54 protein-coding genes (2 of these 54 only partly in view) are annotated in these 57400 nt (G+C 68.9%); 35 read left to right on the plus strand and 19 right to left on the minus strand.

Going from position 1 to position 57400, the window contains the following annotated elements:
• From O9271_RS04060 to O9271_RS04070, 3 genes are all read left to right on the plus strand, one after another.
• Window positions 1-913: the 3' portion of a glycosyltransferase gene (locus O9271_RS04060; RefSeq protein ID WP_298266336.1), read on the plus strand. 380 nt of this gene lie to the left of the window's left edge; only the last 913 of its 1293 coding nucleotides appear in the window; its start codon lies beyond the left edge, outside the window; it ends in the stop codon at window positions 911-913.
• A gap of 219 nt (window positions 914-1132) precedes the next feature.
• Window positions 1133-2278, plus strand: coding sequence for a hypothetical protein (locus tag O9271_RS04065; RefSeq protein WP_298266337.1), 1146 nt, complete (start codon window positions 1133-1135; stop codon window positions 2276-2278).
• A complete protein-coding gene (locus O9271_RS04070; protein WP_298266338.1) occupies window positions 2196-2576 on the plus strand; it encodes a hypothetical protein in 381 nt (126 codons plus the stop codon). The genes O9271_RS04065 and O9271_RS04070 overlap by 83 nt, the downstream gene beginning before the upstream one ends.
• A gap of 39 nt (window positions 2577-2615) precedes the next feature.
• Here the strand turns inward: O9271_RS04070 and O9271_RS04075 are convergent, their stop codons facing one another.
• Both O9271_RS04075 and O9271_RS04080 read right to left on the minus strand, forming a co-directional pair.
• Complete coding sequence (locus O9271_RS04075; protein WP_298266339.1) at window positions 2616-3674, minus strand: aldo/keto reductase; 1059 nt, start codon at window positions 3672-3674, stop codon at window positions 2616-2618.
• A complete protein-coding gene (locus tag O9271_RS04080; RefSeq protein ID WP_298266340.1) occupies window positions 3671-4051 on the minus strand; it encodes a TIGR04076 family protein in 381 nt (126 codons plus the stop codon). Before O9271_RS04080 ends, O9271_RS04075 begins: the two co-directional genes overlap by 4 nt.
• 54 nt (window positions 4052-4105) lie before the next feature.
• Here O9271_RS04080 and O9271_RS04085 point away from each other — a divergent pair, with 54 nt between their 5' ends.
• The 8 genes from O9271_RS04085 (at window position 4106) to O9271_RS04120 (ending at window position 12696) form a co-directional block, all read left to right on the plus strand.
• Window positions 4106-4366, plus strand: coding sequence for a hypothetical protein (locus O9271_RS04085; RefSeq protein ID WP_298266341.1), 261 nt, complete (start codon window positions 4106-4108; stop codon window positions 4364-4366).
• 72 nt (window positions 4367-4438) lie between these two features.
• Window positions 4439-5173 (plus strand): DUF305 domain-containing protein, encoded by a 735-nt coding sequence (locus O9271_RS04090; RefSeq protein ID WP_298266342.1) that lies wholly within the window; start codon window positions 4439-4441, stop codon window positions 5171-5173.
• Between the two features lie 82 nt (window positions 5174-5255).
• Entirely contained in the window at window positions 5256-7295 is a 2040-nt protein-coding gene (locus O9271_RS04095; RefSeq protein ID WP_298266343.1) for a hypothetical protein, read from the plus strand.
• A gap of 103 nt (window positions 7296-7398) precedes the next feature.
• Entirely contained in the window at window positions 7399-8496 is a 1098-nt protein-coding gene (locus tag O9271_RS04100; RefSeq protein ID WP_298266344.1) for an aldose epimerase family protein, read from the plus strand.
• Between the two features lie 460 nt (window positions 8497-8956).
• The gene (locus O9271_RS04105; RefSeq protein ID WP_298266345.1) at window positions 8957-10135 is read left to right on the plus strand and encodes an ADP-ribosylglycohydrolase family protein; all 1179 of its coding nucleotides are present in this window, start codon (window positions 8957-8959) and stop codon (window positions 10133-10135) included.
• A 121-nt stretch (window positions 10136-10256) separates the two neighbouring features.
• Window positions 10257-10859 carry a serpin family protein gene (locus O9271_RS04110; RefSeq protein ID WP_298266346.1) on the plus strand — a complete coding sequence of 201 codons (603 nt, stop codon included), beginning with the start codon at window positions 10257-10259 and terminating at the stop codon, window positions 10857-10859.
• Window positions 10844-11281 carry a serpin family protein gene (locus O9271_RS04115; RefSeq protein ID WP_298266347.1) on the plus strand — a complete coding sequence of 146 codons (438 nt, stop codon included), beginning with the start codon at window positions 10844-10846 and terminating at the stop codon, window positions 11279-11281. The genes O9271_RS04110 and O9271_RS04115 overlap by 16 nt, the downstream gene beginning before the upstream one ends.
• 119 nt (window positions 11282-11400) lie before the next feature.
• Window positions 11401-12696, plus strand: coding sequence for a metal-dependent hydrolase (locus O9271_RS04120; RefSeq protein WP_298266348.1), 1296 nt, complete (start codon window positions 11401-11403; stop codon window positions 12694-12696).
• Between the two features lie 27 nt (window positions 12697-12723).
• Here O9271_RS04120 and O9271_RS04125 read toward each other — a convergent pair whose 3' ends face one another.
• Entirely contained in the window at window positions 12724-14301 is a 1578-nt protein-coding gene (locus tag O9271_RS04125; protein WP_298266349.1) for a serine hydrolase domain-containing protein, read from the minus strand.
• An 18-nt stretch (window positions 14302-14319) separates the two neighbouring features.
• Window positions 14320-15405 (minus strand): saccharopine dehydrogenase NADP-binding domain-containing protein, encoded by a 1086-nt coding sequence (locus O9271_RS04130; RefSeq protein WP_298266350.1) that lies wholly within the window; start codon window positions 15403-15405, stop codon window positions 14320-14322.
• A gap of 102 nt (window positions 15406-15507) precedes the next feature.
• Between O9271_RS04130 and O9271_RS04135 the strand changes: the two genes are divergently transcribed.
• Together O9271_RS04135 and O9271_RS04140 are read left to right on the plus strand one after the other, a co-directional pair.
• Window positions 15508-16362 (plus strand): methylated-DNA--[protein]-cysteine S-methyltransferase, encoded by an 855-nt coding sequence (locus tag O9271_RS04135; RefSeq protein ID WP_298266351.1) that lies wholly within the window; start codon window positions 15508-15510, stop codon window positions 16360-16362.
• A 60-nt stretch (window positions 16363-16422) separates the two neighbouring features.
• Complete coding sequence (locus O9271_RS04140) at window positions 16423-16932, plus strand: phosphoglycerate mutase family protein (RefSeq protein ID WP_298266352.1); 510 nt, start codon at window positions 16423-16425, stop codon at window positions 16930-16932.
• A gap of 58 nt (window positions 16933-16990) precedes the next feature.
• Here O9271_RS04140 and O9271_RS04145 read toward each other — a convergent pair whose 3' ends face one another.
• Both O9271_RS04145 and O9271_RS04150 read right to left on the minus strand, forming a co-directional pair.
• On the minus strand, window positions 16991-17806 hold the full coding sequence (locus O9271_RS04145; RefSeq protein WP_298266353.1) for a Spy/CpxP family protein refolding chaperone: 816 nt from the start codon (window positions 17804-17806) through the stop codon (window positions 16991-16993).
• Window positions 17807-17910: 104 nt separating this feature from the next.
• Window positions 17911-18426 (minus strand): RNA polymerase sigma-70 factor, encoded by a 516-nt coding sequence (locus tag O9271_RS04150; protein ID WP_298266354.1) that lies wholly within the window; start codon window positions 18424-18426, stop codon window positions 17911-17913.
• A 189-nt stretch (window positions 18427-18615) separates the two neighbouring features.
• Here O9271_RS04150 and O9271_RS04155 point away from each other — a divergent pair, with 189 nt between their 5' ends.
• The 9 genes from O9271_RS04155 to O9271_RS04195 all read left to right on the plus strand — a co-directional run bounded on the left by O9271_RS04155 (window position 18616) and on the right by O9271_RS04195 (window position 28265).
• Window positions 18616-19659: a FecR domain-containing protein gene (locus O9271_RS04155; protein ID WP_298266355.1), complete on the plus strand. Its 1044-nt coding sequence runs from the start codon at window positions 18616-18618 to the stop codon at window positions 19657-19659.
• The gene (locus O9271_RS04160; RefSeq protein ID WP_298266356.1) at window positions 19656-22112 is read left to right on the plus strand and encodes a TonB-dependent receptor; all 2457 of its coding nucleotides are present in this window, start codon (window positions 19656-19658) and stop codon (window positions 22110-22112) included. The genes O9271_RS04155 and O9271_RS04160 overlap by 4 nt, the downstream gene beginning before the upstream one ends.
• An 87-nt stretch (window positions 22113-22199) precedes the next feature.
• The gene (gene mog / locus O9271_RS04165) at window positions 22200-22721 is read left to right on the plus strand and encodes a molybdopterin adenylyltransferase (RefSeq protein WP_298266357.1); all 522 of its coding nucleotides are present in this window, start codon (window positions 22200-22202) and stop codon (window positions 22719-22721) included.
• Window positions 22722-22755: 34 nt separating this feature from the next.
• The gene (locus O9271_RS04170) at window positions 22756-22962 is read left to right on the plus strand and encodes a Trm112 family protein (protein ID WP_298266358.1); all 207 of its coding nucleotides are present in this window, start codon (window positions 22756-22758) and stop codon (window positions 22960-22962) included.
• Window positions 22959-24125, plus strand: coding sequence for a cystathionine gamma-lyase (locus O9271_RS04175; protein WP_298266359.1), 1167 nt, complete (start codon window positions 22959-22961; stop codon window positions 24123-24125). Before O9271_RS04170 ends, O9271_RS04175 begins: the two co-directional genes overlap by 4 nt.
• 18 nt (window positions 24126-24143) lie before the next feature.
• The gene (locus tag O9271_RS04180) at window positions 24144-25772 is read left to right on the plus strand and encodes an amidase (RefSeq protein ID WP_298266360.1); all 1629 of its coding nucleotides are present in this window, start codon (window positions 24144-24146) and stop codon (window positions 25770-25772) included.
• 37 nt (window positions 25773-25809) lie between these two features.
• Window positions 25810-26190 (plus strand): hypothetical protein, encoded by a 381-nt coding sequence (locus O9271_RS04185; RefSeq protein ID WP_298266361.1) that lies wholly within the window; start codon window positions 25810-25812, stop codon window positions 26188-26190.
• Between the two features lie 13 nt (window positions 26191-26203).
• Window positions 26204-27385, plus strand: a complete 1182-nt coding sequence (locus tag O9271_RS04190; protein ID WP_298266362.1) for a dipeptidase — start codon at window positions 26204-26206, stop codon at window positions 27383-27385.
• A 472-nt stretch (window positions 27386-27857) separates the two neighbouring features.
• Entirely contained in the window at window positions 27858-28265 is a 408-nt protein-coding gene (locus tag O9271_RS04195) for a VOC family protein (protein WP_298266363.1), read from the plus strand.
• A 36-nt stretch (window positions 28266-28301) separates the two neighbouring features.
• On the opposite strand, the gene O9271_RS04200 is transcribed toward O9271_RS04195, so the two are convergent.
• Window positions 28302-29447, minus strand: coding sequence for an amidohydrolase (locus O9271_RS04200; protein ID WP_343213869.1), 1146 nt, complete (start codon window positions 29445-29447; stop codon window positions 28302-28304).
• Between the two features lie 138 nt (window positions 29448-29585).
• Between O9271_RS04200 and O9271_RS04205 the strand changes: the two genes are divergently transcribed.
• Window positions 29586-30257 carry a hypothetical protein gene (locus O9271_RS04205; protein WP_298266365.1) on the plus strand — a complete coding sequence of 224 codons (672 nt, stop codon included), beginning with the start codon at window positions 29586-29588 and terminating at the stop codon, window positions 30255-30257.
• 7 nt (window positions 30258-30264) lie between these two features.
• Here O9271_RS04205 and O9271_RS04210 read toward each other — a convergent pair whose 3' ends face one another.
• A complete protein-coding gene (locus O9271_RS04210; RefSeq protein WP_298266366.1) occupies window positions 30265-30654 on the minus strand; it encodes a hypothetical protein in 390 nt (129 codons plus the stop codon).
• On the minus strand, window positions 30567-31454 hold the full coding sequence (locus O9271_RS04215) for a sugar-binding domain-containing protein (protein ID WP_298266367.1): 888 nt from the start codon (window positions 31452-31454) through the stop codon (window positions 30567-30569). The genes O9271_RS04210 and O9271_RS04215 overlap by 88 nt, the downstream gene beginning before the upstream one ends.
• Window positions 31455-32112: 658 nt before the next feature.
• Here O9271_RS04215 and O9271_RS04220 point away from each other — a divergent pair.
• Window positions 32113-32361, plus strand: coding sequence for a hypothetical protein (locus O9271_RS04220; RefSeq protein WP_298266368.1), 249 nt, complete (start codon window positions 32113-32115; stop codon window positions 32359-32361).
• A gap of 71 nt (window positions 32362-32432) precedes the next feature.
• Here the strand turns inward: O9271_RS04220 and O9271_RS04225 are convergent, their stop codons facing one another.
• The 5 genes from O9271_RS04225 to O9271_RS04245 form a co-directional block, all read right to left on the minus strand.
• Entirely contained in the window at window positions 32433-33404 is a 972-nt protein-coding gene (locus O9271_RS04225) for a hypothetical protein (protein WP_298266369.1), read from the minus strand.
• 26 nt (window positions 33405-33430) lie between these two features.
• Complete coding sequence (locus O9271_RS04230; protein ID WP_298266370.1) at window positions 33431-34066, minus strand: hypothetical protein; 636 nt, start codon at window positions 34064-34066, stop codon at window positions 33431-33433.
• Between the two features lie 31 nt (window positions 34067-34097).
• A complete protein-coding gene (locus O9271_RS04235; RefSeq protein WP_298266371.1) occupies window positions 34098-35321 on the minus strand; it encodes a hypothetical protein in 1224 nt (407 codons plus the stop codon).
• On the minus strand, window positions 35309-36340 hold the full coding sequence (locus O9271_RS04240; protein ID WP_298266372.1) for a hypothetical protein: 1032 nt from the start codon (window positions 36338-36340) through the stop codon (window positions 35309-35311). The genes O9271_RS04235 and O9271_RS04240 overlap by 13 nt, the downstream gene beginning before the upstream one ends.
• Window positions 36341-36897: 557 nt before the next feature.
• The gene (locus O9271_RS04245) at window positions 36898-39981 is read right to left on the minus strand and encodes an AAA family ATPase (RefSeq protein WP_298266373.1); all 3084 of its coding nucleotides are present in this window, start codon (window positions 39979-39981) and stop codon (window positions 36898-36900) included.
• A gap of 149 nt (window positions 39982-40130) precedes the next feature.
• Between O9271_RS04245 and O9271_RS04250 the strand changes: the two genes are divergently transcribed.
• Together O9271_RS04250 and O9271_RS04255 are read left to right on the plus strand one after the other, a co-directional pair.
• Complete coding sequence (locus O9271_RS04250; protein ID WP_298266374.1) at window positions 40131-41189, plus strand: PEP-CTERM sorting domain-containing protein; 1059 nt, start codon at window positions 40131-40133, stop codon at window positions 41187-41189.
• A gap of 139 nt (window positions 41190-41328) precedes the next feature.
• Complete coding sequence (locus O9271_RS04255) at window positions 41329-41973, plus strand: hypothetical protein (protein WP_298266375.1); 645 nt, start codon at window positions 41329-41331, stop codon at window positions 41971-41973.
• Window positions 41974-42105: 132 nt separating this feature from the next.
• Here O9271_RS04255 and O9271_RS04260 read toward each other — a convergent pair whose 3' ends face one another.
• Both O9271_RS04260 and O9271_RS04265 read right to left on the minus strand, forming a co-directional pair.
• Entirely contained in the window at window positions 42106-44328 is a 2223-nt protein-coding gene (locus O9271_RS04260) for a glutamine synthetase III (RefSeq protein WP_298266376.1), read from the minus strand.
• Window positions 44329-44546: 218 nt separating this feature from the next.
• Window positions 44547-45431 (minus strand): alpha/beta fold hydrolase, encoded by an 885-nt coding sequence (locus tag O9271_RS04265; RefSeq protein WP_298266377.1) that lies wholly within the window; start codon window positions 45429-45431, stop codon window positions 44547-44549.
• Window positions 45432-45520: 89 nt separating this feature from the next.
• Between O9271_RS04265 and O9271_RS04270 the strand changes: the two genes are divergently transcribed.
• The 4 genes from O9271_RS04270 (at window position 45521) to O9271_RS04285 (ending at window position 48062) form a co-directional block, all read left to right on the plus strand.
• Entirely contained in the window at window positions 45521-46345 is an 825-nt protein-coding gene (locus O9271_RS04270) for an AraC family transcriptional regulator (RefSeq protein WP_298266378.1), read from the plus strand.
• Between the two features lie 18 nt (window positions 46346-46363).
• Entirely contained in the window at window positions 46364-46855 is a 492-nt protein-coding gene (locus tag O9271_RS04275; RefSeq protein ID WP_298266379.1) for an MGMT family protein, read from the plus strand.
• Window positions 46856-46983: 128 nt separating this feature from the next.
• Entirely contained in the window at window positions 46984-47442 is a 459-nt protein-coding gene (locus tag O9271_RS04280; protein ID WP_298266380.1) for a hypothetical protein, read from the plus strand.
• Entirely contained in the window at window positions 47439-48062 is a 624-nt protein-coding gene (locus O9271_RS04285; RefSeq protein WP_298266381.1) for a hypothetical protein, read from the plus strand. Before O9271_RS04280 ends, O9271_RS04285 begins: the two co-directional genes overlap by 4 nt.
• Before the next feature lie 258 nt (window positions 48063-48320).
• Here the strand turns inward: O9271_RS04285 and O9271_RS04290 are convergent, their stop codons facing one another.
• Complete coding sequence (locus O9271_RS04290; RefSeq protein WP_298266382.1) at window positions 48321-49544, minus strand: HDOD domain-containing protein; 1224 nt, start codon at window positions 49542-49544, stop codon at window positions 48321-48323.
• A 150-nt stretch (window positions 49545-49694) separates the two neighbouring features.
• Between O9271_RS04290 and O9271_RS04295 the strand changes: the two genes are divergently transcribed.
• Window positions 49695-50207, plus strand: a complete 513-nt coding sequence (locus O9271_RS04295) for a hypothetical protein (protein WP_298266383.1) — start codon at window positions 49695-49697, stop codon at window positions 50205-50207.
• Between the two features lie 103 nt (window positions 50208-50310).
• Here the strand turns inward: O9271_RS04295 and O9271_RS04300 are convergent, their stop codons facing one another.
• Window positions 50311-51933 (minus strand): L,D-transpeptidase family protein, encoded by a 1623-nt coding sequence (locus tag O9271_RS04300; RefSeq protein ID WP_298266384.1) that lies wholly within the window; start codon window positions 51931-51933, stop codon window positions 50311-50313.
• Between the two features lie 73 nt (window positions 51934-52006).
• Here O9271_RS04300 and ggt point away from each other — a divergent pair, with 73 nt between their 5' ends.
• From ggt to O9271_RS04320, 4 genes are read left to right on the plus strand one after another with little or no spacing between them, the layout of a single operon-like run.
• Window positions 52007-53725, plus strand: coding sequence for a gamma-glutamyltransferase (gene ggt / locus O9271_RS04305; protein WP_298266385.1), 1719 nt, complete (start codon window positions 52007-52009; stop codon window positions 53723-53725).
• Between the two features lie 10 nt (window positions 53726-53735).
• On the plus strand, window positions 53736-55001 hold the full coding sequence (locus tag O9271_RS04310; protein WP_298266386.1) for an asparaginase: 1266 nt from the start codon (window positions 53736-53738) through the stop codon (window positions 54999-55001).
• Window positions 55002-55034: 33 nt separating this feature from the next.
• Window positions 55035-56267 (plus strand): VCBS repeat-containing protein, encoded by a 1233-nt coding sequence (locus O9271_RS04315; RefSeq protein ID WP_298266387.1) that lies wholly within the window; start codon window positions 55035-55037, stop codon window positions 56265-56267.
• Window positions 56228-57322 carry a Gfo/Idh/MocA family oxidoreductase gene (locus tag O9271_RS04320; RefSeq protein ID WP_298266388.1) on the plus strand — a complete coding sequence of 365 codons (1095 nt, stop codon included), beginning with the start codon at window positions 56228-56230 and terminating at the stop codon, window positions 57320-57322. Before O9271_RS04315 ends, O9271_RS04320 begins: the two co-directional genes overlap by 40 nt.
• A 28-nt stretch (window positions 57323-57350) precedes the next feature.
• Here O9271_RS04320 and O9271_RS04325 read toward each other — a convergent pair whose 3' ends face one another.
• Window positions 57351-57400, minus strand: the final stretch of a protein-coding gene (locus O9271_RS04325) for a Cof-type HAD-IIB family hydrolase (RefSeq protein WP_298266389.1). 805 nt of this gene lie beyond the right edge of the window; 50 of the gene's 855 nt are visible here — the last part of the coding sequence; its start codon lies off the right edge, out of view; it ends in the stop codon at window positions 57351-57353.

Consider the following 57400-nt stretch of genomic DNA (forward strand, 5'->3'; position numbering starts at 1 on the left):
GAGCACGGTGCTCTCGCCGCTCAACTTCATGTCGGCGCACGACCCCATTCTGCCCCCCATGGCGCCGTGGCTGCGTCATGTGCCGTATGCGGTACATCTGCGCTACGCCGATTGGATTGCCGGCGGTGGTCGTCAGGTGGCGGCGCGGTGGATGGAGCCGGTGCAACAATTCCGCGCGTCGCTGGGGTTGCCGCGCAGCAAGGACCTGCTGTTCGAGGGGCAGCATTCGCCGTATGCGGTGCTGGCGCTGTACTCCCGGGTGTTCGGGGGGCCGTACCCCGACTATCCCGCGCAGGTCACCATCACGGGACAGCTGCGCTACGATGCCCCGCACGGCGAGGCGCTCTCGCCGGCGCTCGAGGCGTTTCTGCGCGCCGGCGATCCGCCGCTGGTGTTCACGCTGGGCAGCTCGGCGGTGGAAATGGCGGGGCGCTTCTGGGACGAGAGTCTCGAGGCCCTGCAGCGGCTGGGCCGGCGCGGGGTGCTGCTGGTGGGACGCAAGGAGCTGCCGCGGGTAGCGCGCCTGGCTACCGACCGCGCGCTCGTGGTGGACGCCGCCCCGCATTCCCAACTCTTTCCGCGTGCCGCAGCGGTGGTGCATCCGTGCGGCATGGGGACATTGGGGACCGCGCTCGCCTCGGCGGTGCCGCAGCTGGCGGTACCCCACGCCAACGATCAGCCCGACAACGCCTGGCGCCTGACGCGGATGGGCGTGGCGCGCACCGTGTATCCGACGCGCTACCGCGGCCCGCGGGTGGCGGCCGAGTTGCGCGCGCTGCTCGATACGCCGTCGTATGGGGAGCGCGCACGGGCGCGGGCCGCGGTGGTGCAGGGCGAAGACGGTGTGGGTACCGCCTGCGACGTCGTGGACCGCGTGCTCACGGGGGGCGCAGTCCGAGCGCCCAGCTCGTGAGGGGCCCACCGGGGCGGAAGCGCTGGCGCTGATCCTTGCCGAACGAGGCGGCCGTGCGGTGCATGAGCATGGGATACCTTCCACGCTGTCGGGTACCACGGTGCCACAGTGCCACCGGTCGGTGCCCCGTGGCCGTTGCTGCCCTCCAGCGGTTTCGTCACCAGGATTCATCATGTCTCGCTCCGTTCGCCGCGCTGCGCGTTGGGCCCCCTCCGCGCGATGCCGCTCGTCCTGTCGGTGGTGGCGCTGGTCGCGTTCGCGTCGCTGCTCGTTCCGCGTCCACTGAATGCCTGGGGCGATCATGGCCATCGGCTCATTGGTCTGGTGGCCGCCACGACCATGCCCGCAGACATGCCGGCGTTCTTTCGCGAGGCAGCGCCACGGTTGGCGTATCTCAACCCGGAGCCCGACCGCTGGAAGAATCGGGCGGAACGCCAGCGCGACCTCGCGCTCGAAGGCGGCTCCTCGCCGGAACACTTCATCGACAGCGACCTCGTGACCAGCGAGCCGCTGGCGCGCGCCCTGGCGGCGCGCGACCGGTGGGGCTTTGCCGACTCCTTGCGCGCGTTCGGCGTGTCGCCGCAGGTCATGGGGGTGCTGCCCTTCACGATGCTCGAATACGTCTCGCGGTTGCGCAACAGCTTCCGGCTGTGGCGCGTGGCGCCCGACAGCACGGTGCGCGCGTGGATCGAGCAGCGCATCATCGACGACGCGGGCCTGCTGGGGCATTATGTGGCTGACGGGTCCAATCCGCATCACACCACGAAGCACTTCAACGGCTGGGTGGGAGAGAATCCCAGGGGCTACACCACCGACGCCCGGTTTCACGGCCGCTTCGAGTCGCAGTTCGTGCAGGCGCACGTCACGGAGGCCGACCTGCGCGCGGCGGCCACCGCGGCGCCACAGGTGTTTGACAATGTGCGGGGGGCGGTCGTGACGTATCTGCAGCGCACGAATCAGTACGTCGATTCACTCCATGCGCTGGACACGGCCACGCCGTTCCGTGAGGAGTCGGCCACCCCGGAACAGAAGGCCTTTGCCGTGTCGCGCATGGCGGCAGGGGCTAGATTGCGAGATGGCCTCGTGGTTCTCGCAGCTCCTTGGTGCCAATGCGCGCGCGGCACCGCTCGTGGTGTACGGCATTCCGGTGGAGCTGCGCAACACGCAGCCCGCGATCGTCGACGACGCGATCCTCGAACGGCTCACCGAGTCGCTGGCGCTGGTGGCCACGTACGCACCGGAGCGGCTGCGGCACATGCAGCGGGATGTGCGTGCCATCCGTGTGGAGCGTTTCCCCACCCGCGGCGCCTTTCTCCCCGGCGAGCGGGTCATCCTCACCGAACTCACGTTTCTGGCGCGCCGTGACATCAGTGCGGCGCCGGTGGCGTCGAGCATCCTGCATGAGGGGGTGCATGCGCGGGTGCATGCGTTCCGGGCGCGGGTCGGGCGTGGTGTCCCGGCGGCCGACGACATGGCGCGCGAGGAGCGCCTGTGCCGCCGCGCGGAGCTGTCGTTCGGGCGCCGACTGCCGCCGGCGCTTGGAGCGCCCGTTGTTGAACGCGCCCTGGCGTCGCTGGCGCTTGCCGACCATCAGGTGGCGCCCACGGTGGACTGGGCCTTGGCGCGTGAGCGTCAGGAGCGCGTGGATCGGGGCGAACTGTAGCCGCGCCTGGGTGCTGTGCCGCGCCAGCGCGTGGCGTGCTTACGGGGCGGTGGCGGTGTTGAGGTTGTAGCGCATGATCCCCGCGTGCGGACCGCCGGGATCGCGCTCGAGGGTGTACACATCGCCGCCGGGGCCGGGCGCGGCGTGCACGAGCGCCAGAATGGCGCGGCGCTGGTCGTCGTGCAGCGTGAGCGTGAGCGCGGCGCAGGTGGATGCCAAATGTGCGGCGTGCCGTGCACCCACGATGACGGCGGTGATGTCCGGTTCGTCGAGCATGAGGCGCATGGCCACGGCACCAATGGTGGTGTCATGCGCCGTCGCCACCTGCGCGAGGCACTCGAGCAGCTGCTGAAAGGCGTGCCAGCCGCCGAACTCCTCGATGATGAGCCGGTATTTCACCAGCGAACGATTCTCGAGCGGTTCGGCTGGTGCCGGTACCCCACGCCAGCGCTCGTGAAAGAACCCGCCCGCCAGCGCACCGTAGGCCAGCAGTCCGATCTGATGGGCGCGGCAGAAGGTGGCCATGTCGCGCAACGCGCGGCGGTCGAGCAGCGAGGCCTGCACCTGATGCGAGACCACCGGCACGCCCGCCTCGACGATGGCCCGCACATGCGCCGTATCGAAGTTGGTGAGGCCGATGTGCCGGATCTTGCCGGCTCGCTGCAGCGTGGCCAGGTGCCCCGCCGCGTCCAGCCAGCGCGGCGCCGAGTAGTCCCACCAGTGAAACTGCACGAGGTCGAGCGTGTCCACGCCGAGCCGCCGCAGCGACCGATCGATGAGCGCCTCGACGTGCGCGAAGGTGAGCACGGGCAGCAGGTCGCGATCGGGCACGCACTTGGTGTGCACGCGCACCGGCGGGGCGTTGGGCCCATGCCGCTCTCGCCAGGCGCGCAGGAACTCGCCAATGAGCTCCTCCACGCCGGTGTAGATGTCGGCACAATCGAAGGCCGTGATGCCGGCTTCGGCAAAGGCCATCATGTCGGCGATGGCACGCTGGCGGTCCACCGGCCCGTGCCCGCCGGCGAGCTGCCACCCGCCCTTGATGAGCCGCGGAATGGCGTACCCGGGCGCGAGCATCTGCTGGGGCACGACGCTCACGGCTGTGGACTCGGCAGCGGGACCAGCGTGACGTCGGCGTGGCGGAAGGTGCTGGAACCGATGCGCGTGATGCGAAAGCGACCGCCGCAGTGCGGATCGGGGCACGCGATGTCGGCGTCGGTGGTCATCCAGTCGTTCGGGTGGGTGGGGCGCTGTTTGGCGGGGAGCAGCGGCAGCAGCGCCGCGAGCGGATAGAGCGGGAACGTCTGCCCCGGCGGGAACTCCAGATTCTCGCCGCGCAGCGTGAAGAAATCCCCCGCCCGGTGGTTGCACACCATGGGACGGTCGGTGGCAATCACGTCCACGCGCAGGTCGAAGAGCGTGAAGGCATCGGCGGCGGCCGCCACCTGATCGGGGGGCACTGACGAATCGGTCATGGCGGCAGGATATGGCGGTTGCTCCGGCGGCGGGAGGGGGAGAGAGTTGTAGTCATGCCGCGCCCATTCGCGTTCCTGTTGCTGGCAATTTGCCTGGTCACCGCCTGGTGGCTGGTGCGGGGGGTGCCGCGGCCGGTGACCGACGCCATGGACGATGCCCTCTGGGAGCCGTGCGTTGCCCGGTATGCGGCGGCCCGGACCCCCGGGGACACGCAGCTGGCAGACGGGTATATCCTCAAGCCCCGGGCGCGCTTTTCGAAGGCCATTACGTGCGGAAGCGAGCGCGACCGCAGGGCGCGACGTCCGGCGCGCTGAGCGGTCTGCCCGCTAGCGTTCCCGGTGGCCACTGCGTTGAATCATCAGGTCGGTCGACCCACCAACTCTGTCATGACACCCACCCGATTCCCCTCTTCGTCGCCGCTCCTGTTGGCGCTGGTGCTCGGCGGCACCATTCTGAGCGGTTGTGCCAGCGCCACGGCCGGCGTGGGGCGCGACCTGCGTTTCCAGCCGGGCGACGCGGGCGCCATCGCGCGCGCGCGCGCCGACAGTCTGCGGTACCCGTACACCAAGGCCGATATCGACTTCATGACGGGGATGATTCACCATCATGCCCAGGCCATCGTGATCTCGCGGTGGGCCGTCTCGCACGGTGCCGACGCCGCGGTGCAGCGCCTCACGGCGCGCATCATCAACGCGCAGACCGACGAGATCCACCTCATGCAGACGTGGCTCAAGGATCGGTTGCAGCCGGTACCCACGGTGGATTCCACCGGGGCCGTGACCATGCCGTCCGGTGCCGGTGGCCACGACATGCATGCCATGCACGCCGGCCACACCATGCCGGGCATGGGTGGCATGATGATGCCGGGCATGTTGAGCGATGCCCAGCTCAAGGAGCTCGACGCGGCGCGTGGGGCGGACTTCGACCGGCTCTTCCTCACCTTCATGATCCTGCATCACCGCGGCGCGGTGACGATGGTGAAGGAGCTCTTCACGAGCGATGGCGCTGGCCAGGACGAAACGATCTTCAAGTTCGCCAACGACGTGGAAGTGGACCAGAGCACCGAGATCAAGCGCATGTACACCATGATGCTGGAGCGCGGCTGGGTGCCGCCGGCGTGAGCGTGGGTGTGCGCCGCGGGACTCGGTAACGCAACAGCAGACGGCAGACGGCAGGAACCACAGACGGCAGACGGGAGGCAGCATGTTCCCGGCATCCGACCCTCTTCACTCCCCCCTTACCTCCTTCCTCAAGCAACGCATGAACTTCTCCACACCACGCGTCGTGTTCGCGGGCGCTGCCATGGCGCTCGCGGCCTGCGCGCCAGCCAAGAAGCCGCAGACGGCGGCCAATCCGGCGATGGACCCGCGCAACGACCTCAAGGCCGGTCTGTTCGACGCCGGTGAGTTCACGTCGAACATGAAGGTCGTGGGCAAGGCGGTGTCGCCCAACGGCTTCCTGGGCATCACCAACTCCGACCTCGCCTTCACGGGCAACTACGTCATTCAGGGCAACTACAACGGCCCCGTGGTGTGGGATGTCAGCAACCCGTCGAGCCCGAAGCTCGTGGTGGCCTACGAGTGCCCGGCGTCGCAGAACGACGTCTCGGTGTACAAGAACCTCATGTTCCTGTCGGCCGAGGCGCAGAACGGCCGCATCGACTGCAAGCCGGGCGGCGTGCGCGAGGCGGTGAGCAAGGAGCGCATGCGTGGCGTGCGCGTTTTCGACATCAGCAACATCCGCGAGCCCAAGCTCGTGGCCAACGTGCAGACGTGCCGCGGCTCGCACACGCACACGGTGCTGGAAGACCCGAAGGACCGCGAGAACGTCTACATCTACGTCTCCGGTTCGTCGGGCATTCGCCCGAGCACGGAGCTCGCCGGCTGCGCGGGTGATGTGTCGGCGAACGATCCCAACTCGTCGCGCCTGCGCATCGAAATCATCAAGGTGCCGCTGGCCGATCCTGCCAAGGCGGCGGTCGTGGGGCGTGCGAACATCTTTGCGGGGCTCAAGGAGCCGCCGCGTCACGGTCTGTCCGACGCCGACAAGGCGGCGGCGACGCAGCAGCTGGCGGCGGCCCGCGCGGCCGGGGCCTTCATTGCCAAGAACCCGCAGAGTGGCGCGGACATGGTGGCGCCGGGGCAGCTCGTGCGTCCGCTGCTCGACAGCCTGGCCAAGGCGCGCGGCGCCAGCACGCCCAACGGGGCCGACAGCGCCGCGGCGCGTCCGCTCGTGCAGGCCGCCATGAACCGCATCTTCGCCAACCCGGCCGGCGGCAACGCCAACAGCGGTGAAGTGAGCGAGCGCTCGCAGTGCCACGACATCACGGTGTACCCGGCGCTCGGCCTGGCCGGTGGCGCGTGTGAAGGGCACGGCATTCTCATGGACATCAGCGACCCGGTGAACCCGGTGCGCCTCGACGCCGCGGCCGACTCGAACTTCGCCTACTGGCATTCGGCCACGTTCAACAACGATGGCACCGCGATGCTGTTCAGCGACGAGTGGGGCGGCGGCGGCGCGCCCAAGTGCCGTGCCGGCGACAAGCCGGAGTGGGGCGCGAACGCGATCTTCGACATCGTGCCCAACCCGCAGACCGGCAAGAAGCAGCTCAAGTTCCGCAGCTACTACAAGATTCCCACGTACCAGACGTCGAACGAGAACTGCGTGGCGCACAACGGGTCGCTCATCCCGATCCCCGGGCGTGACATCATGGTGCAGGCCTGGTATCAGGGCGGCATCTCGGTGTTCGACTGGACGGACACGCAGAACCCGAAGGAAATTGCGAGCTTCGACCGCGGCCCGGTGGACGGGACCCGCATGCAGATGGGTGGCTCGTGGTCGGTGTACTGGTACAACGGCAACATCGTGAGCTCGGAGATTGCGCGCGGCCTGGACGTGGCGCAGCTCGTGCCCAGCGAGCACATCTCGCAGAACGAGATCGATGCGGCCAATACGGTGAAGTGGAGCGAGCTGAACGCGCAGGGGCAGCCGAAGATTTCCTGGCCGCCCAGCTTCCCGCTGGCCAAGGCGTTCACCGACCAGCTGGAGCGCAAGGGGTGTGCGGCGCCGGCGGTGAGTGCGCTGCGTACGCAGATCGCGGCGGCCGAGAAGGCCACCGGGGCGGCGCGCAACAGCGCGCTCGACGCCGCGGTGTCGGCGGCCGAAGGGGCGCGCGGCTGCGATGGCAAGAAGACCGACCTGCTCAAGAAGGCGCTGCAGGATTTGCGCGCACCGGCGATGTAAGGGTCACGCGATCGTGGCCGATTGCGGCTGATCGCGGTATTGGCGGCGCGCCTCTCCTGGTGGAGGCGCGCCGCGCTGTTTTCCCACCTCGCGCGGAGTGGTCGTGACCTGCACAGCAGCAACCCCGGCAGCGACGGCACGCCACGGAGGCACGCCCTTCGGCGTGCTCCCCAGTGGCGACACGGTGCACGTGTTCACGCTCGCCAACGGCGACGTGACCATGCGGGTGCTCGACTACGGTGGCATCGTGCAGTCGCTCGAGACGCCCGACCGGCAGGGGACCCGCCAGGACGTGGTGCTGGGCTTCGATGATCTGGAGGGCTACCTGCGCCGTTCGCCGTACTTCGGTGCCCTGATTGGCCGCTATGGCAACCGGATTGCCAAGGGACGCTTTACGCTCGACGGCACGGAGCACACGCTCGCGGCGAACAACGGCCCGCATGCGCTGCACGGTGGCCTCACCGGTTTCGACAAGGTGCGCTGGCAGGTGCTGCAGGCCACCGACAACAGTCTCGTGCTGCGTCATGTGAGTCGCGACGGTGACGAGGGGTACCCGGGCACGCTCACCGCGACGGTGACGTATACGCTCACGGCCGACAACCGCTGGGTGATCGACTACGAGGTCACCACCGACGCGGCCACGCCGGTGAACCTCACGCAGCATACGTACTGGAATCTGCGCGGCAACGGTGCGGAGCCGGTGCAGGAGCACGAGCTGCAGCTGGCCGCCAACGCGTTCACCCCCGTGGACTCCACGCTCATCCCCACCGGCGTGCTGCAGCCGGTGGCCGGCACGCCATTCGACTTCCGCACGTCGCAGCCGATTGGTGCGCGCATTGACGCGGACGACGAGCAGCTGCGCTACGGTGGCGGTTACGACCACAACTTCGTCGTGAGCGGTACAGGCGACGCCGCCGGATTGCGACGCGTGGCGCAGGTGCGGGAGCCGGTGTCCGGGCGCACTCTGACGATGTCCACCACCGAACCCGGCGTGCAGTTCTACACGGGCAACGTCCTGGATGGGAGCGTGACCGGAAAGCGCGGTGTCGTGTACGTGCGGCGCAGCGGCTTCTGCCTGGAAGCGCAGCACTTTCCCGACTCCCCCAACCAGCCGGCGTTTCCCTCGACCATCCTGCGCCCCGGCGAGCGGCGCACGTCGCGCACCGTGTACGCGTTCGGAGTGGATGCACAACGGCCGTGAACGGACCCCCCTCCGAGTCCGTCCACGGCCGCCGTGGCCCTGCCCCTCTCTCTGGTGTGGTGATACTCCAGCGTCACCCCCGGGTTCCACCCCCCTGATTACCCCCTGATTACCCCCTGATTACCTGGTCCTGGGTTGGGCAGCCTCGGCGACCGCCGCGCTGCCCGGGGGCACCGGTGGCGGGAATGGACGAGCCGGAACCGCTGCCGCGTCAGCGCCTCGTCATCTCGCTCTCGCGAAATGGCGCGGCCTGAGGCCAAGTTGACCGGGTGGGTCCTCGTCGGATGAGCGAAACGTTGCGGAGCGTCAGCGCAACGTCATCTCCTGGGACACGAATCGCCGCATTTGCGACCTGGCGTGTGGATCATGTGCCAAATGGCGCTCCGCCACTATTGACGACCGTCGCATACTGGGCGTGTACGCGTGCCGCGCCTGTCCCGAGAGTCGGTGACGGGCGCCGGTGGCGCTCATTGACCTGACCGTCGGGGCGTTGTGTATGGGCTTGCATGACCATGTGCCGCACATGGTGTACGGACCGCGCCGCTCCCTGGAAACGCGCGCGTCGGAAACCGATCGGCGTGACCGTGTGCTGGGCTGTTTGCTGGGGGGCGCCGTGGCCGATGCGCTGGGCGCGCCGCTGGAGTTCCGCAACAGCAAGGATATCGTGGGCCTGTTCGGTCCGCGTGGCCTACGCGATTTCGTGCCGCTGCACGGCACGCTGGGGGCGATCACCGACGATACCCAGCTGTTGCTCTTCACCGCCGAGGCGCTGCTGCGCGTGCGGGTCATGTCGCACGGGTATCGCACGTACTATCCGCCCACCATCCTGCGCAACGCGATGCGGCGCTGGCTCATGACGCAGCGTCACACGGGGCCACTGCCCGATCATCTGGATAGTGCGCGCGGCTGGCTGCTGGACATTCCGGCGTTGTGGGTGGAACGGCAGCCGGACAAGGTCACCATGATCGCCCTCAAGCGGCCGGGACTGGGCACGCCGGAGGAAGCCATCACCGACTCGGCGGGGGCCGGCGCCATGGTGCGCTGTGCCCCGGCGGGGATGTTCCCGCAGGACGACCCGTTTCGTCTGGCCTCGGAGATCACCGGCATCACGCACGGCAATCCGCACGCGCTGGTGGCGGGCGGCTACATGGCGGTGATCATCTCGCAGCTCATGTACGGCACCACCATCCAGGTGGCGGTGGAGGCGGCCATCAGTCGCGGGCTCTATATCGCGGGGCAGCGTGAACCCACGCTGACCATTCGGGATGCCATGGAGCGCGCCAACCAGGTCCGCTTTGCCGGGATCGACCCCGGATGGTTCGAGCTCGAGCAGGTGGGGGATGGCAAGCTGGCCCACGATGCGCTGGCCGTGGCACTCTATTGTGCGCTCTGTCACCCCGAGCCCACGCAGGAGAGCTTCGAGAAGGCGGTCACGCTGGCGGTGAATCACTCCGGCAACAGCGTGGTCATTGGTGCGCTGACCGGGCAGATCCTGGGTACCATGCACGGCATGTCCGTCATTCCGCCGCGGTGGATCGAGCAGCTGGAGCTGCGTGACGTGATCGTGGCCATGGCGGAGGATCTTGCCACCGAGCATGTGCCCGGCCCGGAGTGGAAGCAGCGGTATCCACCGTTGTGACGGACGGGGGGTGGTGGGGTAAGGCAGGGCATGACTTCACTTGCTGCCTCCTCCGCCTCCGCCCCCGCCTCCGCCTCCACTGCGCCGCGCGGGCGAGCCCCGGTTCACCCCGCGGGGCACCGTGGCGCTGCTCGCCGTGGCGCTGCTCGCCGTGCGCGGTGGCAGCCACTTTGCCTTTGACCTGCTCAAGGCGGTGGATCAGGGGGCGCGAGGCAACGTGCTGCTGTCCCCGCTCAGCGTGTCGTTCGCGCTGGGGCTCACCATGGAGGGGTCGGCGGGCACGACCCAGGCGCAGATGCCGCAGGTGCTGGGATGGGGCGCCGCCCCGCGTGCGGAGATCAACGCGGCCTACCGCGACCTCATGACCCTGCTGCCGCAGCTCGACAGCGGCAACGTGACGGTGCAGATCGCCAACGGTATCTGGGTGCGGCGGCCCAATGTGCCGGACACCGGTTTCGTGAGTGACGCGCGTGTGTTTTTCGGCGCGCCGGTGCAGTCGCTGGCGACGCCGTCGCTCATGTACGACTCGGTGAACGCCTGGGGGGCGCGGGCCACGCGCAACATGATCCCGCGGGTTCTCGAGGGTACACCGAGCGACGATCTCATGATGGTTCTGGGAACACCGTGTACTTTGCCGGCACGTGGCGTGAGCGGTTCGATCCGGCCCGCACCGCCCCCCGCCCGTTCACCCTGGAGAACGGCACGGTCGTGCAGGTGCCCATGATGTCGCGGGTAGGGGGCGCGCCCACCGTGTACCTGGGCGGGGCGGATCGCCTGCCGCCGCTGGTGGCCACCGGGGAAACGCGCGGGGAGGTCGTGCTTCCCAAGTTCACGCTGACCGCCTCGCGGGCCCTGTCGCCCGCGCTGAGTGCGATGGGCATGAGCCGCGCGTTCAGCGATCAGGCCGAGTTTCCCCGCCTCTTTCCGTCGGTCGCGACCAAGATTGGGTTTGTCCAGCACGCGGTGGCGGTCACCGTGGAGGAACGGGGGACGCGTGCCGCCGCGGTGACGGCGGTCGGGATCGTGCCGGTCAGCATGCCTGCCGGGGTGGTCGTCAACCGCCCGTTCATCTTTCTCATTCGGGAGCGGTTGGCTGGCGCCATTCTCTTTGCCGGCGTCGCGCGCGACCCGCGGCCGCCACAATGACGAACGGTGACGCGCCGCTGATATGGTGGTGACGTGATGGCGACCGGGATTGGCGGCGGCGAACCCGACGCGCGTGGGGGGTGGTTGACAGCGGCCGGGGAACCTATGCATTTGCCGGGGTGGACAACGTTACGCACGGACTTGCAGGACTGCTCGTTGCCGACGCGGCGGTGCACTGGTTGGAGCGACGCGGGGTCACCGTCGCTCCTCGACAGCGGCGCACGCTGAGCGTGCTGGGCGTGGTCGCGGCCGAGTTTCCGGACAGCGACCTCATCTACTCCGGCCCGCTGCTGGACATGGGGCCGTTGGGGTATCTGCTGCACCATCGCGGGCACACGCACACGCTGGTGTGGGCCGTGGTGAGCGCCCTGCTGCTGTGGCTGGTGGCCAGGTGGTACGCGGGGCGTGATGGGGCGTTGGTGCCCGCACGGCTGCAACGTGTGCTGCTGCTGGTGGCGCTAACGGGAACGTGGTCGCACATCCTGCTCGACTGGACGAACAGCTACGGCGTGCACCCCTTCTGGCCGCTCAACGGCCGCTGGTACTACGGCGATGCGGTGTTCATCGTGGAGCCGTGGCTGTGGCTGGTGGCCATTCCGCCGCTCTACTGGAACCGTCCGGGTGCATTGGGCCGCTCGGTGCTGGTGTTCTGCTTCGTTGCCATTCTCGCGGCGGTGCTGCTGCTGGGGCAGGTGGCTGCCGAGGTGGTGGCTGTGCTGCTGGTGTTCGCGGTGCTGTGGCCGCTGGTGCAGTGGAGGCTGCGCGCGCCCACGCGCACATGGAGCGGCATGGGTACCTGGGCGTTGATCACGGTGGCGTTCTTTGCGGCGTCGCGCACCGCGGAGGCGAGTGTGCGCGAGGCGGTGGCCGCCAGTCGTGTCGGGAGCGGCGGCGAGGCGGTCGTGCTCGATGTGGTGCTCACGCCCGGCCCCGGTGACTGGGGGTGCTGGTCGGCACTGGTCATGAGCCGCAGCCCGGACGCGTACACCGTGAGTTCCGCCTTCGTCGCCCCATTCCCCGCGGCACGTTCGCTGGCGCGCTGCACCGCAGGCTCTCGTACCGGGCGCGTGGGCGGCGATGTACTGGCTGGCTTGCGTGCGCACCGGGCTCCGGTGTTTTCGCCGAGCGCCAAGGTTGCGTGGCGATCATCGTGGAGCACGCCGCTGCCGTCGCTGGCAGCGCTGGCGCGATCCCGGTGCGAGGTGGAGGCCGCCCTGTATTTCATGCGCGCGCCGGTCTGGCAATCGCTGGACAACGGGCGTCTGCTGCTGAGCGACGCCCGCTTTGGCGTAAGCGGCGGGGGGTTCAGCGAAATCGAGCTGCCACCCGCCGGTGCGTGCACTCTGCGCGCACCGTGGATTCCCGGTTGGGTGCCGCCGCGCGCGGAGTTGCTGCGCACGGAGTTGCTGCGCTAGGCTCGCCGCTCCGCGCAGGGCGCACGTTCAGGGCCGACAGGTGGGCGCGGGGCCGATCTGCTCGCCGGGGCGCATGGGGGTGACCGCGAGATACTGCACGCGGGCCGGGGTGGTGGGGGCCAGGGTGATGCGCACGCGGAGATTGCCGCTGGCGCACGCCAGCTTCCACTCGCCGCGCAACGCGTTCTCCACCCACATCTCGCTGTCGGGGCGGCAGTTGCCGCCGGCCGCACGGACCTGGCGCGCCAGCTCGGCCGCGCGACGCGATTGGCTTTCGTCGCGGTACAGGTTCATGGCCGCGATGCTGTCGGCCAGCGGCGCGCTCCAGCCGGCGGTGACGAGCCGCGTGACCTGCTCGCGCATGGTGGTGAGCACCGGTGCCGGCCGCACGGTGCGCGGCACGAGCCCTCCGCTGCGCTTGAGCGCCGCGAACGCCTCGTCGATGGGCGTGTTCCAGCCGGTGTAGGTGAGGTTGCCCAACGCGATGATGCCCACGCCGTACTCGGGGAGCCAGCGCATCTGCGAGCCGAAGCCGGGCAGGCCACCGCTGTGCGCCACGATGTGCGCGAACTCGCAGTTCTGCGACATGCGCAAGCCGTAGGCATAGCCGCCGGCGTTGAGCGACAGCGCGCCGCCGGGCGTACGGGCCGCCGTGGCGCCGGCGGAGCGCCAGAGCTGCTGCATCTCGCGCAGCGACGAGCGCTTGAGCACCGGCGATTCGGCACCATCGCGGGCCGGCCACGCACTCAGCATGAGCCCCACCCAGCGCGACAGATCGGCGCTGCTGGTGAGCATGCCGCCCATGGCACCGAAGGAGCCGTCGGGGAGCGGCGGCTCCTCGAGCCACTGGCCGTCCTGCAGGCGATACCCGTGCGCCAGCCGTGCGGCGGGCACCTCACGCGCTTCCATGGTGGTGCTGGTCATGCCGAGGGGATGCAGCACCCGGTCCGTGATGTACCGGGCGTAGGGCACGCCGCTCACGTTCACGACGATACGCCCGAGCATGGCGAAGCCGAAGTTGCTGTACTCGTAGGCAACGCCCGAGACATTCGCGAAGGGAATGCCAGCACGCATGAGGCGCGAGAGATCGGCCTCGGTCGCGTCGAGCTGCTGGTCACCCCAGGGGTTGTCCTCGGGGAAGCCGGCCGCGTGCGTGAGCAGGTGCCGGATGGTGATGCGGGGCGCGTCGCTGGTGGCGTAGCGCAGCGATCGCAGCTCCGGGACGTACTTCTCGGCCGGGTCGTCGAGCTGCAGGCGGCCCGCGTCGCGCAGCTGGAGAATGGCGAGCGCGGTGAAGCTCTTGGTCATGCTGGCAATGCGGAACACCGTGCTGGTGTCCACCCGCGCGCCACTGGGTACCTCGCGCAGCCCATGCGCCGCCACGTGCAGCAGTCGGCCATCGACGACGAGGCCATAGGCAATGCCGGGCGCGCGGGTGCGCTCCATGAACGTGCGCATGACGCTGTCGACCGCCGGGATGGCGCGCGTGAGTTTACCCACGCGATCGGGATCGTCGAAGGCGGGGGGCGGCGCAATGCTGGACTGCGCGCCGGCGGTGGCGGCGAGGCCGAGCAGGGCGGCGGTCAGCAGGGCGGAGGGCGACATGGCGGGGAAGCTTGGGCCTTAGGGGATGTGCGTGAGCTCGTCGAGGAGACGGGCGCCGAAGGCGGTGGATGGGGTGTGATAACCCGCCGCGGGCGGCGCCGCCAGCATGCGGCGCGCGCACTCCACGGCGGCGAGGGCGGTGAACCGGTAGCCTTCAGGGACCGTGGCGGTTTCTTCGACGGTGCGCCCGTCGGGGTGGGTGACCCGACCCCAGAGCTGCATGCGGGCGCTGGCGCGCACGTCCGCCGACGGTCCGCTCACCCGCGCGTCGATCTGCCGCTCGGCGAACCGGCGCACGGCGGGAAGGGCGAGCAGCGGCTGCAGCAGTGACATGAGCGGCAGCAGGCGCCGGGTGGCGGGCGGGAGCGCGAGGTACGTGTGCACGTTGGGGATCTTCGTGCTCCACTGCGCGGTGCTCACATCGCCCCACGGAATGGTGATGGCGGTGCGTGGCCGGTCGCGAAAGGGGATGCGTTGCGTGCGCCACGCGCGCGGCACGGTCACGATGCGGCCATCCTGCCGGATGGCGCCGTCTCTGCCGCCCAGAAGCATGGTTTTGAGGGTGCCCCGGCTGAAGCCGCCACCGCCCGCGAAGGCCAGCTCGAGCAAGGAGGCGCCCGGGAGCTGGGCGGCGAGGCGAGCGGCGAGGCAGTCGGTGGGGACCACATCGAACCCCACGCCCGGGAGGATGACCACGCCACGCTGCCGCGCCGCCGTGTGCTGGTGCCGGCAAGCCTCGAAGACGGTGATTTCGCCGGTGATGTCGAGGTAGTGCGCGCCCACTTCGAGGCAGGCCTGCACCATGGGGCCGCTGGTACGGAAGAAGGGCCCCGCACAGTGCAGCACCACGTGTACGCCAGCGAGGATGGCGCGCAGTTCGTCGCTGGGCGGCGGCGGAAGCGGGTCCGGCGGTGTGAGGCGCGGCAGATCGGGGGAGAGGTGGCGGGAGAGGGGCGCCACCCGCGCTTCCAGCTGATGGTGCGCCGCCAGGGCGCGCACGGCCTCGGCGTTGCGCCCTGCCACGATGGGGCGCAGCCCGCGCCGCACACACTCCTCGACAATCAGCTGGCCGGTGAATCCGTTGGCCCCGTAGATCAGCAGCATGCGGGGCAATATGCGACATTCCGCACACTCCGCACGATTCGGAGTGCGCGGCCGCGGCTCGCGCTGTTTCGTGTGGGGCATGCATCACGACGAACCATACCGATGAGCAAGCCCTTTTCTCCCGCGCTGGTGGCACGCATGCGGCAGCTGGCCGCGTTCATCGAGGCGCACGCCAGTGAACGGCTCCCGCTGGCGCGACTGGCCGGCGAAGTCCACATGAGTCCGCATCACCTGCAGCGAACCTTTCGCGCGGTGATGGGGGTCAGTCCTCATCAGTACCAGGCCGCGCGCCGGTTGTCGCAGTTCAAGGAGGCGCTGCGCACCGGGCAAGCCGTGCTGGCGGCGACGTATGCCGCCGGCTACGGCTCTTCGAGCCGCGTGTACGAGCAGGTGACCGGTGGTCTGGGCATGACCCCGTCGGCCTATCGGGCCGGCGGCGCCGGCGAGTCGATCGTGTACGCGGTGCGCGAGACGGGCTTCGGCGCGCTGCTCATGGCGGCCACGGCGCGTGGCGTGTGCCAGGTGGAGTTCGGCGACGATGGTGACGGATTGGTGGCGCGGCTGCACGACCACTATCCGCGCGCCACGATCGAGGCGGCGGTGGAGTCGGCGCGCGAACCGCTCGATGCGTGGATGGAGGCGCTGGCCGCGCACGTGGAGGGGGACGGCCCCTGTCCGCAGCTGCCGCTCGACGTGCGGGGCACGGCGTTTCAGATCAAGGTGTGGCGCTTCCTGTTGAGCGTCCCCGCCGGCTCGGTGGTGAGCTACGGCGAGGTGGCCGCGGGGATTGGCCACCCTGAGGCGGTGCGGGCGGTGGGGACGGCGTGCGGCGCGAACCGGCTGGCGGTGCTCATTCCCTGTCATCGTGCGCTCCGGGCCGACGGCAGTCTCGGGGGGTATCGCTGGGGGCTGAAGCGCAAGCGGGCGCTGCTCGACAGGGAGCGCGCGGCGGGCTAACCTTTGCTCATCATGACCAAAACAGCTCTTCTCGCTCTTATTGGGCTTGTTGCTGGCGCTATGATGCCGCATCAGGTTACCGCCCAGCCCTCGCTCGTGATGCTCGTGCGGCACGGCGAAAAGCAGCCGGCGCCGGCCGACGACCCCTCGTTGAGCGAGGCGGGGGTGGCCCGGGCGCAGGCGCTGGACAAGGCGCTCGCCCTCACGACCCCCGGCACGATCGTGGTGAGCCCGCGCAAGCGCACCGTGGAAACGGCGGCGGTGGTGCGACAGCGAGTTGGGGTGACCCCCACGGTGATTCCGCTGGATGCACAGCACGTGCAGCACGTGGCGGCGGCGGTGATGAAGGCCAGCGGGGTGGTGCTGGTGGTGGGACACTCCAACACCATTCCGGCGATCGTGAATGCGCTGGCCGGCACCACCCTGCCGGACCTCTGCGACGCGAGCTACGCGACCCTGTTCGTTGTGACGCCGGCGCGCGACGGTGGCAAGGCGCAGGTGGTGAAGTCGATGTACGGGACCCCCGACACGGTGGGTGCCGACCAGTGCGCGGGGATGGTGCCGAAGTAACCCCCTGCGACCGGATGGCCTTGGACCCATCCGGTCGCAGGGGCCGTACGCCAGGTGCTTAGCCCTGGCAGGGCGACGTGCCCATGATTTGCGCGATGTCGGCGGCCAGCTTCTGCTGCGCCGCCCGCACCCGCTCACGCGCCGGCGTCACCAGGTTGAGGATGTCGCGAACCTGTGTCTCGATGCTGCTGCTGGATTGTCCGCTACTGCGCAGCTTCGTGATGTTGGCCAGCGCCGACTCGATGGCGGCGAGATCGGCGGCATTCGCGCTCGCGAACGCCCGTTCCAATGCAGCGATCTGCTCCGCTTGCGCCTGCGAGAGCGCGGGGGTCGTCTGGCATGTCTGCAGCCACTGGCGCTGCGCCGGCGTGAGAAGGGCGTCGATGTTCTTGAGCAGTGCCGCGTCCGCCGTCTCCAGACGCTTCTGCACTGCGGTGCCCGTGGCGACGATCGAATCGATGGTCGCCGCGGACGCGCCGGCCACCCGCGCGGCCCGCGCCTGTGCAAGAATCGCGTTGTACGCCGCCACGTCCGCTGCCGTCTGCTGGGCGTGTGCGGCGCGAAGGGCGTTGAGCTGCTGCTGTTGCGCCGGGGTCAGCGCCAGCGACGCCGGGAGCCCCAGGCCGGGTTCGTCACTGCTGATTGGCGTGCGCGGTGTGGATGTGCTGCCATCACGCTGCGTCGCCGACGCCGTGAGGTTGATGATGCTGTCGTTGGCGGCCACCTGCCCCGCGAGCCCGCTGCGCGTGCCGGTGGAGGCGGACGGTGACACCGGGCTTGTCTCGCTGCAGGCCGTGACCAGCGAGAGCACAAGCACCGGCATCCAGCCCGTGGTGGCGACCGTCGACCGGCCGCGCATCGGAAACATGAACATGAACCACTCCGGAAAGTTGAGGAGGTGAGCAGCACCGTCGGCTGTGCCAGCACGCCAGCGCTGACGATGCCTACCACACACCCGGAGGGCGTCTCCCCCTGACATCACGGCTGCCATGCCTGCAACCGCTGGCGTAGCGCGCGTAACGCGCGGCTCATCTGGGTTTCCACCGTCTTGACGGAGATGTCCCGGAGGGTTGCGATTTCGGAGTACGAGAGACCGCGCTCACGGCTCAGGAGGAAGACGTCGCGCGCGCCCGGCGCGAGGGTGGCGATGGCGTCGTCCAACGCCCGGCGCAGGTCGGTCGCCATGATCGTCTGATCTGCGCTGGATGCCGGTGCGGCGACGTTCATCGTTGCCTCGGGATCGGCCGCCATTGTGCGGTCACGTCGGCGTTGATTGCGCAGATGGTTGAGTGCCCGGTTCCGACATGCCTGGAACAGATACGCGGCCAGGCCTTCCGGCACACCCAGGGAATCGCGCCGCCGCCAGGTGGCCAGGAGTGCGTCCTGGACGATGTCCTCGGCCGCCGCCTTGTCGCGCACGATCATGTACGCGGCCGCCGCGAGCCGCGAGTGCAGGGCCCGCACCGTCGCGTCGAAGGTCTCGGCGTCTGTCACGTCAACGGTTCGAGATCGGCTGGGCGTTGGCTGGTCAGGGCGGCCCATGCCGGTGACGACGCGTTGTCAGGGTAGGACGACGTCCGTGTGTCCTTGTAGAGTGAAGCGATCGCATGCCCAGACAAGACACCCATGGCCGACGCTACCCTGACGCCGTTCACCGACCGACACTCGTAATTGGTCCACTCCATGTCCGATTCCGACGATTTACTCTGGCTGCAGGCCACCCGATTGGTGACCGGCGGCCTGGCTCCCGAGGAGGCGGCCCGCGTGCGGGCATGGATATGCGCCACGGAGGCGGGCCAGGTGATCCTTCGCCAGGCCGAAGCGACGTGGGACAGTGCTGCCGCGCTCGCGACCGTGCCGCCAGTGGCGTGGGACACGGCGGGTGCGATGCGACGCTTCGAGGAGGCGCGGGCGTTCGAGGTTCGCTCGCGTGCCGCGCCGGTGCCGCTGACGGCCACGCGCGTGTCCCGGAGTCGCGCCGCGTCGCTGTGGCAAGCCTGGCGGAGGCCGTTGGCTACGGCGGCCACGCTGACGGTCTTCGTCCTTGGCGGCACGTCTTGGTTACGGCGTTCTTCGACTGCGGCGACCGGCACCACGGCGTCTGACGCCCTTGCCGCCACGGCCGCGACCACCCCGCGCGTGGTCATGCTTGCTGATCGATCTCAGGTGACGCTCGCCCCCGGCAGCACGGTGCGCGCCGCTCCGGGATTCGGGACGACGCATCGACAACTCGCCCTCGAAGGCGAGGCGTCGTTTCGCGTTGCGCCAGGGACGCTGCCCTTTCAGGTGCGAACGCGAGGCGTCGTCGTGGAGGACGTGAGTACCGCGTTCGTGGTGCGCGGGCAGGAAGCGGATGCACTGGTCGCGGTGGTGGAGGGTGCGGTGGTCGTGGGTGCACGTCGGGATACGCTCCGCGCGGGGAACGGCGGCGTGGTGGGCGGCGCAGGGCTGCTCGCGCCACTGCCCCCCTCGCTGTTCCGCAGTGTGACCGAGGGCCCGCGTGGCGTGCTGGTCTTCGCGGATGAGCCACTCGCCGAGGTGGCGCAGCGTGTGAGCCGGTGGACGGGGTACACGCTCGAGGTGGACCGCGACCTGGGAGCGCACCGGATCACCGCCACCTTTGCGGGCGAATCACCCCAAACCATCATTGACGTGCTGGCGACCATCGTGGGTGCCTCGGTCGACTCGACCAGCAGCGGTTGGAGGCTGCGACGCGCCCTTCGATGAACGTACGCGCGTCGCTGGCGCCAGCACTGTGGGCCGCGAGCGCCCTGCTGGCCGTACCGGGTGCTCGAGCCCTGGCCATGCCCGCGGCGGGCGATTCGCTGCGGGCGCCGTTGTGTGTTGCGGGTGAATGGCCCGCGCGCGCCGGTGGCTGGCGGCTACGTCCTCGACCGCTGCCAGAGGCGCTGCAGATCATTGCGACCCGCGCCGGCTGGCGGTTGTCGTACAGCAGCGCGCACGTGCCGCCGGTACTGGTGTCGGTGTGGTGTGACCCCTTCGACGGCCTGGCGGCGGTACGTGCGGTCCTGCGCGGAACCGGTCTGCGTCCGCTGCTGCGTGACGGTCTGCTCATGGTGGCGCCGTCGCCCGAGGCCCCCGATGAGGGAGCGCGGGTCGCAGCGCTACAACAGCTGCCCCTGCAGCGGGTCGAAGGGTTGCGGCCGACGCCGGCGCTCCCGTTTGTCGGCGTCTCCGCCGGTGACGGCGGCGGGCGTGTGGTGCTCAATGCCGACAGTCTCCTGGCGCAGGGCACCCTGACCCTGGGCGACGCGCTGCGTGGTCAACTCCCCGGTCTCGCGGGGTGGGATCGCGGGGCAGGGGCGCTCCGGGTGGCGAGTGTACGCGGACGTGGTGCCGATGGCGGCGCCGGGGTCAAGATCTTCGTGGACGGGGTCGAAGCCGCCGATCCATCGGCCGTGCTCGTGGGGGACCTGCGCAGCATTGCCGAGGTGGAGTGGCTGCCGGGCGCAACCGGCGCCGCGGCATACGGGACCGATGCGCTCGATGGCGTGTTGGCCATCCGGACGCGGGCCGTTGCCGCAGCCGATGACGCGCCCTCGGCTACGCCGCTGTCGATGCGTACGAGTGCGGCGACCGCACCCCTGCAGCGTGGATCGCTCTGGTCAGTGGACGGCGCGGCTACCGGGCGCTGGCAGCGCGGATGGGGCAGCAGAAGCGCCGGGGAAGGCCCACTGGCGCCCCCGTGGCGCCTGGCGACGGGGGTCACCACGTCGGTGCAAGGGCAAGAGGTGCCGGTGGGGCGAGCGCGCAACACGGTTGCCAGCGGCGCGTGGTCGACGAGTCTTCATGCCCCCGCGTGGCGTGGGGCCCTTACCGTTCGGGGGGCAACCGGGCGTCAGATTCAGGTATTCGCTCCCGCATCGCTCCCCAATGCGGCGACCGCTGGCCGCGTCGCGCCGCCCAACGAGGCGACGCTGGACGAGGAGCTGGTGCGTGAGGCGCATGCCGGTGTGTCGGTGGGGTGGGGATCGCCTCGCGCTGCCCAAGCGCTGCAGGCGGCCGTGGCCTATTCCGATCGCGAAGCGGGTGCGGAGGCGCGGCGACGTTCGCTGCTCGACAGTGTGCGGGTGGCGTGGCGTGGCCCTGTCCGTCGGTGGACGGCGCGCTATCGCGGCGAGCTCCCGCTGTGGGGCGAGGGATTGGCGATGACGGTGTTGGGCGATGCCGCGCGACTGGTGCGTACGGCGCCGGACAGCAACGGGGCCTTGAACTCCCTCGGCGACAGCTCCGTGACCCAGTCACTGGTGGGTGGCACGGCCATGCTCCGCGGGCGCTTGGCGAGCGCCACCTGGTCGCTCGGCATGCGGGGCGAGTGGAACGATGCCTTCGGGCAGGCTCGCCGGTGGCTCTGGCTGCCGTCCCTGGGGATGCAGTGGGCCCTGCCCACCGTCGGGCACTTTGCCTCCCGCGTGCGGTTCGCCCATGGCCGCAGTGCCCGCGCGCCCACGCCGAGCATGAGCGCCGCGCGAAGCACGTCGCGATTCGTGCAAATTGCCAACCCGTTGTTGGAGGGGGAGCGTCAACAGGCGACCGAGCTGGGGATCACGGGGGCCGTCGGCACCGCGGCGTCGGTGGAGGTTACCGCCTTCCGACAACGCACGGATGGGTTCACGCAGCGCATCGCGACGGGCGTCATCGACTCGACGGGGGTGGAGCGGCGGCGGGAGCTGCAGTACCGCACCATCGGCACCGTGGATGCGCATGGCCTGGAGCTGAGCGCGACGCTGCGTACCTCGTGGGGTCGGTGGCATGCCAACAGCAGCGTGGTTCACTCGCGCATTGCGAGTCTGGACACGGGCTACGTCGGCGTTCTGTCCGTTGGTGGGCGTCCACTGGAAGCCCCGCAATTCACCGCCGCGCTCGCGTGGACGATGCCCATCGCCGGTGGCGCGCTCACCGCGGGGGGCAGCATCATCGGTCCCTGGCGGAGCGCCATCGGGGGCTGTGTGGTGGAGCGTGATGTCGGCTGTCTTGCCACTACCCCCATCACCATCCCCTCGTCGGCTCGCTGGCACGTGGGGTACGAGGGGCCCACGGTCGCGGGCTGGCGCTGGCGCGTGCGGGCGGAGAACCTCACCAACAATCAGCGTGTGGACGGCAGCGCGCTGCTGATCGGTCCGGGCCGGGCGATTTCCGTGGAACTCGGGCGCTGGTAGCGACGTGAGACCAGCCGTCGCGGACCGTGGAGCAGACGATCACCCGGGAGGCAACCGCGACGGTCTCTTTCCGTAGTAGATTGACGGATGCTTTCCCTCGGTATCGTCACCATCAGTGACCGCGCCTCCACGGGCGTATACGATGATCGCTCCGGCCCCGCCATCCGGGACGTGTTCGCGCGGTGGGTGGCCACGCCGGTTCACGAGGTGTACAAGCTGGTGCCCGACGACCAGGCGGTCATCGAGGCGACGCTGCGCGAGCTGGCCGACGAGACGCGGTGCCATCTCGTCGTAACCACCGGCGGCACCGGGCCGGCGCCGCGCGATGTGACCCCCGAGGCCACGCTGGCCGTGTGTGAGCGGGTGCTGCCGGGGTTTGGCGAGCAGATGCGCGCCGAAAGCCTCAAGTCGGTGCCCACCGCCATTCTGTCGCGGCAGCTGGCGGGCACCCGCGGTGGCTCCCTCATCATCAACCTGCCGGGGAAGCCGGCGGCGATCGAGGAGTGCCTGCGCGCCGTCTGGGGCGCCATCCCGTACTGCATCGAACTGTTGGGCGGACCGCGGCTGGCGTTCACCGCCGAGGCGCCGCGCCATCATCGTCCGTCCTGATGTCACGCCCCGCCATTCTTCTGCCCTCGTTGACATGAGTCTCGCCCCGGAACTCCTTCGCATTCTCGTGTGCCCCAAGAGCAAGGCCCCGCTGGAGTACCACGCCGGCCCGCCGGAGGTGCTGGTGTGTCGTGAGAGCAAGCTGGTGTACACGGTGCAGGACGGCATTCCGGTGATGCTCATTGAGGAGGCGAAGCCGCTCGACGAGGCGGTGTATCCGCCGGCACCGTTGACCCCGTGAGTGACCAGGGGGCGGTGAGCGCCAACGACCGGGCGTGGCAGGGCGCCACGCAGGTGGTGCGCGCCGGGTTGCCGCCCAAGGCGGCGGGCACGCCGTACCTGCCGGGGCCGGTGTTCGCGGCGCCCTATCACGCGCCCGGTGACCCGGCGCAGTCGCCGTACACCTACGGCCGCTTTCACAACCCATCGTGGACGCATTACGAGGCGGCGTTGGCCGCGCTCGAGGGCGGGCCGTGCCTGCTCTTTCCCAGCGGCATGGCGGCCACGGCAGCGGTGCTGGCCACGATGGTCCCGCCCGGCGGCACGCTGCTCATGCCGCAGGAGTGCTACTACACCACGCGCGTGATTGCGTCGCAGCCGTTCGACGGCGCGTGGTTCGCGTCGCAGGGGATACGCGTGATCATGGCGCCCACGGCGGGTGATGGGCTGCAGCGCGCCCTCGACGAGGCGGGGCCCGGTGGCGTCTCGCTGCTGTGGCTCGAGTCGCCCACCAACCCGGGGCTCGACGTGTGCGACATTGCCGCCCTCGCGGCGCGCGCCCACGCGCTGGGCGCGCTCGTGGCCGTGGACAACACCACCGCCACGCCGCTGCTGCAGCAGCCGCTCGCGTTGGGGGCCGACTTCTGCGTGGTGTCCGACACCAAGGCCATGACGGGCCACGCCGATCTGGTGCTGGGGCATGTGGCGGCGCGCGATGCGCAGCACGTGGAGACACTGCGGCTCTGGCGCACACGCATGGGGGTGATTCCCGGTCCCATGGAAGCCTGGCTGGCACACCGGTCGCTGGGCACGCTGCACGTGCGTCTCATGCAGCAGTGCCGATCGGCCTTGCAGGTGGCGCAGTTCCTGGCGGCGCACGACCGCGTGCGGGGGGTGCGCTATCCCGGACTGCCGCACGATCCATCACACGCCATTGCCGCAATGCAGATGGCCGCTTTCGGCTGCGTCGTGAGCTTCGAGCTGGAGAGTGCCGAGGCGGCGGCGCGCTTCTTCGCGCAGTCGCAGCTGGTGTACGAGGCCACGAGCTTCGGCGGGCTGCACACGAGCGCCGAACGCCGCGCGCGCTGGGGCGGCGATGTGGTGTCGGAAGGGTTCGTGCGCATGAGCGTTGGGCTGGAAGACGTGCAGGACCTGCTCGCCGATCTGGCCGCGGCGCTTCGTTGATCACCTCCTGAGTCGACCATGGATCGTCGCCACTTCCTGAACACCGCCGGTGCGGTTGCCGCCGGGGCCGCGCTGGTTCCGCATGTCGCCCACGCGGCGGAGCCTGCCGACGTCACTGCCCCCACCGAGCCTGCCGCGCAGCCGCCGGCCTTCGCCTTCGAGGAGGCCACGGCCGCCGGGCTGCTGGCGCGCATGCAGGCGGGCACGCTCACGTCGAGCGCGCTCACGGCCGCATATCTCGCGCGCATTGCGGCCATCGATGCGGCAGGACCGCGGCTGCGCAGTGTGATCGAGGTGAACCCCGACGCCATGGCCCTGGCGCGCGAGCGCGACGCCGAGCGCCGGGCGGGGCGTGTACGTGGCCCGCTGCATGGGCTGCCGGTGCTGGTAAAGGACAACCTCGACACCGCCGACCGCATGCAGACCACGGCCGGCTCGCTGGCCCTGGTGGGCAAGCCGGCGCCACGGGACGCCACGGTGGTGGCGAAGCTGCGTGAGGCAGGCGCCGTGCTGCTGGGGAAGACCAACCTCAGCGAGTGGGCCAACTTCCGCAGCACGCGCTCCACCAGCGGCTGGAGTGGACGCGGCGGACAGACGCGGCACCCGTACGTGCTCGATCGCAATCCGTGCGGATCGAGCAGCGGCACGGGCACCGCCATTGCGGCCAACCTTGCCGTGGTGGGGATCGGCACCGAGACCGATGGTTCCATCATCTGCCCGAGCGCCATCTGCGGCCTGGTGGGGCTCAAGCCCACCGTGGGGCTCGTGAGCCGGGCCGGGATCATCCCCATTTCGGCATCACAGGATACCGCCGGTCCCATGACGCGCACGGTGGCCGACGCGGCGCTGGTGCTGCAGGTCATTCGCGGGGCCGATGCGCGCGATGCAGCCACCGCGGACGCGGCGCGTCACACCGACGACTACCTGGCCGCGCTCGACCCGAATGCGCTGAACGGGGCACGCATTGGCGTGGCGCGCAACATGGCCGGCTTCCATCCGGCAGCCGACGCCGCCTTCGATCGCGCCCTGGCCGTGATGCGGAAGGCTGGTGCCACCCTCATCGATCCGTGCAACGTGCCCACGGTGGGCAAGTACGACGCCGCGGAACTCGAGGTGCTGCTGTACGAGTTCAAGAACGGCCTCACGGCGTATCTCGCCTCGCGGGGCGATACGGTGGCGCACCACACGCTCGCGGAGCTCATGGCGTACAACACGGCGAACGCCGGCACCGAGCTGCCGTGGTTCGGGCAGGAGCTGTTCGAGCAGGCCGCGGCCAAGGGTCCGTTGACCGACACGGCGTATCAGGAGGCGCTCGCCACCTGCCGGCGTCTGTCGCGTGACGAAGGGCTCGACGCACTCTTCCGCGAGCATCGGCTCACGGCCGTGGTGGCGCCCTCCAACGGGCCGTCGTGGCCCACCGACTGGATCAACGGCGACCGCTACAGCGGCGGGAATTCGAGTGTCGCTGCCGTGGCCGGCTATCCGTCCCTCACCGTGCCCATGGGCTACGTGCAGGAGCTGCCGCTCGGCGTGTCGTTCATCGGCCCGGCGTTCAGCGAGAAGTCGCTGCTGGCGCTGGGGTACGCCTTCGAGCAGCAGACGCGCGTGCGGCGTCCCCCGCGCTTCCGCCCGACGATTGCCGGCTGACCTGCTGACGACCTGCTGCTGACCTGCTCCCCTGCTGATGACCGACGAACGCACCGCCTCACCTTCTCCCTCGCGCACGGCACCGAGTGGCCCGCCCCCCGCCGCGATCGGCAGCCTGCTGCTGGCCGTCGTCGTGGGCGCAGGGGCCTGGTACTGGTTCGGCCGCGCCGCCGACGCCGGTGTGCGCCGTCTCGAACGGCTCGATACCATGCGCGCCTATTGCGAGCGATTCTATGCGCAGGCCCGCGACAAGAACGACACGATGCGTGTGGATCGCGCCGCCGTGCCCGATACCGTCGATGCGGGATCGAAGGACGCCTTCGATCGGTGCGGGGATTTCCGCGGACCCAGCGTCCCCAACGCGCTGCCCAATCCGCGCGAGATGAATGGCCAGGAGATGCCTCGCGGACTGCGGTGAACCGCCACCCGTCATGAAGAAAATTCTCCTTGGCCTCATCGTGCTGCTGGTCACCGCCGTGGTGGCTTTCTTCACCATCGTCCCGGTGGTGGTGGATGGTCGCATGAACAGCGTGGTGAGCCCCACCATTCCCGACGTCTCCCCGCGCGCATCGGCGCTGCATCGCACGCTGTTCGTGGCCGACCTGCACGCCGATGAGCTGCTCTGGGGGCGCGACCTGCTGGAGCGCGTGGACCGCGGGCATGTGGATTTGCCGCGGCTGCAGGAGGGGAAGGTGGCGCTGCAGGTGTTCAGCGTGGTCACCAAGACGCCGCGCGACATGAACTACGGGCGCAACACCGGCGAAACCGACAACATCGCGCTGCTCGCGCTGGCGCAGCGGTGGCCCAGTGAAACGCGACGCAGCCTGCGGGCGCGCGCCACGTATCAGGCTGAGCGGTTGCAGGATGCCGTGCTGCGCGCCGGGGGGGCGATCACGCTCATCACGTCGCGTGATTCGCTCGAGGCGTTTGTGGAGCGGCGCGGTGGCGACCCCATGCAGGTGGGTGCGCTGCTGGCCATCGAGGGGCTGCACGCGCTCGACGGCGAGCTCGCGAGCGTGGACGTGCTCTTCGCCCACGGCTATCGCATGATGGGGCTGACGCACTTCTTCGACAACGAGGTGGCGGCCAGTGCGCACGGCGTGTCGCAGGGCGGGCTCACGCCCTTCGGCCGGCAGGTGGTGCAGCGCATGGAGCAGCTCGGCATCATCGTGGACCTGGCGCACGCCTCGCCGCGCACGGTGCAGGAGGTGCTGGCTGTGGCGACGCGTCCCGTGGTGGTGTCGCATACGGGGGTGGCGGCGGTGTGTCCGGGCTCGCGCAACCTCACCGACGCGCAGCTGCGGGCGATTGCCGCCAACGGGGGCCTCATCGGTATCGGCTACTGGGACGGCGCGGTGTGCGCGCCCACCATCGAGAACATCGTGAAGGCCATTCAGCACGCCGTGAGCGTCATGGGTGTGCGGCACGTGGCGCTGGGGTCCGACTTCGACGGGGCCACGAAGACGCCGTGGGACACGCGCGGCGTCGTCGTGATTACCGATGCCTTGCTCAAGGCCGGCATGCGTGAGGACGAGGTGGCGCGCGTGATGGGAGGCAACACGCGGGACTTTCTCTGGCGGCTGCTGCCGGAAGCGCAGGCGCACGGGCGCTGACGCCTTCGGGGGAGGAGCTACGCGTGGGCAACAACGGAGGACCGGCGTGTTGGCAACAACGGAGGACCGGGGACGCGTTGGCACGGACGCGTTGGCAGGAACGCGTTGGCGGAGACGCGTTGGCACCGACGCGGAGCAACGCGGGCAATAACGCGCGGAGCAACGCGGGCAATAACGCGAGAAGCAACGCGTTGCCCCCACGCGGCAACCACGGTCGACCGCTCCGCGCAATTACCCGCGTCGGTGCCCGCGTCGGTGCCCGCGTCGGTGCCCGCGTCGGTGCCCGCGTCGGTGCCAACGCGTTCCTGCCAACGCGTAAGTGCCAACGCGTCCGTGCCAACGCGTCCTCGATCGCGCGTAGTTGCTGTCCGTCGTTTCCGCCCGCCACTCCGTGTGTCGGTCCGGACCGCCCGCGTCCCGCGCCCGCGGCGCCGACAGGCAACAAATCCCCCCGTTCCGGTGTTCTTCGGGTATGCCTCAGTTTGTTGCCATTGTGCCCGTGCTGCGAGTGTCCGATGTGGAGCGCAGCATTGCCTGGTATACGGCGAACCTCGGGTTCGCGCCGGAGCCGTCGCCGAGTGCGCCGCCGTTCGAGTCGTGCATCCTGCGTCGGGATGCCACCGAACTGATGCTGCGCCGCGCCGTGGCGCCGCTCACCAAAACGCGGGGCTCCTACGAGTGGGATGTGTACATCCGGCTATCAGGCGATGAACTCACCAGCCTGCTCGATCATGCGCGCCGGCGTACACCGCTGGTGCGCGGTCCCGAGGTCATGCTCAGCGGCACCGTGGAGTTCGAGCTGGAAGACCCCGACGGCTACCGTGTGTGTGTGGCCGAGGCGCTCCGCGATACCCGCGGATTTCCGCGCGCGGTGGGCTGACGCAGGCACAACAGCAGCAGCGGGGCGCGCGCACCGTCAGGCGTCGGAGAGCAGGTCGATCGTGGCCGCCGTGAGGTAGCGCAGCCCCATATCGAGGGCGCGTTCGTCCACGTCGAACCGCGGATGGTGGTGCGGGTGCACGATGCCCGTCTCCACGTTGCCGGCGCCCACGAAGGCAAAGACGCCGGGCGCGCGCTGCTGATAGGCGGAGAAATCCTCGCCGCCCATGGTGGGGCGCAGGTCGACGAGCGTGTCTGCCCCGAACGTGCGTGCCACCACCTGGTGCAGTCGCTCGGCCAGGGCGCGGTCGTTCACGACGGGGCGATAGCCGCGCTCGTAGTGAAAGGCGACCGTGGCCCCGAACGCTTCGGCAATGCCGCGAATGACGCGCTCCATGGTGGCCGGCACGCTGTCGCGCAGCGTGGGTTCGAAGGTGCGCACCGTACCGGCGAGGTAGGCGCTGTTGGGGATCACATTGAACGCGCTACCGGCGATGAACTGCGTGACCGAGAGCACCATCGGGTCGAGCGGGTCCACGGTGCGCGTGACGACCTGCTGCAGCGCCGTGACCACCTGGGCGCCAATGGCAATGGGATCGACACACTCGTGGGGAATGGCGGCATGCCCGCCCTTCCCGGTGATGGTGCACTGGAAGTTGTCGGGGGCCGCCATGGCGGGGCCGGCCAGAATGCCAATGCGGCCCACGGGCATGGGGGCCCAGAGGTGCAGGCCGATGACCTGACGCACCCCGTCCATCACGCCCAGCTGCACCAGCGATTCGGCGCCGCCGGGAGACAGCTCTTCGGCGTGCTGAAAGATGAAGCGCACCGTGCCGGGCAGTTGCGCCACGTGCTGCGCGAGCAGCGTGGCCAGCCCCAGCGCGATGGCGGTATGCCCGTCGTGGCCGCAGGCGTGCATGGCGCCGGCGCGGGTGCTGCGATAGGCGTGCTCGTTCTCCTCGTGAATGGGGAGGGCATCGATATCGGCGCGCACGGCAATGGTGGGCCCCGGCCGCGCGCCGCGCAGCTCGGCCACGACGCTCGTGGGGGTGGGACGGGTGATGACAAGCCCCGGCACGTGGGCGAGCGTGTCGGCAATGAAGCGACTGGTGTCGACCTCGTGGAAGGCCACTTCCGGGTGCTGGTGGAGGTGGCGGCGCCAGCGCACCACCTGCGGGGCCATGGCGGCGGCGGCGTCGAGCCACGGGGCCGCCGTGCGAAGATCGGGGAGTTCCTGCAGACTGGTCATGCCGAACCCGGAAGAGTCGGTGTTCGAGGGCACGGGTGTAACCGGACCCGCGCTGATCACGTAGGTTGCAGTATGTCTTGGATTCAACCTCCCGCGCCACCCGCACCCCCGGAGGCGCCCGGCGCGCCAGCCGGGGCGCAGCCGGTGGCCATCGATGTCGGCACTGGCGAAGCCATTACCGTGGCGCAGCCGCGCACGGCCGCCGAGGTGGAAGCGCTGCGCGCCAAGCGCTCGGAGCTGTCGCGCCAGATCGAAAGCGCGGTGAACCGCCGCAAGGGGGTGGAGCGCGACCTGCTCAAAGCCAACGAAACGACCCGGCCGGGGCTCGAGGCGCGGCTCAAGGTGCTCGATGCGCGCATCGTGCAGATCGAGCAGGAGATCGCCGCCAACGGGCGGGCGCTGGCCGCGGCGCCGTTGGCGCTGGCGGCGGCCGAGGCAGCGGAAGCGCCGGTGCGCTACGGTCCGTTCACGGCGAGCCAGCTGACCGGCATTTCCATCGTGGGCACGCTCACGGTGCTCATGCCGCTGGCCATTGCTGCGGCGCGCGCCATGCTCATTCGCGCGCGTCAGCCCAAGCTCACGCCGGAGATCCTCGAGGCCACGCGCCGCATGGAGCGCATGGAGCAGGCCATCGACACGGTGGCCGTGGAGGTGGAGCGCATCAGCGAAGGGCAGCGTTTCGTGACGCAGCTGATGGCGGCCAAGCAGAAGGACGAGGCTCGGCTGGGCCGCGGCGAGGGCTAGCGGGCTCTCAGACGAGATGCTCCGTGCTGGACAGCCCCAGCGCCTGCATGCGCGCGTCCACCTTGCCGGCGGTGGCGGCGTGGATTGCCTCGATGGGGATCTTGGGGGTGCGATCGGCGAAGAGCAGGCCGTTGGCTTCCTGGTACGTGTCGGCGAATTGCGTGTAGCAGAAGCCGGCGAGCAGTGGCAGGCGGTGCAGCGTGCCGATGAGCGCGTCGTAGCGCTCGGCAAACTCGGGGGCGCTGATGGAGCGTGAGTAGCCCCACGTGTACCGCTCGTCGGAGGCGAACGCAATGCCGCCGCACTCGGTCACCATGAGCGGCTGCCCGCGGTGTTCGTATCCCTCGAGGGTGAGCAGGCGGCCGGCCGGCCCCACCTGCTGCAGCAGCTGCGGCACCACAGCATCTCGTTGCGAAAGTCGTCGATGCCCGGGTCGCTGAGGGCACTGCGGCGGTGCACCTCGCCGGCGATGACCGTGTAGGTGTCATCGGCGAGCACCTTGTCCTCGATGCTCAGCTTCACGTTGAGCCGCAGCCCATCGCGCCGGGTGCCGTGACACCAGGCCTCGACGCCGATTTCGTAGCGCTCGAGGTTGCTGGTCCAGCGCACGTTGCCGATCCAGGTACCGGGGACGCACTCCAGCCACACGGTCTGCCAGATGCCGGTGGTGCGTGGATACCAGATGCTGTGCGGTTCCTTCTGCCAGTCCTGCGTGCCACGCGGCTTGGCGAGGTCGTGCGGATCGTCTTCGCAGCGCACGACCACGATGGCGCGCTCGTCGCTGTGCACGAACCAGGTGATGTCGATGGTGACGGGGGTGTAGCCGCCCTCGTGGAATCCGGCGGGGTGGCCGTTCACCCACACCACGGCGCTGTAGTCCACCGCCCCGAAGTGCAGAAGGAGGCGCTGGCCCTCCTGCAGCACGGGAACGTCGACGGTGCGGCGATACCAGCAGGAGCGGAAGAAGTCGGTGTGGCTGACGCCGCTGGCGGCGGTTTCGGGGGCGAAGGGCACCACGATGGTCTCGGTCCAGCGGACATGGCTGGGGATGGACCATTCCGCGTCGGGGTCCACGGCGAAGTCCCACGGCCCGTCGAGCGAGACCCACCCCTCGCGTTCGAGTTCGGGGCGCGGGTAGCCGCGGGAGAGCGGGTCGTTGGGATCGAGCGTCACGGCACCGTTGGGCAGAGGGTTCACTGCGCGACAGTGCAGGGATAGTGCCGTGGGGTGAGGGGAAAGACTGACGACCGAAAACCGTTACTGCGAACGGCGAACTCCCTGCCGTTCGCGGGGCGTTCGCAGTGTGTAGTGCGAATTGTCAGTCGTCAGTCCGTCCTACGCCGGTAGATCGTCTGCCGTGCGATCGCCGAGGAGCCGCGGCGTGCCCAGCCATGGCGCGGAGGCGGGGCGGAGTGGCGGTGCGGCGCAGGCGGACGTAGTTGAGGCGGAAGAGCGCGACGAGCGCGGGACTGTCGTGCTCGCTGCGCACCCGGAATCGAAACTCGATGCCGCCGAACCGGAGCGGGAATGGCACCAGGAGGGGTGTAACGACCCGACCACGGTATTCGACCATGGACCTAAGGCTGGGCATGGGGCGCGCCGGAAAGACCACACCTTCGTGTTCTACCACGGCGTCGCATGTCGCGACCGCGAGGCTCCAGCGATCGCTGCGTCACGGTAGAGGGGATCGTCGACGTCATCCAGTATCTGCATGCACTGCGAGGCCGTCTATCGGCGCCCACGCGATCCCCCTTTGCGGCGCATCTCCGTCACGACGGCTGATGACGTCTGGGCATGGTGCCCTGCGATCTGGCGACGGCGATCGCCAGCCTCGTTCCGGCGTCGCTTCGCGGAGATGCTCCTCCCTACGGCGACACTGCCCACCGATCAGCTATTCCGTCGCGTGCTGGGACGTGCTGAGGCGCTCATCACGGATTCGCGCCATCAGCCCGCATATCGTATGAATACCGCCAGCGGCCTCCTGTCGCCGGAGGGCATCGTGTGCCTCCGGTGGCAGGTGCGTCCAGCAATCGACGGCCTCGAGAACAACCTGGGCCGTAGTCTGATTTGCCAATTGCTGGATGCCTTCGATGCGTCCAGATAACTCCACGCTTGGCTGCGCGGAAATCGTCTTGCCAATCGCGCGGGGTATGCTTCGCGTTCGGCTGAGAGGCGTCATGGACGCCCTGCCCCGTTCGACGAGCGTCCCAGTGCCGCCGTGATCTCAGTCGACAGCTTGTCCGAGATCTCCTCGAGCATCTCGCGCTTCCACTGCTCGGCATCAACGTCATCCTGCAGCGCTTCCTCCGACTGACGCTGAGCCGTGCCCTTGCCCGCGGCGAGTACCTGTCGGGATGCGACGTGAACGACCTTGTAATCCACCTCAGCCGCACCCGAGTACTGCACGATCTGCCGATCCGTCGTTCGCATCCGGCGTGCCTGCCGCTTCACGGTCAATGCCGCGACGCTGAGTTGCACCACAAAGTCGGCAATTCTAGCCTGATTGCGCTTGAGCGCTTCCGTCGCTGCCACGTTGTCGGATGACGCAAAGTCCATCTCCGCCACGACGTCCGAGTTGGACGATCGGTCCAGAACGGCGAACTCTCCCGACGTCACGATGGTCGAGGCAATTCGATCCCGCAGTGCACCAGCCTCGGGGCCCGTCGCGTCGACACCGCGCGGCGTACCAACAACGACCGTCGGCTTCGACACCGTTGGCGGTACATACTTGGCGATCTTGGCGGAGATCCGGACCTCCCAGGCTCCACGATTCTCCACGCCCTGCTCGACCACGATGCTCGTGACCATGCCGGCCGTGGACTCCATGAGCCTGCGCCCACCCTCGGTGATGCGCGCCGACTGTTGCGCCAGGGTCCGTGCTCCATTCGACTCTAGGCTCTGGCTCATGTCGATCGACGCAACCTCCTGGCTCACCGTCACGAGTGAGATCGCCCGGCCATGCACCTGCTCTACCGCACGCAACGTGGCATCACGAATTGCCTCTTCACGGGTGCGACCGTTGCCTGTGGCCTTCACTTCAACGTTCTCGATACCGCCCACCAGCTCCTGTCTTGTCGCCGATGGTGATTCGGGCAGTATCGCCTGTGCCTCGTCCTCGGTCGCGCCGGCGCAGGCGGTGGTCATCACGAGGACGAGGCTCACAAGACGCCGCATTATTTGCCGGGGAAGTTCATGTTCAGGACTTCCGTCGGTACCTTGATCCTGTTGGCGGTGACGTAGGCCTTCAGCGCCTTGGTCGTCTGCAGGTTGCTGCTCAACAGCACCGGGACGTTGTCCACAAGGGCCTTGGCAGCGCCGACGGTACTCATGGCTTTTCTGGCCGCCATCGGATTCTTGGGCATCTGGAACGCACTGAGCGCCTTAGACAGGTCGGGAATGAGTTGCGCGGCTTCGCCGGTCTTGACCGTCCCCTCGAAGTAGCTCACGACGCCGTCGATGAACGCCTGCATCTGGTCGGCACTGACTTTCGCTGTTCCGGCCGTGAGATCATCCGCCAGTGACTTGCTCGCTTCCGATTGCAGTGTCATGACCGTTTTCGTCAGGTCCGGGTTGGGCTTGTCCCCACCTTTCGCAAGATCGGCCGCCGCGGCGCGCACCTTTGCCGCTTCGTCCTTGTGGCCGGTCGCTTCCTTCAGCTTGGCCGTCGCCTCGAGGAGCCTGGGCATGGCCTCGACGTACGTCATCCTGTACATGTCGTTGAGCTTCACGTCGAGATCGTCCTGGGCGAACACGGGCGAGGACGTCGTGGCGAGCAGCGTGGTGATCTGGAGAACTCGGGTGATTCGCATGGTAGATACACGGAAAGAGGGGAAAGACGGCTTACTTTACTTGCCTGTTGCTGAGCTGGTTGATTACCGCGCGAGCCGTTTCGTCGGCTGCCGACTTGATGGCGTTGGTCCGTGCAGTGTTCGCGTCGGGACCGAGTCCGGCGTGGACTGCAGGGCCCACAGTGACGACGGTGCGGGGCAATCGCCCGGAGAGGTCGTAGACCTTCGCGGAGACTTTGGCGTTGACGCGCTGACTGCCGGAGACTGCGTCGGTAGTGGGCAGTCCTGCTTCGACAAAACCGACGAGCACGTAGCGAACCTCCTGCGCCTGCGCGGCCCCGAGCATGCGCCGCAGCGTGGTCGCCCTGAGGTCATCGCCGGCGCCGAAGTCGGCACGGATCGTTTCAAGCAGGGCAGGCTTGCTGTCATCCTCAAGCAGGGCCCCCTCGACGGGCTCATAACCGGCGACATTCAGCCGGCTTCCGATCGCTGACTCGAGATCCTGCGCTGGTGCAACGGAGTACTCGTCCTGGTTGGCTCGCGTCATCGAGGACCCAGTGGTGACGTTGCCGCTGTTGGTCTGAGTGGCGGTATTCACCTTTTGGCTGCTCTGGATGCGTTCGTCGAGGGCTACGACGCCCCCCTTGAGCGAATCCGCCTCGCGTACCGCGCGTGTCGAGTCGGCGGTGTTCGCGCTGGTGGAGGTGGTGGAGGCGCTGCTGTTCGTTCGACGCTCGCTGTCGAACCGCGTCGTGCTGCGTTGAGAACGCGCCAACATGAACATGCCCATCAGCGATCTCTCGGTCGTCGGTGCACTGGCCACCGCGGACGTGGCGCGCAACAGATCCCGCAGCTTCGCCTCGCTGATGTCGGCGCGGACGTTGATCGTGACCTGCCGTGTCGTGGAGTCGATGGTGCGGCTTAGTTCGAGGACACCAACGACTAGCTGATCGAAGCGCGCTGATGCGGAGTCCCGGACGCGTTCAAAACTCCGCTGCGTGGCTTCGCCATCACGCGCGGCGAAGCGCTCCAGCGCATTCAGGGCGGCCCGTCGTTGAAGGTCGCGCAGTTCGGTGGCCGTGGGCTGCAGGCATTCCGGCAACAGTTGCTTCCCCTTGGCCACGGCCTTCCCTGTGCTGCAGATCGGCGGACCGTTGAACGGAGCGGTGGCTGTGCCGCGTTCGCTCGTGACCTGTGCTTCGACGGCCAGAGGGAGCAGCACGGGCAGCACCACAGAGGGAACCACGCCGCGCAAGGTACCTTTCAGGGTGCGCATTTGTTGATCCAGGCCGGAAGTGAAGGGAAGCTGCTTCGCGTCACATCGGCCGAATCGAACCATCGCTGGTCATGGCTGCGTGATGCGATTGCGAGCTTGGCAGTCAGGCCCGCAAGGGAGTTGACGAGCCCCGACCATGTGTCCGTGTCGGTGCGCAGCTGCGGGATGGTATCGAGAGTCACGTGGCGATAGACGCCGCGGACGAGCGGTGTCGGACTTCCAGGTACGGTAACGCGCGCTTCGAGCTGCAGGCCGACCGCATCGACGCGAAGGGCGGCGTTCTGTCCGGCGACTTGTCGGCGAGCGGCGAGGTTGTCGATCGCCAGCACATAGTCCGGCTCCGGAACGCGCAGTCGGTAGATGTCGCCATTGGCAAAGCGTGTCTGCATCTGCCCCTGCACCTGCGAGCTGCGAGTCGGCAAGAGCGGCTGACGCGCGGCGGTGACCCAGGTTCGGGCCGCCTCGCGGGCAAGCGCGGCGCGAAGTCGAGCGGTGTCCGTGCCAAATCTCGGACTCGCCAGGCGCGTGGTCACTGAATCAAACGAGACCTCTCCCAATTGCACGCGGCAGATCGCGCTGCCGGGCGCGGGCAGTGCGGCGAAGCCTCTGGCAAGCGTCGCAAACTGCCCCGTCGCGTCCTCCGACATGAAGGCAGGAAGGATCGCGTCCGCAACACGTTGAGTATACGACGGTCCGGGACGTGCCTGTTGCACATCCACGTACTCCACGACCGATGGCAGGGCCGAGAGTACGGTCGCGAATCCATCGCGGAAGTCGATGGTGAGCAGCTGCGCGCTCAGGGTGGTTACTATCTTGAAGCCCACCCCCTGCACCGCCTCCACAGAGCGATACTCCTCGTCAAAGGCCAGGGCGAGGGCGAGGCCGGCTCGATCGGCGAGGCCAATGGTGACGGGTACGCCCGCGCGACGGAGCGCGGTCAGGAGACGATTGCTCAAGGACTGACCTCCCGCTTCGGCCATGCGCTCAAGTGAGCTCGCCAACGGAAAGAGCGAATCCACTGTCGCGGCATCTCCCAAGTAGCCAACTCCGGCAAACCGCAGGGAGTCGGCGGTCGACTGCGCCGACAGCGTTCTCGGAGGCGCAGTGCATAGCATGAGAAGAGCGACAGGGACCAACGCGCGGCCCATGCTGGCGAGGGCGCGAAAGTGGACCCGGACCGCTGAGTTCAAGACGTCATGCACAGGGACAATCCGTACTGGATGATCGCTTAGGATGCGCAGGCGTAGGGATCATCTCACAAACTCAAGTTGGTCCGTCTCGTGCACGTCTCGGTCGGACGCTCCGGTGACCACCCGTGCGCTCGCGCGCTGTCAGACGCCGGTGAGACGTGCGTGAGACGGCGGCCTGGCTCAACGTGGGCGCGTGTAGGCCAGCCGCATTTCGGGCGGCAAAACCGCAGCACTTTCGGCGTTGGCACTGCACGGCTACTCCCGCGGCAGTGGAGTTTGTGTGGAGCGATCGCTCGGGAGAGCGGGAGCGCTACACGTTTGCGCGGGCGCCATTCCTGGCGGCGGGGGCGTGAGCGGCTCCGGGCGTGCACGAAGCGCCGCCGCCCCTACTTCACCACCACCTCGATCGCGAGCAGGCCGACCTTGCCGACGCACAGCTTGAGCATGGCGTCGGGATGTGGTGTGCATTGCCATGGCCAGACGGCGCGATACGCCATGGCGATCGACACCGTGCCGGCATCGCGTGCGGCGCGGATGACCGAATCGGGCAACGTTGCGAGATCGTTGCCGTCCCCCCACACGGGAGCGCCCACGGTCCAATTGGTCCCGGAGAGCAGGAATCCCCCGCTGGGCTCTGCGCCGATGACAACCAAGAGCCAGTACGTGCCCGCCGTTGATGGTGTCTGCACCGTGATGGGCACGTCGATGACGTCCCAACGGACGGGTGTCGCGAGCGGCATGAGCTCGCGCCCCACCGTGCGCGGGTCGCCCCACGTGGGCGTCATGGACAACCACACCGACGCCGCGGCCCAAGGCGACGAGTACTCCACCTGCAGCACTCCATCGAGCAACGCGGCGGGCGGGACCTCGATGCGCGCCCGGTCGCCACGAACGAACACCGACCTGACGCCGGCAGTCAGTCGCCCTTCCACAAGGCGCAACTGGGCGATGTTGGACTTGCCGTCGGGTCCTGGTGCGTCGGAACGAATGGTCATGATCGTCGGCGTCGCGCCGCCGCCTTCGAATTGCAGCCGCATGACGGGTGCGTTCGGGACGAGGCGCAAACCGCCGAAGCGCGCAACACCCGCGCGCGTGGTCACCCGGTCGCCGCCCAGTATCCGCGCCGAGCCGTCGAGCGCGCGTACGCGCACCTCCCCATCGACCACATCGGTGCGTGAGGCGATGCGGACGACAGGCGAGGGAACGAGCCGAACGGCCGACTCACCGAAGAGTCGAGCGGCGGTGGTGGCCATGCTCGCCTGCTCGACTTGCAGGGCCGGCTGGTGGTACATCCGCCAGGCCACGGTTCCCATGACTATCGTCAGCAGAGCCGCAGCGCCCGCCAGTACCCGCGTGCCGACTCGGTCCACCCGGTGATACCACGGGACGCGCGCGATTATCAGGGCGGCATCCGCTTCGGGCAGCTGCCCCACGAGATCGGTCAGCAGGTCGTGCACACGGCGATGATCGTGCCGCGCGCGGGCGCGGGCGACGAGGCGGGTGAACACCGTGCCCGCGGTCGCCAGGTCACCTGCCAGGGAGAAGTGGCGCACGGCGAGGGCGAGTCGGTCCGTAAACTGTGACTGCTCGAGGGCCGTGGCCAATCGCGCGTGTGCGTGTCGAATGGCTGCCTCACCCGCATCGGCGCGGAGCTGCTCGCCAATGACGTCATGGGTGGGGAGCCAGAACCCGCTCTCCCTTCGTACGAAGCCCTTGGCGTCAAGGTGGCGCAACAGCGTCCGCTCCTCGGGGGAACTGCCCAGCAGTTCCGGCGCCACCGGGGTTCCCGCTACGGTGAGCATGAGCAGCAGGGCCCGCTCTTCCGGTGTGCAACTGCGCAGGCGACGGAGAATCGGCGAAGCGTAGGCAATCTCGTGTATCGCCTGGGGCCAGGACGGCGCAGACCACGTACCCTCCCGCCTGTGCAGCACTCCCGTCTCCAGCGCGAGCGCCAGACGCTCGACCAGCGTGAGCGGAATGCCGGCGCAGGAGTCGGCCAGCGTACGCATGAACTGCTCCACGACAGGGCCCGCTGGCCACGTCCCGGCACTGCGGATGGCGTCGATGACGGCATCATGATCCAGCGGCGTGAGGAGGTGTGTCTGGAGCGAGGGATGCTCGATCAGCGGGGCACCGGAGCGTGCCGTCCCCGCCACCAGCAGTGGGACGTCGGCTACGCGGGTCAGCGCGAACGACAGCGCCTGTCGCGACGCCTCGTCCATCCAGTGCAGGTCATCGACCAACAGCGCCAGCGGCTGTTGCTCGGCCACGGCGTGCACCAGATCCAGCAGCGCCAGCGCCCGACGTGGGGTGCTGTCGGTCAGCTCGGCAGGTGAGGTTGCTGCGCTGTTGGCCGGGAAGCGGCCCGCCAACCCCGGATCCAGGCGCACCAGTTCACGGGCGCTCTCGCTCCCGATGCCTGCGGCCCCGGGCTGCATGGCCAGTGCTCGCACCAGCGATACAAGGAAGCTCCAGAGCAGCGCCTGTTCTCCGGGATGGGCGCGAACAACGAGCACGCAACTGCTGCGTCCCCTGAACCGATCGGCCAGGGCGTGCAGCAGCCGTGTCTTGCCGACGCCGGCCACCCCGGTGTACAGCAGTACGCGGCACTCGCCACGTTTGACGCGCGCCCACGCCGCCATGGCATCACCGAACGGCTCATCGCGACCGACCATGTCCAGCACGAAGTCGTCGTCGGCGTCGACTGGCGGGTGGTGCTCGCGGGTGCGCGCCACGAGGGTCTGCATGGTGGCCGAAAGGGGCCGCCCCTCCCGAGCCGCCAGCGCTTCGAGCTGATCGGCTCCGCGTCTTGCGTTAACCGCGTCGTCGCTGTCGAGGTGGAGTTGAATCGCGAGGCGGTGTGCGTCGACGGCGTCCGGAGCACGGGCGACGAGCGCTTCTGCGACCCTCCGGCGCTCGGAGGGGCGGATGCGCGAGGGCTCGGCACGCATGGCCTGCTCCACCGCACGAATCAGCGTGTCTTCAAGGCGCCCTCGCTCGCTGGCGGCCCAGTCCTCGAACTCGTCTCCCCCCGGCAGCGACACGCCGTCGAGGAAGGGACCGGCATACAGGCGGAGCGCTTCGGCATGGTCCTGGCGGGCCACGGCGTCCAGAAACAGCTCCCGGTCGGTGACCACCGCCGCCGCCACGCCCGTGACGGCGTCGTCGCGCGTCTGGAGGAGGTCGCCGAGCACCCGGCGGAGGCGCCAGAGGGCCTGACGGATGTTGTGCCGGGCGCGCTCCGGGGCGGCGTCGGCCCAGAGCAGGGCACTCAGCGTCTCCCGGGAATGGGGGCGCCGGCGTTCGGCGCTGCAATAGGCCAGGAGCGCCAGCGGCTTCCCCTTTTGCAGCAGCGGCGTGGTACCCGTGTCCGCATCGCGGCGACAGAGCTCCAGTGTGCCGAAGGTGCGAAGCAGGAATGCCGGCGCGGGGGCCGTGTCTACCGCCTCAATGGAAGGGGCCTGCGTCATTGCCGTCGAAGAATTTGGGTGAGTGCGAGTGAGACACTCGGCTGACGGCGTCTCTCCCCCGTCTCACGGACGAACAGCAGACGGCCGGCAGACGGTGGGACGCCAGCATGCGCCCACAGTGTGCAAGTCTTCCTTCTCTCGAGGTCCGTATGCGCCGTCTCCGTCCCAGCGGGTCCATCATGACGTTCCACAAGATGCGCCTGGTATTCCCGAGTGCACTCCTCCTGCTTGCCAGCCTCGCACCGGCGGCGCGGGCGCAGACGGTGACGCTGCTCCCCGCCCTGCCGTTCGACAATTCCTTTGCCACGTGGGGTACGAGTCCGAACAACGTGTGGGCCGCCGGAGGAGTGCGCGGCATTGCCCGCTTCGACGGTACCACGTGGACCTCGGAAACGGTCACCACCGGCTTCAATCGGTACACCGTGTTTGGTACGGCGACCGGCACGATGTATTCCTCAGGGCAGCTGGGGTACCAGTCCGGCGCACTGCTGCGCCGAAACGCCTCGGCCACCTGGTCGCCCGTCTTTACGGCCTCCACCGAGCTGGTGGGGCTATGGGCCGGCGATGATGGGAGTGTGCTGGTCGCCGGAGACGGTCGCTTCTTCTACAGCCCCGATGGCACGACGTTTCTCGAGGCCCCCACGGGGCTGTCGAGCGCCTTCAATATCGATCGGCTCGAGACGATCTGGGGGCGCTCCGCGAGTGATGCGTACATCGTCGGACGGGGTGGGTTGTATCGGTGGGATGGAGCAGCCTTCAGCCGTGTGAACATTGCCGCCACCGCGCTCAACTCGGTCCACTACAGCGGTGCCTCCTGGTGGGCCGTAGGGAACGGGGGGCAAGTCTGGCGTGGGAATGGCGCGACCTGGAACTCGGTGGATATGGGTACCACGAACGACATCCTCAGCGTGTGGGCGTACAGCGATGCGGACGTGTGGGTGAGCGGTGTAAACGGGATGCTGCGCCACTTCGACGGGACCTCGTGGCGCGCGGTCGCGAGCGGCACGAACGACCCGTTGGGGCGGCTACACGCGGTGGACAACAGTACCCTGTTCGTGGGCTCCTCCAGCAACCCCGGTCTGGTGCGTCGCATTGATGTTCCTCGGGCCGCGGTCCCCGAACCGTCGTCGCTGGCGCTGGTTGCGGCGGGGGCGGCCGCGCTTGCGCTGCGACGTCAGCGGACGCGCCTGCAGCACGGGCGGAGCTGACACGGCGAGCACAAGGGCAGGGGAGGTCTGGCAAGGGGAGAACCCGCCTGACGCTCCCCTGTCGTCGCTGGCGGTTGGCGCCCATGCTTGAGGAGCCCGTTGCTCTCTCCTCCCCTGCGCCTCACGCCCTTCTGTGACCATGACTGTGACCGGTGCCATCGCCCCACCGCAACGGTGGCCATCATTCCTCCGCGAGATCGCATGGGTGCGCCGCGTCTGGCTGGCCGGTACCCTGCTCGTGGCCGCGCCGGTGATGCCGTTACGGTCGGTCATGGCGCAATCCGCAGCACCGGCGCCGGCGCGTGCCTCCTCGCCCGAGGCGTGGACCGGCACGTGGCGCGGGGTGCTCACCACCTACGGCGCCGTGGACAGCGTGAAGTTCACGGTGCCGGTCACGCTCACCATTGCGCCGCTCGCTGAAGCCGGGGCCTATCGCTGGCGGCACGTGTACGCGAACGACAGCACGCGCAACGTGAAGGACTACGTGTTGCGCACCATCGACGCGGCGGCCGGCCGCTACGCCACCGACGAAAACAACGGCATCGTGCTGGACGAGCAGTTTGTCGGGGGCATGCTGGTGAGTGTCTTCCAGGTGGGCGAGCAGGTCATCGAGAACCGCACCGAGGTGCGGGGGGACACGCTCGTGCAGGATCTCCTCGCCTGGCGGCGCACCGCAGTACGCGAGACGCGCGGCACGGGCCCCAACGGCGAGCAGGGGGCGCCCGTGTCGTCGTTTCGCGTGACGAGCCGCCAACGGTCGGTGCTCGTGCGGGCTGGCCGGTAGGGAGTACGACAACGGGGGCGCCGCACCGCGGTCGCCCCCGAATCGTTCTACGGTATCACTCCAGTCTGCCCTCTGTCATTCCTGCCGTCCCCCGTCTGTTGTTCAGCCCGGAGCATCAGGCATGCACCATGGTCAGACCGGGAACAGCATCTCGCGGTAGCGCGGCAGCGGCCACTGGTCGTCGGCAATCGTCAGCTCCAGCGCATCGCTCGCCTCACGCACCTCGGCCATCGTGTCGCACGCAGTCGTGGTGAGATACACGCCCTGCGCGGCGAGGTCGTCGTGCAGATGCTCGGCCTTGGCCGTCACCTTGGCCAGCTCGGCCCGCTTGGTCTGCAGGGTGGTCACCAGCTTCGACGTGGCGTTGGCCGCGTTGATGATGGGCTGCATGTTGATCCCCGCCGACGCCCCCTGGCCAGCCGCGCCCGCCAGCTGCCCGAGATAGGCGTAGGCGGCCGGCAGCACCTGCGTATCCACGATCTGCTGCAGCGTATGCAGCTCGATGAGGATGTCCTTCACGTAGCGCTCGAGACGCACGTGGTAGCGGCTTTCGAGCTCGACCTGCGTGAGGATGCCGGTGTTGTCGAAGAGCGCCTTGGCGCCGTCGCTCAGCAGCTGCGCGAGCGCTTCGGGGGTGCGACGCAGGTTGAGCAGCCCGCGGCGATTGGCTTCCACCACCCACTCGTCGGAGTAGTTGTTGCCCTCGAAGCGCACGGCGGCGGTTTCCTTGAACGCCTTGCGCACCACGGTGAGCGCGGCGTCGTCGGTGCTCTTGGCCGTCGTGATTTCCTTCTTCAGCTCGTCCACGAGTTCACCAATGGCCTCGGCCACCGCGGCCTGCAGCAGCATGACCGGGAAGGCGATGCTCTGCGACGCGCCCACGGCGCGGAATTCGAACTTGGCACCGGTGAAGGCGAAGGGCGACGTGCGGTTGCGATCGGTGTTGTCCTGCTCCACCTCGGGCAGCTTGGCCACGCCCAGTTTGAGCATGGCCTGCTCGGCGTTGGTGGGCGACGTCTTGCCGGCGGCGATGTCTTCCACCACTTGCGTAAGGCCGCTGCCGAGGAACGCCGAGATGATGGCCGGCGGCGCTTCGTTGGCGCCGAGGCGGTGTTCGTTGCCGGTCACGGCAATGCCGGCGCGCAGCAGCCCGGCGTGCTTGTGCACGCCCTTGAGCACCGCCGCCAGGAAGAGCAGGAAGCGGATGTTCTGGTGCGGCGTCTTGCCCGGCTTGAGCAGGTTGGTGCCGTCGAGCTGATTGTCGGCGGCGATGGCCATGGACCAGTTGCAGTGCTTGCCCGATCCGTTGATGCCGGCGAACGGCTTTTCGTGCACGAGCGCCTGCAGGCCATGCCGCAGCGCGACCTTGCGCAGAATCGCCATCACCAGGTGGTTGTGGTCGACCGCCACTTCGCTGTCCTCGAAGTACGGCGCCATTTCGAACTGGCTGGGCGCGACTTCGTTGTGACGCGTGGTGATGGGCACGCCGAGCTTGTAGAGCTCCGTTTCCACTTCACTGATGCACGCCTGCACGCGCTCGGGGATGCCCCCGAAGTAGTGGTCTTCGAGCTGCTGGCCACGTGGCGGCGGCGAGCCCACGAGGGTGCGGCCGGCCATCACGAGGTCGGGGCGCAGCGCAAAATGGCTGCGGTCGATCATGAAGAACTCCTGCTCCACACCCAGCGTGGTGATCACGCGCAGCACGCCGGTGTCGCCGATGAGCCCCAGCAGCTCCGTGGCGCGCGCGGAGAGCACGTCGCAGCTGCGGAGCAGCGGGGTCATTTCATCGAGCGCTTCGCCGTTGTAGCCGATGAAGACCGACGGGATGCAGAGGTACTTGACCCCCCCGGTTTCGCTGATGAACACCGGCGAGGCGGGGTTCCAGGCGGTGTAGCCGCGTGCTTCCCAGGTGGCGCGCAGGCCGCCCGACGGGAAGGACGAGGCGTCGGGCTCCGACTGGATGAGCTGCTCCCCCGAGAAGGTCTCGATGGGGAGGCCGTTCTCGTCGAAGGTGAGGAAGGCGTCGTGCTTTTCGGCGGTAAGGCCGGTCTGCGGCTGGAACCAGTGCGTGAAGTGGGTCACCCCGCGGGAGATCGCCCACTCCTTGATGACCTGCGCCACGACCGGGGCGATGTCGGAGTCGAGCTTTTTGCCGAGACGGATGGAGGCCGCGAGCTTCTTGTACACGTCCTTGGGCATCTTCGCGCGCATCTGGCGCAGGCCGAAGGTGTTCATGCCGAACCAGGCGCTGGTGGGCAGCTGAACGCCGTTCTCTTCGGGGCGCGGGGTGTGGCGCGGGGCGCGGTGCGAGATCTCGCGCAGGGCGACGATGCGCGAGTTGTTGTTGTTGGACATGGCGGGGCGTGGTATGGGGACAGGTGACAGCGCACAGGCTGTCACCGATTTCGTGCGTGGATTGCAGAAATATCACCACATTCGGCCCGAAATCCAATGGATGACGGCATCAACGCGCCACGGCCTGTGCAGCTTGTGCACGATGGTGGTGTCACAGGGCAAGAATGCCCAGTTGCACCGAAACAAGGCCGAATCGTGCCGGCCCAAGGTCCATCAAGTCAGATGTACGGGCGCTGCAGCGGCTCCAGAAAGGCCGCGATCTGCCGGTTGAGCTGTCCGTGGTAGGTGGCGCGGTCGAAGCCCGGGGGGTCGTGGGCTGGCGGGAAGGCGGGGGAGACCAGCGCCGGCGGGAAGGGCGTCTGAAAGCTGAAGTGCCCGGCGCCCGGCACCACCTCCTCGTGGAGCGGCGCGTTGGGGGGGAGGGCGTCGCGGATGATGTCCGCATGGAAGGCGGGGGTGACGGTATCGGCCTCGCCGCGCAGCAGCAGCACGGGCACGGTCACCTCGTGCAGGCTGGCGGGGGGCATGAACCACCCCGCGGCGGGGGCGAGCAGCACCAGCGCCCGGAGCCCCGGCGTGTGGGTCACCTCCAGCCGCCGTGGCGCCTCGAGGGGCGTATCGAAGGGCGTGTTCACGGGCGCGCCGCCGGCGGCGGCCAGCGCGGTGCAGGCGCCAATGGAATGCCCCACGATGGCCCGCCAGTGCGGGTCGACATGGGCCCCGAGCTCGTCGTCGTGCTGCAGCGCCGCGAAGGCATCGTGCACCTGCTGCGGGCGGACCCGGAGCCGCTCGATGGTGCCGTCGAGCGACGTATCGCTGCGGCTGTTGCCCACATGCTCGGGGAGCAGCACCACGAAGCCGTGGCGCGCGAGGTAGGTGGCGGTGTCGCGGTGGGTCAGCGGCGACCCGTTGTTGCCATGGCTGATGAGCACGACCGGGTGCACCCCGGCCCGTACCGGTGCATCGGCGGCCGCGCGCACGGTGTAGGGGCCAAGCGCCTGCGGCTGCTCGGGCGCGTCCGTGGGATACAGGGCGATGAGCGGGAGCGCGCGTCCGCCCGACTGGGCCGTGAGATGCCGGAGTCCGGCCTGATGGGGTGACATGGGGGGAATTCACCGGTGCGCCCCCGTTCCGTCAACGGCAGAGCACGGGCGGTCAAGCAGACGACCCGTTCCTGCCCCATACTCGGTACATGACACAGACCAGCTGGGCAGACCGGATCCTGCGCGTTCTCGATGCCATTCACGGAAATCTGGACGGCGATCTCGACCCCGCCGCCCTGGCGACCGTTGCCGGATTCTCGCTGCATCACTTCCACCGCGTCTTCCGCGGCATGATCGGCGAATCAGTCATGCAGTACATCCGCCGCCAGCGACTCGAGCGCGCGGCGTTTCGTCTGCGCCACGTGGGTGGCGAGGTGTCGGCGACGGCCTTTGCGCACGGGTACGACAGTCACGAGGCGTTTACACGTGCGTTCCGCGCCCACTTCGGCGTACCGCCCCGGGAGTATCGCGACCAGCAGCGCGCGGCGAGCGACGTTGCCGTCGTGTCGGCAGAGCGCCGCGTCGAGCCCCCGCGCCGACTGCTCACGTGCCGTTTCACGGGCCCGTACGACGCGTGCGCGCCGGCCTGGGAGCAGCTGATGGGCGTGGCCGTTGGTGTCCCGGGGGTGCGACTCGATCGTCCCACCCTGGGACTCGTATACGACGACCCCGAGATCACGGCGCCCGAACACTGCCGCTACGATGCCGCCGTGGAGCTCGATGCGTCCACGGTGCTGCCCACCCTGCCGCCGGGGGTGGTGGCGCGTACCATTGATGGTGGTACCTACGCGGTACTGGTGCACGCGGGCTCATACGATACCATCCTCGACAGTTATGTCGCGCTGCTCGGGCGGTGGTTGCCGCGTCAGGGGTGGAATCTGGCCAACGAACCGGTCGTCGAGCGGTACGTCGTGCCGTTCGGGTCGGCCGCACCCGATGACCTGCGCACGGACGTCTGCGTCCGTTTGGCTTGAGGGAGACCGATACCGACCATGTCCACTCGTCCTGCTCATCCTTCCACGCGATCGACGCGTGCGCGCAGTGCCGTGGCCAAGCGCGATGGGGCACCGGCACCGCACGTGAAAACGCTCACGGACGCGAAAGGCAGCAGCTATCCGCCCGGACGCATGCTCATCGCCTCACCGTTGGCGGTGCAGGACGAACTGGCCAGCGTGCCGGAAGGACGCGTGATCACGGCGCCACAGCTGCGTGCGCGCCTGGCTCGGCGGTTCGGCGCCGACTACACCTGTCCCATTACCACCGGCATCTTCCTGCGCATCGTGGCCGAGGCCGCGTTGGAAGAGGCGCGGGCCGGTGAGGTGCCCGTGTGGCGCGTCGTCTCGGAGAACGGGGCGCTGCTGGACAAGCTGCCCGGAGGCCCCGAGCGACAGGCGGCGCGTCTCCAGGCCGAGGGGGTGGCGGTGGTGCGCCGTCGCTCGCGCTGGTTCGTGGACGACATGGAGCACGTCGCCATGACGGGGTGATGCGATGACGGGCGGCGGTGGAGGTGCTATTCTCCGGTATGCCTCTTCGTCGCCTTCTGCCCGCGCTGTCCTTGCCTTGCGTCATGTTGGCCGCGTGCAGCGATGCCCCTGCGCCGGAGAACGCTCCGGTGGCAAACACCACGCCGGTGCCGCGGCCGCTCACGCCCAGCGATTCCCTGTGCCCGCGCGATGGTCAGTGGCGGGGCTGCCATCTGGAGGACCGCATCAACAAGGCGGGGATGGGGATCAAGGTGCTGGACACCATCACCGTGCCGTATTTCCCGCAGCCGGGGACGCGCTACAAGATCGGCAAGACGGCGAAGCTGGTGGCGTTCTTCTTTGCCGACTCGCTGGCCGGCGCGAAGGCTACCGAGTCGCTCGGCAAGCTCAGGCTCACGCCCCCCGGCGACACCATCGGCAAGTGGCCAACGGCCCCGTACGAGGCGATTCGCTCGGCGAACATGATCGCGGTGCTCTTCGAGGTGAACGCCACGCAGGCAGAACGGGTGCGGCTGGCGCTCACCGCCGGCGCCCCGCAGCCGTATAGGGGACAGGTGCAGACGTTGCCGCCGGCGAGGGTGCAATGAGCGGCGCGCGGTGGGCCCTTGCCGCGCTCGCGTGGGCTGGTGCGGCCGGCGCGCCGCGGGCGGCCACGGCCCAGGGCCCGGAGCGTGCCGATCGTGCCGAGCATGTGGGCGCGCCGGGTGACACCACGGCCTCGCCGGGCGGCAAGTACGCGATCATCGCGGCCGCAAGCGTGGCGGCCGCAACGTGGAATCAGGCCATCGGCCTGCCGGCAGGATGGCCGCGCACGTGGCGGGGCTACGGGGCTCGGCTGGGCGATCAGGCCGGATTTGCGGTGGCGGAGGAGTCACTCCACGCCGGCATTGGCGCGCTGGTGCCGTGGCACGCCGTGCGCTCGCCCTGCCTGGCAGCACGGCGCGGGCATCCGTTTGGCCGACGTGTCGTCGCGACCACGCGGTGCGCGGTGCACGACCGTTTCGTGGCGCAGAACGCGGCCGGGGAGGCGCGACCCAACGTACCGTTTCTCGGCGCGGTGGTGGGCGCCAGCGCCATCAGTCTGGCGTGGCGCCCGGAGCGGGCGGATGCCCGCCAGGGGCAGGTTTTCGTGGCGACCCGCATTGGCATCGTTCTCGCCGGCGCCGTGGGCAAGGCGATGTGGGAGGCGTGGCGCGAGGCACCGTGAATGACTGACATACCGTATGTCAGCGGGCAATGTTCGGTATGTCGCGCACCACCGTAAGGCTCCCCGACGAGCTGTTGCTGCAGTCGCAGGCGCAGGCGCAGGCTCACGCGATGCGCACGGGGCGTACGTTCACGCAATTGCTGGCCGATGCGCTTCGCTACGAAATACAGCGCGCTCCGGAAATGCGGCGTGTGTGCGAACCGCTCCCGACGTACGGGGTGGTGGGTTGCAGACCGGGGGAGACCAGCGGACCGTGGGTCAGCTGGCCTTCTTGACCGGCGCCGCCGCCTGACTCTCCAGCGATGCGCCCAGGGCTTGCGCCGCCCACGTGATGGCATTGGTGTAGAACTCGCCCACCTTCGCCGGGTCCACGCCCATCTCCCGCGCGATCTCCGAGGCGTTCTCGAACAGCCCCAACTCGTACGATTCCGCAAAGTTGATCGCGTCGGCATAGGGGCCGGTGCGATCGATGAGCGCCTCGTTGGCTTCGGCACTGAGCGCCACCCGCTCGAGGATATCCGCCAGCGGCATGCGGAAGACCGCGTCGAGCAATGAGAACAGGCCCACGAGGAAGAGCGTCCCGGCGTCGCGGCGGCTGCCCACCAGCTGTTCGCACAGGCGCCCGCGTTCCACGGCCTGCCGGACGAGCTCCTGGTCCACGCCGCTCGTGCACTTGCGCGCGGCGGCCACGGCGACGGCCAGCCACCGGAGGAACGCGCTGCGGCCAGTGAGGCGCAGCGCCTGACCGATGCTCGCCACCCCACGCCCGCCCAGCGCGGCACTGTTCACCAGACGGATCAGCTGGAAGGTGAGCACCGGGTCGGTGGCAATCACGTCCTCGAGCTGGCGATCGCTGACCGTCTGATCACGCGCGAGCCCCATGAGACGCATGGCGGCCACGGTGCTCTGTGGCATGTCGGCCGTGGGGAGCGGCTCGGGGCGGCTGAAGAAGGTGCCCTGGAAGCCGTCAAAGCCGCGTTCGAGGGTGGCTTCGTACTGGTCGAGCTCCTCCACGTGCGCCGCCACAAGTCGCAGCGACGACCCCTGCGCCGTGAGGCGATCGCAAATGGCGTTGACCGTGGCCGGATCGCCACTGCGCGAATCCACGCGCACCCACTGTACCAAGGGCAGGAACGCCTCGGCGGGCACGGGCTCCGCCCCCACCTCGTCGATCGCCAGCTGGGCGCCGGCGGCGCGCAGGCGCTCGAGGGCCTCGTTGACCTCCGTGTCAGGCGTGAGCCAGGCGGGGAGCATGACGATGACCGACCCGGGCTCTGCCACCAGAAACGCATCGCCAAGCAACTGGTCCCGCGTGGCGGACACGAACGCCGGGAGGCGATTGCGCACCAGGTCGAAGGTGCCGTTCAGGAAGCTCTGCGCGAAGGAACCCGCCCCTTCGGTCTCGTGAAACCGGATGTCGTACCCGAGCAGGGAGCCGGTTCCACCGAAAACCGGTTGGCGAACGAGAGCAAAGTCGGACATGGCTTAGCGAGATTCAGCGTGGGGGCCCGCAAGGGGTGGCGCCGAGGCGCCTACCCTGACGAGCTTCAGACGATCAAGGGCCCTCAAGGGCACGTGCGGCCGACTGATCGGACCGCCTCACTTTCCAGAATCGTCCCCGAAACGTCCGAGATGAGTCTTTCGACCCTCGATGGGACCCTGCACCGCGGGTGCGGGGGCCGTTACGCCCTGCAAACGGAAACGGTGACCATGCGGCTGAGCGGCATGGCCGCCGAGGTGACGCGCGAGTTTTTCCGGTGCGAGAAGTGCGCTCATGAACAGCGCACCATTGAACAGCGCGACGCCGCGGAAAAGTCGGCGACCGAGTATATCCGGGCGGAGCACAACCTGTTGGCGCCCAAGGCCATCCGTCAGTTGCGCGAATCGCTGGGGCTCACCCTGCCACAGTTCGCGGAGCTGATCTACGGGACCCCCAAGGGGATCGTGGACGGGTGGGAGAAGGGGAAATACCTGCAGAACCGTGAGGCCGACGCGCTCATTCGCGGCCTGGCCGATCGTGAAACGCTGGAGCTGCGGGCGGCGAAGGCGGGGGTGCCGCTACCGGTGGTGGAAATGGCCGCGGCTTCCGTTCCGGCGGTGGTCCCGGCCGCGGGCGCCGGCGCCGCCCCCCCCGCGCACCCATAGGGGGGGGCGCGGGGGGGGGGGGGCCGCCTCCGGGTGTGGTCAGGGCCGGGGGCTGGTGTGCGGGGGGGGCGCCCGCCGGCGCCCGCGGCCGCGGCCCAGCCGGCTACCTGAGCGGGGCGGGCAGGGGGCGCTGGTGTTCGAGGACCAGCGCTCGCGCCAACAGGGCGTCGCGCCCGTAGACGTCGGGGCGGAACTGCAGCGTGCCGTCACGGTCGGCGAACGCGGTGGCATACGTGATCCGCACCGGCACCGGCGTCTTGAGCAGTACCGCCGTGCGGCGGCCGGTGGCGATGACCGAGTCGAGGCGGGCGCGCGTCCCCCCGTCGGCCTCGAGCAGCAACGTGGCGAGTTCGTGCGGGCGCTGCACGCGAATGCAGCCGTGCGAGTGGGCACGATCGGGTAGCGCAAACAGCGCCTTGGCCGGCGTGTCGTGCATGTACACGTTGAAGCGGTTCGGAAACAGGAAGGCGATCTGACCCAGGGCGTTCCACGGCCCTGGCACCTGCTGGATGTCGCCGCCCACCCGAATCATGTGATTCCGTTCGAGGTAGTCGGGCTCCCGCCGTAGCCTGGGGAGAATCTCCTTCGCGGCGATGCTGGGCGGCACGTTCCACGCCGGGTTGAGCACGATGGTGGTGAGCGTGTCCACGAACATCGGCGTCTTGTGATTCCGGTCGCCAATGACCACCCGCGTGGCAAACACGGGCTGGCCATCGTCGAAGACGAACGCCATGTAGTCGGCCAGATTCACGGTGATCCACCGATTCCCCGTCACCGCGGGGAGCCATCGGGTGCGCTCCATGCCGAGGCGCACCTGCTCGATCCGGTCGCGCACGGGCACGTTGAGCGCGGCAGCGGTCGCGCGACCCGCCAGGGTGTCCACGGTGAGGCCGTGCCGCTCCTGGAACCGCGCCACGGCCACGGCCAGCGCCGAGTCGAAGGTGGCCGTGCTGTCTTCGCGGTGCGCCCCCTCCAGATCGCCGCGCTGCCGCAGCAGCTGGTGCAGCTGCGCCACGCGCGCCCCCGACATGCCGAGTCGCAGCGTGGGGCCGGCGGGGAGCGTATCCCAGCCGCCGCGCTGTTCGATGGCGCGGAGTTGATGCAGCGCCTCGCGCAGCCGCACATAGCCCGGTGTCGCAGGCGCCGCGGCGAGCAGGGCGCGATTGGCGTCGGCTGCGTTGCGTAGGGCGCGGAGCAACGAGTCCCCATGCAGGCGCGGGCGGACGAATGCGTGGTCGCGGTGGATGGCGCCCGGCACCGCGAGCCCTACGGCGAGATCCTCGGCGAAGCGGAGGGCGAGGAACGACAGCCGCACATCGGCGCGGGCGAGTGCGGCGGTGTCTCGCGGATCGGGCGTCTGGACGTCGTAGGCGCGTGCGTCGAGCCCCTCGTCGTTGGCCGTGGCCAGCGCCTGCGTCAGGCCTGCGCCGGCGACCGTGAGCCCGCGGGCATCGGTCCACGCCGGGGTGAAGCGCCGGCCGGTGTAGAATCGGATGATCGCATGCAGCAGGGGCCGGTCGTGCCCGTCGGCGGCCGACGGGTCAAGCGAGCGTACGACCGCTTCAATGGTAGTGGCGGGCAGCCCAGGCACCGCGCGCGGCGGCGGCGTTGCCAACTGCGGCCGAGCCGACTGCGGCCGAGCCGACTGCGGCGATGCCGAATGCACGAGGCTGGCGCAGAGTAGTGCCGCGGCGACCACGCGGTACATCAGGGCAACGGGTCCCATGGCCGGAAGATGGGAGGCGCCGGTGGCATATTCCATCGGACATTTCCTCACGCCTCTGACCTCGAGAGCCTGCATGCCCCGTTGCCCGCTCCGGACGTTCGCGCCCATCGCCGCCCTGCTGCTCACCTCGCCGGCCGGCGCCCTTGGGGCGCAGGACCGCTCGCAGTCCCGCTCCATGGTCCAGTCCCATCTGGGCGTCGTGGCCAGTGAGAGCGTGCTGGCGTCGCAGGTGGGCGCCCGCATTCTCGAACAGGGGGGGAACGCGGTGGACGCCGCCATTGCGGTGAACGCCATGATGGGGCTGGTGGCCCCCATGAACGACGGGATTGGCGGCGATCTCTTCGCCATCTACTACGAAGCGAAGACGGGGACGCTGTACGGGCTCAACGCGTCGGGATGGGCGCCGAAGGCGCTCACGGCCGAGTATCTGCGCGCCAAGGGGAACACGCGCATGCCGCAGCGTGGCATCGACGCGGCCACGGTACCGGGTGCCGTGAAGGGGTGGGAGGCGCTGCGCACGCGCTTCGGCCGCCTGCCCTTCACGCAGATTCTCGCGCCGGCCATTCAGTATGCACAAACCGGTTTCCCGGTGGGCGAAGTGGTGAGTGTGTACTGGAAGGACAGCGAAGAGGTGCTGCGGGCCGACGCAGCCACGGCGAAGACGTTCCTGCCTGGCGGGAAGCTGCCGCGCGTGGGCGACATGTTCCGGAATCCCGAGCTGGCGTGGACGTACCGCCAGATTGCCGCGCAGGGAGCGAAGGCGTTCTACACGGGCAATGTGGCGGCCAAGCTGCTGGCGAGTTCGAAGACACACGGTGGCACCATGACCGCCGCCGACCTGGCCGAGTACGACGTGGAGTGGGTGACGCCCATTTCCACCACGTATCGCGGCTGGACGGTGTACGAGCTGCCCCCCAACGGGCAGGGGATCGCCGCGCTCATGATGCTCAACATGATGGAGCAGTTCGACCTCAAGGCGATGGGGCACAACTCCGTGCAGGCGCTGCACCACATGATCGAAGCGAAGAAGCTGGCGTACGCCGACATGCAGCGGTACGACGCCGATCCGCGTTTTGCGAAGATTCCGGTGAGCGGGCTCATCTCCAAGACGTACGGTGTGGCGCGCGCGAAGCTGATCAGCGCGTCGATGGCCAACTGCAACGTGCCGGTGGGGACGCCGGAAGGCACGGACAACGGTACGACGTATCTGAGCGTGGTGGACAAGGAAGGGAACCTCATCTCCTTCATTCAAAGCAACTACAGCACCGTGGGCTTCGGTGCGGGGCTCACGGTGGCCGACGCCGGCTTCGTCTGGCACAATCGCGGTGGCGGGTTCTCACTCGACGCGGCGAGTCCCAATCTCATTGCGGGGCGTAAGCGGCCGTTGCACACCATCATCCCCGGCTTCATGGAGAAGGGCGACGAGAAGATCGCCTTCGGCATCATGGGCGGATGGAATCAATCGCAGGCGCACGCGCAGTTCGTGGCGAACCTCGTGGACTTCGGCATGAACATTCAGGGCGCGCTCGATGCGCCGCGGTTTTCGAAGGAAACGTTCCCCGGGTGCGATGTGAACTTTGAAGCGCGCATTGCGAAGAGCACGCGCGATTCTCTGGCGGCCATGGGGCACGAGATCGTGATGCGTGGTGACTACTCCAGCACGCGCATGGGGGCAGGGCAAGCGGTGCAGCGCCATTTCGTCACGAAGGTCAACTCGGGCGCGTCGGACCCGCGCAAGGATGGGGCGGCGATTGCGGAGATGATCGTGGCGGCGCCGGCAAAGCGAAACTGAGGGTTTGCTCATGACGCATGTGATTCGAGTGGGTCGCCCGACTGTTGCGCTGCTGGCGTTCGTGATCGGCGCGTGCGCGCGACCTGGTACTTCTCCCGCCCCGGTGCCGAGTCCCGCCGCGCCCGCAACGGCCGCACCCGGATCGACCGCGCCGGCGCCTTCCGCGCCGGCGCCTGAGACAGGCGTTGCCGCGCGCCAGGCGGCCGTCGTCCCCAATCCCAACGCGCCCAAGGTGCTGGTCATTGCGACCGGCGGCACCATTGCCGGTGTGCAGAACGCGCCGGGTACGCTCGGGGGCTACCGCGCCGGTACGCTGACCGCCGAGCAGATTACGGCGTCGGTGCCGGAGCTCGCGCGTTATGCGCGGGTGGAAACCGAACAGTTCTCCAACGTGGCCAGCACACTGGTGACGCCGGAGATGTGGGTGAAGCTCGCCAAGCGCATCAACGTGGTGCTGCAGCGCGGCGATCTGGCTGGTGTGGTGGTCACGCACGGCACCGATCGGCTGGAAGAGACGGCGTTCTTTCTGTATCTCACCGTGCGCTCCAGCAAGCCGGTGGTGGTGGTGGGGTCGCAGCGTCCGGCCACGGGCATCAGCCCGGATGGTCCCATCAACCTGCTGAGTGCCGTGCGGACCGCCGCGTCGCCCAAGGCCGTACAGAAGGGTGTGATGGTGGTGATGGACGATCGCATTCTGTCGGCGCGCGAGTCGCGCAAGCTGTATCAGCGTACCGGCGGCTTCGATACCGGCGACATGGGGATGCTGGGTGTGGTGGCGTCGCAGGGGCCGGAATTCTTCTTTGCCCCGGTGCGTCGCTTCGGTGAACGGAGCGAGTTCGACCTGGATGGCGTGGATACGCTGCCCAAGGTCGAGCTGACGATGTCGTACCCCGGTGGCACGGGGCAGACGTTCACCACCAACCCGAAGGGCGTGGTGGTGGCTACGACGGGCATGACCGCCGCCGAGAACGCCACGTACCGCGCGCTGCGGCAGACGGGTGTGGTGGTGGTGACGTCGTTCACCTCGGGGGAGAATGTGAACGGTGGGGGTGGTGGTGGCGGCGGCGGCGATGGACCGCCACCGCCGGCGGCGCGCGTGGATACGACGGCGCCGCGTGATTCCGTGGCGCGTCCGGCGGCGCCGCCTGTACCACCGGTGCCGCCCGCCGTCGTTGCGCAGCACCTGACAGCCACCAAGGCGCGCATCCTGCTCATGGTCGCGCTCACCAAGACGAAGGATCCGCGCGAGATCCAGCGGATCTTCAACGAGTACTGACGGGACGACGCGCCGGCGCCGTACCTTCTGCCAATGACCATGCCCCCGTTCGGCCGTCGCGGGTTTCGCGCCCTCACGGCCCTTGGCCTGTGCGTGGCCGCCAGCGCCGCCGTGGCCTCGCAAACCAGCGCCCCCCGCGTCTTTGAGCGCGTGCTGTTGCTCGAGACGACCAGCGAAACCTCCGCCAGCGTAAGCCTCGGTGATATCGACGGTAACCGTACGCTCGACGTGATTCTCGCCAAGGGGCGCCATTGGCCGCTGGTCGACCAGATTCTGCGCAACGACGGCAAGGGGCACTTCACCACGCAGCCCCTCTCGGACGCCCCCGATCGCACCTACTCGGCGGCGCTCGCCGACCTCGATGGCGATGGCGATCTCGATATCGTGGCGAGCAACGACAAGCCCGACCGGAAGCTCATCTACCTCAACGATGGGGCGGGGCACTTTCGCGTTGGCGGCACCTTTGGCGAGGCCGCGTGGAACACGCGCTACGTGACCGTGGCCGACCTGAACGGCGACCAGCGCCCCGACTTGATCGTGGCCAACCGGAGCTCCAACCCCGCAGCGCCGCGGCCGAGTTACGTGTGTCTCAACAACGGGGCGGGCGCGTTTCCCACGTGCGCGCCGCTCGCCACGCAGTCGGCCACCATTGTCGTGGCCAGTGATCTCGACGGCGACGGCAAGACGGACCTCGTGGTGCCGCACCGCGACGGTGGCCAGAACCTGATCTTCTGGAACGACGGCACGGGCGTGTTTCGTGAGCCGCCAACGCCACTTGGCCCGCCCCAATCGCAGATTCGTGCCGCCGCGGCGGCCGACATCAACGGTGACGGCCTGACGGATGTGGTGGTGGGCGATGAACGCAACGGACTCTTCGTGTACATGGGGGCGGGGCCGCGCGCGTTCGATGCGCCGGTCGCGCTGCCCTCGGTAGGCGGGGCGCCCTATGCGGTGGCCATTGCCGACATGAATCGCGATGCGAAGCCCGACCTCGTGGTGGGGCGGCAGGAGGCGGTCGGGTCGGTGCTCTTCAACACTGGTGGGGCGCGTGTCCCGCGCTTTGCGGACATGCCGTGGGGCGACGGCAAGGGCTCGGTGTACGGCGTGGCCGTTGGGGATTTGGACGGCAATGGCTGGCCGGACATTGCGGCGGCGCGATCAGAGGCGCCGAACGCGGTGTGGTTCAGCGGCGCCACCCAGCGGCGTACGCCGACGCGCAACTCCCAGTGGCTGCAACAGGTAAGCAAGAGCGGGGTGGTCCGATAGTCCGCGTCGCGCTCATCGGGTTCGGTCCCGGCGGGGCGTACTTTCACGCACCCCTCATCGCGGCAACGCCGGGGCTGACGCTCAGTGTCGTAGTCACGAGCGATGAAGGTCGTCGCGCGCAGGCGCTGCGCGATTATCCCGGCGTTACCGTCGTTGCCTCCGCGGCGGAGTTGTGGGACCGGTCGAGTGAGATCGACCTCGTAGTGATTGCCACGCCGAATCGCACTCATGCGCCGCTCGTACTGGCGGCGTTCGACCACCGCATGCACGCGGTGGTCGACAAGCCGTTCGCTGTGACAACGGCCGAGGGAAGGACCATGGCCGATGCTGCGCGCGCCGCGGGGCGGCTGCTGATACCCTACCAGAACCGGCGTTGGGATGGGGACTTTCTCACCGTGCGCGCATTACTCGCAGAGGGCGCGTTCGGCACGGTCCATCACTTCGAGAGCCGATTCGACCGCTGGCGTCCGCAGGCAACGGGACGTTGGCGTGAGTCAGGAGAACCGGGCGTGGCCGGTGGTCTGCTCTACGATCTCGGGAGTCATCTCATTGACCAGGCGCTGCTGCTCTTTGGCCCTGTGACGGCGGTGTACGCCGAGTTGGATACGCGACGGCCCGGCGTCACGGCAGCGGATGACGTGTTCGTGTCGCTCACGCACGCGAACGGCGTGCGTTCGCATCTATACGCCAGTGCACTCGAGGCGCAGGCCACTCCACGCTTCCGTGTGAGCGGGTCGGTGGCGTCATTGGTGAAGTGGGGGTTCGATGTGCAGGAGGCCGCGCTCAAGGCGGGAGTGAAGCCGGGTGGCGGCGCGTGGGGCCAGGAGCCGCCCGAACGATGGGGGATGCTTGGCACCGAGACCGCGAGCGCGCCGGTACCAACACAAGCCGGCGACTATCCGGCGTTCTATGCGGGTGTTGCCGCCGCCATTCGCGACGGGGCGCCACCGCCCGTGCATGTGCACGAAGCCATCGCCATGCTGAACGTCATCGAAGCCGCGCAGCGCGCCGCGCGTGAGCGTCGCGTGGTGGAGCTGGCGTCCGCGCACGAGTAGCGAACTCGTAGTGACCCCACCGTGATCGTCAGCTTCGACTGGCGATCGCCATGGCCAGCGCCTCGGCCACCCCGTCCG

The organism is Gemmatimonas sp., assembly GCF_027531815.1.
In the GTDB taxonomy this organism is placed as follows: domain Bacteria; phylum Gemmatimonadota; class Gemmatimonadetes; order Gemmatimonadales; family Gemmatimonadaceae; genus Gemmatimonas.

Coding starts and splice junctions, on each gene's coding strand:
- O9271_RS04065 (WP_298266337.1), top strand. CDS start 1,133: ATGCCGCTCGTCCTGTCGGTGGTGGCGCTGGTCGCGTTCGCGTCGCTG.
- O9271_RS04080 (WP_298266340.1), bottom strand. CDS start 4,051: ATGACCGATTCGTCAGTGCCCCCCGATCAGGTGGCGGCCGCCGCCGAT.
- O9271_RS04085 (WP_298266341.1), top strand. CDS start 4,106: ATGCCGCGCCCATTCGCGTTCCTGTTGCTGGCAATTTGCCTGGTCACC.
- O9271_RS04090 (WP_298266342.1), top strand. CDS start 4,439: ATGACACCCACCCGATTCCCCTCTTCGTCGCCGCTCCTGTTGGCGCTG.
- O9271_RS04095 (WP_298266343.1), top strand. CDS start 5,256: ATGTTCCCGGCATCCGACCCTCTTCACTCCCCCCTTACCTCCTTCCTC.
- O9271_RS04125 (WP_298266349.1), bottom strand. CDS start 14,301: ATGTCGCCCTCCGCCCTGCTGACCGCCGCCCTGCTCGGCCTCGCCGCC.
- O9271_RS04130 (WP_298266350.1), bottom strand. CDS start 15,405: ATGCTGCTGATCTACGGGGCCAACGGATTCACCGGCCAGCTGATTGTC.
- O9271_RS04135 (WP_298266351.1), top strand. CDS start 15,508: ATGAGCAAGCCCTTTTCTCCCGCGCTGGTGGCACGCATGCGGCAGCTG.
- O9271_RS04140 (WP_298266352.1), top strand. CDS start 16,423: ATGATGCCGCATCAGGTTACCGCCCAGCCCTCGCTCGTGATGCTCGTG.
- O9271_RS04145 (WP_298266353.1), bottom strand. CDS start 17,806: ATGTTCATGTTTCCGATGCGCGGCCGGTCGACGGTCGCCACCACGGGC.
- O9271_RS04155 (WP_298266355.1), top strand. CDS start 18,616: ATGTCCGATTCCGACGATTTACTCTGGCTGCAGGCCACCCGATTGGTG.
- O9271_RS04160 (WP_298266356.1), top strand. CDS start 19,656: ATGAACGTACGCGCGTCGCTGGCGCCAGCACTGTGGGCCGCGAGCGCC.
- mog (WP_298266357.1), top strand. CDS start 22,200: ATGCTTTCCCTCGGTATCGTCACCATCAGTGACCGCGCCTCCACGGGC.
- O9271_RS04170 (WP_298266358.1), top strand. CDS start 22,756: ATGAGTCTCGCCCCGGAACTCCTTCGCATTCTCGTGTGCCCCAAGAGC.
- O9271_RS04180 (WP_298266360.1), top strand. CDS start 24,144: ATGGATCGTCGCCACTTCCTGAACACCGCCGGTGCGGTTGCCGCCGGG.
- O9271_RS04185 (WP_298266361.1), top strand. CDS start 25,810: ATGACCGACGAACGCACCGCCTCACCTTCTCCCTCGCGCACGGCACCG.
- O9271_RS04190 (WP_298266362.1), top strand. CDS start 26,204: ATGAAGAAAATTCTCCTTGGCCTCATCGTGCTGCTGGTCACCGCCGTG.
- O9271_RS04195 (WP_298266363.1), top strand. CDS start 27,858: ATGCCTCAGTTTGTTGCCATTGTGCCCGTGCTGCGAGTGTCCGATGTG.
- O9271_RS04200 (WP_343213869.1), bottom strand. CDS start 29,447: ATGGCCCCGCAGGTGGTGCGCTGGCGCCGCCACCTCCACCAGCACCCG.
- O9271_RS04205 (WP_298266365.1), top strand. CDS start 29,586: ATGTCTTGGATTCAACCTCCCGCGCCACCCGCACCCCCGGAGGCGCCC.
- O9271_RS04220 (WP_298266368.1), top strand. CDS start 32,113: ATGCTCCTCCCTACGGCGACACTGCCCACCGATCAGCTATTCCGTCGC.
- O9271_RS04230 (WP_298266370.1), bottom strand. CDS start 34,066: ATGCGAATCACCCGAGTTCTCCAGATCACCACGCTGCTCGCCACGACG.
- O9271_RS04235 (WP_298266371.1), bottom strand. CDS start 35,321: ATGCGCACCCTGAAAGGTACCTTGCGCGGCGTGGTTCCCTCTGTGGTG.
- O9271_RS04245 (WP_298266373.1), bottom strand. CDS start 39,981: ATGACGCAGGCCCCTTCCATTGAGGCGGTAGACACGGCCCCCGCGCCG.
- O9271_RS04250 (WP_298266374.1), top strand. CDS start 40,131: ATGCGCCGTCTCCGTCCCAGCGGGTCCATCATGACGTTCCACAAGATG.
- O9271_RS04255 (WP_298266375.1), top strand. CDS start 41,329: ATGACTGTGACCGGTGCCATCGCCCCACCGCAACGGTGGCCATCATTC.
- O9271_RS04260 (WP_298266376.1), bottom strand. CDS start 44,328: ATGTCCAACAACAACAACTCGCGCATCGTCGCCCTGCGCGAGATCTCG.
- O9271_RS04265 (WP_298266377.1), bottom strand. CDS start 45,431: ATGTCACCCCATCAGGCCGGACTCCGGCATCTCACGGCCCAGTCGGGC.
- O9271_RS04270 (WP_298266378.1), top strand. CDS start 45,521: ATGACACAGACCAGCTGGGCAGACCGGATCCTGCGCGTTCTCGATGCC.
- O9271_RS04275 (WP_298266379.1), top strand. CDS start 46,364: ATGTCCACTCGTCCTGCTCATCCTTCCACGCGATCGACGCGTGCGCGC.
- O9271_RS04285 (WP_298266381.1), top strand. CDS start 47,439: ATGAGCGGCGCGCGGTGGGCCCTTGCCGCGCTCGCGTGGGCTGGTGCG.
- O9271_RS04290 (WP_298266382.1), bottom strand. CDS start 49,544: ATGTCCGACTTTGCTCTCGTTCGCCAACCGGTTTTCGGTGGAACCGGC.
- O9271_RS04295 (WP_298266383.1), top strand. CDS start 49,695: ATGAGTCTTTCGACCCTCGATGGGACCCTGCACCGCGGGTGCGGGGGC.
- O9271_RS04300 (WP_298266384.1), bottom strand. CDS start 51,933: ATGGGACCCGTTGCCCTGATGTACCGCGTGGTCGCCGCGGCACTACTC.
- ggt (WP_298266385.1), top strand. CDS start 52,007: ATGCCCCGTTGCCCGCTCCGGACGTTCGCGCCCATCGCCGCCCTGCTG.
- O9271_RS04310 (WP_298266386.1), top strand. CDS start 53,736: ATGACGCATGTGATTCGAGTGGGTCGCCCGACTGTTGCGCTGCTGGCG.
- O9271_RS04315 (WP_298266387.1), top strand. CDS start 55,035: ATGACCATGCCCCCGTTCGGCCGTCGCGGGTTTCGCGCCCTCACGGCC.